Origin of the sequence: Nocardia thailandica NBRC 100428 (assembly GCF_000308795.1) — a bacterium.
In the GTDB taxonomy this organism is placed as follows: Bacteria; Actinomycetota; Actinomycetes; order Mycobacteriales; family Mycobacteriaceae; genus Nocardia; species Nocardia thailandica.
In genome coordinates this window covers 1-54,929 of the sequence record NZ_BAGK01000193.1, presented here as the reverse complement: position 1 = coordinate 54,929, position 54,929 = coordinate 1, and the positions used below count along the sequence as shown (strand labels likewise).

49 protein-coding genes are annotated in these 54,929 nt (G+C 72.7%); 28 read left to right on the top strand and 21 right to left on the bottom strand.

Going from position 1 to position 54,929, the window contains the following annotated elements:
• The 6 genes from ON36_RS21675 to ON36_RS21655 all read right to left on the bottom strand — a co-directional run.
• Window positions 1-1,431: ABC transporter transmembrane domain-containing protein (locus ON36_RS21675; RefSeq protein ID WP_043656677.1), on the bottom strand; the 1,431-nt coding region annotated here is incomplete at its 3' end.
• A gap of 5 nt (window positions 1,432-1,436) precedes the next feature.
• Complete coding sequence (locus ON36_RS21670) at window positions 1,437-2,606, bottom strand: type III polyketide synthase (protein WP_218001226.1); 1,170 nt, start codon at window positions 2,604-2,606, stop codon at window positions 1,437-1,439.
• Window positions 2,607-2,700: 94 nt separating this feature from the next.
• Window positions 2,701-4,155, bottom strand: coding sequence for a cytochrome b5 domain-containing protein (locus tag ON36_RS21665; RefSeq protein ID WP_043656673.1), 1,455 nt, complete (start codon window positions 4,153-4,155; stop codon window positions 2,701-2,703).
• Between the two features lie 287 nt (window positions 4,156-4,442).
• Window positions 4,443-5,255, bottom strand: coding sequence for an LppX_LprAFG lipoprotein (locus tag ON36_RS21660; protein WP_245558152.1), 813 nt, complete (start codon window positions 5,253-5,255; stop codon window positions 4,443-4,445).
• 177 nt (window positions 5,256-5,432) lie between these two features.
• Window positions 5,433-5,672 carry a hypothetical protein gene (locus tag ON36_RS34960; protein ID WP_157224971.1) on the bottom strand — a complete coding sequence of 80 codons (240 nt, stop codon included), beginning with the start codon at window positions 5,670-5,672 and terminating at the stop codon, window positions 5,433-5,435.
• 201 nt (window positions 5,673-5,873) lie between these two features.
• Complete coding sequence (locus ON36_RS21655; protein ID WP_043656667.1) at window positions 5,874-6,362, bottom strand: glutathione peroxidase; 489 nt, start codon at window positions 6,360-6,362, stop codon at window positions 5,874-5,876.
• Window positions 6,363-6,530: 168 nt separating this feature from the next.
• Here ON36_RS21655 and ON36_RS21650 point away from each other — a divergent pair, with 168 nt between their 5' ends.
• The gene (locus tag ON36_RS21650) at window positions 6,531-8,012 is read left to right on the top strand and encodes an FAD-dependent oxidoreductase (protein WP_043656666.1); all 1,482 of its coding nucleotides are present in this window, start codon (window positions 6,531-6,533) and stop codon (window positions 8,010-8,012) included.
• 174 nt (window positions 8,013-8,186) lie between these two features.
• Window positions 8,187-9,767, top strand: coding sequence for a GMC family oxidoreductase (locus ON36_RS21645; protein WP_043656663.1), 1,581 nt, complete (start codon window positions 8,187-8,189; stop codon window positions 9,765-9,767).
• A gap of 44 nt (window positions 9,768-9,811) precedes the next feature.
• Here ON36_RS21645 and ON36_RS21640 read toward each other — a convergent pair whose 3' ends face one another.
• Complete coding sequence (locus ON36_RS21640) at window positions 9,812-10,288, bottom strand: HAD family hydrolase (RefSeq protein WP_043656660.1); 477 nt, start codon at window positions 10,286-10,288, stop codon at window positions 9,812-9,814.
• 194 nt (window positions 10,289-10,482) lie between these two features.
• Here ON36_RS21640 and ON36_RS21635 point away from each other — a divergent pair, with 194 nt between their 5' ends.
• From ON36_RS21635 to ON36_RS21595, 9 genes are all read left to right on the top strand, one after another.
• On the top strand, window positions 10,483-11,709 hold the full coding sequence (locus tag ON36_RS21635) for a PucR family transcriptional regulator (RefSeq protein WP_043656657.1): 1,227 nt from the start codon (window positions 10,483-10,485) through the stop codon (window positions 11,707-11,709).
• 112 nt (window positions 11,710-11,821) lie between these two features.
• A complete protein-coding gene (locus ON36_RS21630; RefSeq protein ID WP_043656655.1) occupies window positions 11,822-13,372 on the top strand; it encodes an acyl-CoA carboxylase subunit beta in 1,551 nt (516 codons plus the stop codon).
• 160 nt (window positions 13,373-13,532) lie between these two features.
• The gene (locus ON36_RS21625) at window positions 13,533-14,450 is read left to right on the top strand and encodes an acyl-CoA desaturase (protein WP_043656652.1); all 918 of its coding nucleotides are present in this window, start codon (window positions 13,533-13,535) and stop codon (window positions 14,448-14,450) included.
• A gap of 10 nt (window positions 14,451-14,460) precedes the next feature.
• Window positions 14,461-14,724 (top strand): acyl carrier protein, encoded by a 264-nt coding sequence (locus ON36_RS21620; protein ID WP_043656649.1) that lies wholly within the window; start codon window positions 14,461-14,463, stop codon window positions 14,722-14,724.
• Window positions 14,721-15,611 carry an SAM-dependent methyltransferase gene (locus ON36_RS21615; RefSeq protein WP_043656646.1) on the top strand — a complete coding sequence of 297 codons (891 nt, stop codon included), beginning with the start codon at window positions 14,721-14,723 and terminating at the stop codon, window positions 15,609-15,611. Before ON36_RS21620 ends, ON36_RS21615 begins: the two co-directional genes overlap by 4 nt.
• The gene (locus tag ON36_RS21610) at window positions 15,608-16,831 is read left to right on the top strand and encodes a cytochrome P450 (RefSeq protein WP_043656643.1); all 1,224 of its coding nucleotides are present in this window, start codon (window positions 15,608-15,610) and stop codon (window positions 16,829-16,831) included. The genes ON36_RS21615 and ON36_RS21610 overlap by 4 nt, the downstream gene beginning before the upstream one ends.
• A gap of 37 nt (window positions 16,832-16,868) precedes the next feature.
• A complete protein-coding gene (locus ON36_RS21605; protein ID WP_218001225.1) occupies window positions 16,869-18,590 on the top strand; it encodes a fatty acyl-AMP ligase in 1,722 nt (573 codons plus the stop codon).
• Window positions 18,587-19,036 carry a PaaI family thioesterase gene (locus ON36_RS21600; protein WP_043656640.1) on the top strand — a complete coding sequence of 150 codons (450 nt, stop codon included), beginning with the start codon at window positions 18,587-18,589 and terminating at the stop codon, window positions 19,034-19,036. Before ON36_RS21605 ends, ON36_RS21600 begins: the two co-directional genes overlap by 4 nt.
• Window positions 19,037-19,090: 54 nt before the next feature.
• A complete protein-coding gene (locus ON36_RS21595; protein WP_043656638.1) occupies window positions 19,091-19,921 on the top strand; it encodes an alpha/beta fold hydrolase in 831 nt (276 codons plus the stop codon).
• 78 nt (window positions 19,922-19,999) lie between these two features.
• On the opposite strand, the gene ON36_RS21590 is transcribed toward ON36_RS21595, so the two are convergent.
• The 5 genes from ON36_RS21590 to ON36_RS21570 are packed head-to-tail and all read right to left on the bottom strand — an operon-like array spanning window position 20,000 to window position 25,803.
• The gene (locus ON36_RS21590) at window positions 20,000-20,698 is read right to left on the bottom strand and encodes an alpha/beta hydrolase (RefSeq protein WP_052314228.1); all 699 of its coding nucleotides are present in this window, start codon (window positions 20,696-20,698) and stop codon (window positions 20,000-20,002) included.
• A gap of 59 nt (window positions 20,699-20,757) precedes the next feature.
• Window positions 20,758-21,999 carry a cytochrome P450 gene (locus ON36_RS21585; protein ID WP_043656636.1) on the bottom strand — a complete coding sequence of 414 codons (1,242 nt, stop codon included), beginning with the start codon at window positions 21,997-21,999 and terminating at the stop codon, window positions 20,758-20,760.
• Window positions 21,996-23,342, bottom strand: coding sequence for an FAD-dependent oxidoreductase (locus tag ON36_RS21580; protein WP_052314227.1), 1,347 nt, complete (start codon window positions 23,340-23,342; stop codon window positions 21,996-21,998). Before ON36_RS21580 ends, ON36_RS21585 begins: the two co-directional genes overlap by 4 nt.
• Window positions 23,339-24,565: a cytochrome P450 gene (locus ON36_RS21575; protein ID WP_043656633.1), complete on the bottom strand. Its 1,227-nt coding sequence runs from the start codon at window positions 24,563-24,565 to the stop codon at window positions 23,339-23,341. The genes ON36_RS21580 and ON36_RS21575 overlap by 4 nt, the downstream gene beginning before the upstream one ends.
• On the bottom strand, window positions 24,562-25,803 hold the full coding sequence (locus ON36_RS21570; RefSeq protein WP_052314226.1) for a cytochrome P450: 1,242 nt from the start codon (window positions 25,801-25,803) through the stop codon (window positions 24,562-24,564). Before ON36_RS21570 ends, ON36_RS21575 begins: the two co-directional genes overlap by 4 nt.
• 168 nt (window positions 25,804-25,971) lie before the next feature.
• On the opposite strand from ON36_RS21570, the gene ON36_RS21565 reads away from it, so the two are divergent.
• The 6 genes from ON36_RS21565 to ON36_RS21540 are packed head-to-tail and all read left to right on the top strand — an operon-like array spanning window position 25,972 to window position 30,947.
• Window positions 25,972-27,621, top strand: coding sequence for an AMP-binding protein (locus ON36_RS21565; protein WP_043656630.1), 1,650 nt, complete (start codon window positions 25,972-25,974; stop codon window positions 27,619-27,621).
• 32 nt (window positions 27,622-27,653) lie between these two features.
• On the top strand, window positions 27,654-28,442 hold the full coding sequence (locus ON36_RS21560; RefSeq protein WP_043656627.1) for a ferritin-like domain-containing protein: 789 nt from the start codon (window positions 27,654-27,656) through the stop codon (window positions 28,440-28,442).
• Window positions 28,443-28,452: 10 nt separating this feature from the next.
• Window positions 28,453-28,989, top strand: a complete 537-nt coding sequence (locus tag ON36_RS21555; protein ID WP_043656624.1) for a PaaI family thioesterase — start codon at window positions 28,453-28,455, stop codon at window positions 28,987-28,989.
• Window positions 28,986-29,255: an acyl carrier protein gene (locus tag ON36_RS21550; RefSeq protein ID WP_043656620.1), complete on the top strand. Its 270-nt coding sequence runs from the start codon at window positions 28,986-28,988 to the stop codon at window positions 29,253-29,255. Before ON36_RS21555 ends, ON36_RS21550 begins: the two co-directional genes overlap by 4 nt.
• The gene (locus ON36_RS21545; protein ID WP_043656617.1) at window positions 29,252-30,088 is read left to right on the top strand and encodes an SAM-dependent methyltransferase; all 837 of its coding nucleotides are present in this window, start codon (window positions 29,252-29,254) and stop codon (window positions 30,086-30,088) included. Before ON36_RS21550 ends, ON36_RS21545 begins: the two co-directional genes overlap by 4 nt.
• A gap of 4 nt (window positions 30,089-30,092) precedes the next feature.
• Complete coding sequence (locus ON36_RS21540; protein ID WP_043656614.1) at window positions 30,093-30,947, top strand: acyl-ACP desaturase; 855 nt, start codon at window positions 30,093-30,095, stop codon at window positions 30,945-30,947.
• Between the two features lie 57 nt (window positions 30,948-31,004).
• On the opposite strand, the gene ON36_RS21535 is transcribed toward ON36_RS21540, so the two are convergent.
• Window positions 31,005-31,469 carry a PaaI family thioesterase gene (locus ON36_RS21535; protein ID WP_043656611.1) on the bottom strand — a complete coding sequence of 155 codons (465 nt, stop codon included), beginning with the start codon at window positions 31,467-31,469 and terminating at the stop codon, window positions 31,005-31,007.
• 160 nt (window positions 31,470-31,629) lie between these two features.
• Between ON36_RS21535 and ON36_RS21530 the strand changes: the two genes are divergently transcribed.
• Window positions 31,630-32,844: a cytochrome P450 family protein gene (locus tag ON36_RS21530; protein WP_043656609.1), complete on the top strand. Its 1,215-nt coding sequence runs from the start codon at window positions 31,630-31,632 to the stop codon at window positions 32,842-32,844.
• Between the two features lie 181 nt (window positions 32,845-33,025).
• Here ON36_RS21530 and ON36_RS21525 read toward each other — a convergent pair whose 3' ends face one another.
• Entirely contained in the window at window positions 33,026-33,958 is a 933-nt protein-coding gene (locus ON36_RS21525) for a PDR/VanB family oxidoreductase (protein ID WP_052314225.1), read from the bottom strand.
• Window positions 33,959-34,109: 151 nt separating this feature from the next.
• Here ON36_RS21525 and ON36_RS21520 point away from each other — a divergent pair, with 151 nt between their 5' ends.
• The 8 genes from ON36_RS21520 to ON36_RS21485 are packed head-to-tail and all read left to right on the top strand — an operon-like array spanning window position 34,110 to window position 41,843.
• A complete protein-coding gene (locus tag ON36_RS21520; protein ID WP_043656606.1) occupies window positions 34,110-35,270 on the top strand; it encodes an acyl-CoA dehydrogenase family protein in 1,161 nt (386 codons plus the stop codon).
• A 14-nt stretch (window positions 35,271-35,284) separates the two neighbouring features.
• Complete coding sequence (locus ON36_RS21515; protein WP_043656604.1) at window positions 35,285-35,809, top strand: DUF4442 domain-containing protein; 525 nt, start codon at window positions 35,285-35,287, stop codon at window positions 35,807-35,809.
• Window positions 35,806-36,672, top strand: coding sequence for an alpha/beta hydrolase family protein (locus ON36_RS21510; protein ID WP_043656601.1), 867 nt, complete (start codon window positions 35,806-35,808; stop codon window positions 36,670-36,672). Before ON36_RS21515 ends, ON36_RS21510 begins: the two co-directional genes overlap by 4 nt.
• A gap of 9 nt (window positions 36,673-36,681) precedes the next feature.
• Complete coding sequence (locus tag ON36_RS21505) at window positions 36,682-37,815, top strand: ABC transporter ATP-binding protein (protein WP_043656599.1); 1,134 nt, start codon at window positions 36,682-36,684, stop codon at window positions 37,813-37,815.
• Window positions 37,816-37,860: 45 nt separating this feature from the next.
• Window positions 37,861-39,231: an ABC transporter substrate-binding protein gene (locus ON36_RS21500; protein ID WP_083885292.1), complete on the top strand. Its 1,371-nt coding sequence runs from the start codon at window positions 37,861-37,863 to the stop codon at window positions 39,229-39,231.
• Complete coding sequence (locus ON36_RS21495) at window positions 39,228-40,085, top strand: metallophosphoesterase (protein ID WP_043656593.1); 858 nt, start codon at window positions 39,228-39,230, stop codon at window positions 40,083-40,085. The genes ON36_RS21500 and ON36_RS21495 overlap by 4 nt, the downstream gene beginning before the upstream one ends.
• Window positions 40,086-40,087: 2 nt before the next feature.
• On the top strand, window positions 40,088-41,041 hold the full coding sequence (locus ON36_RS21490; RefSeq protein WP_043656590.1) for a carbohydrate ABC transporter permease: 954 nt from the start codon (window positions 40,088-40,090) through the stop codon (window positions 41,039-41,041).
• Window positions 41,031-41,843, top strand: coding sequence for a carbohydrate ABC transporter permease (locus ON36_RS21485; protein WP_043656587.1), 813 nt, complete (start codon window positions 41,031-41,033; stop codon window positions 41,841-41,843). Before ON36_RS21490 ends, ON36_RS21485 begins: the two co-directional genes overlap by 11 nt.
• Before the next feature lie 51 nt (window positions 41,844-41,894).
• Here ON36_RS21485 and ON36_RS21480 read toward each other — a convergent pair whose 3' ends face one another.
• Window positions 41,895-43,106: a pyridoxal phosphate-dependent aminotransferase gene (locus ON36_RS21480; protein ID WP_043656687.1), complete on the bottom strand. Its 1,212-nt coding sequence runs from the start codon at window positions 43,104-43,106 to the stop codon at window positions 41,895-41,897.
• A 94-nt stretch (window positions 43,107-43,200) separates the two neighbouring features.
• Between ON36_RS21480 and ON36_RS21475 the strand changes: the two genes are divergently transcribed.
• Both ON36_RS21475 and ON36_RS21470 read left to right on the top strand, forming a co-directional pair.
• Window positions 43,201-43,809, top strand: coding sequence for a winged helix-turn-helix transcriptional regulator (locus tag ON36_RS21475; protein WP_052314224.1), 609 nt, complete (start codon window positions 43,201-43,203; stop codon window positions 43,807-43,809).
• 191 nt (window positions 43,810-44,000) lie between these two features.
• Window positions 44,001-44,828: an alpha/beta fold hydrolase gene (locus ON36_RS21470; protein WP_043656585.1), complete on the top strand. Its 828-nt coding sequence runs from the start codon at window positions 44,001-44,003 to the stop codon at window positions 44,826-44,828.
• 96 nt (window positions 44,829-44,924) lie between these two features.
• Here ON36_RS21470 and ON36_RS21465 read toward each other — a convergent pair whose 3' ends face one another.
• From ON36_RS21465 to ON36_RS36680, 6 genes are all read right to left on the bottom strand, one after another.
• Complete coding sequence (locus ON36_RS21465) at window positions 44,925-46,310, bottom strand: acetyl-CoA carboxylase biotin carboxylase subunit (protein ID WP_218001224.1); 1,386 nt, start codon at window positions 46,308-46,310, stop codon at window positions 44,925-44,927.
• Window positions 46,307-46,972, bottom strand: a complete 666-nt coding sequence (locus ON36_RS32915; RefSeq protein WP_052314223.1) for an acetyl-CoA carboxylase biotin carboxyl carrier protein — start codon at window positions 46,970-46,972, stop codon at window positions 46,307-46,309. Before ON36_RS32915 ends, ON36_RS21465 begins: the two co-directional genes overlap by 4 nt.
• Window positions 46,969-48,675, bottom strand: coding sequence for an acetyl-CoA carboxylase carboxyl transferase subunit (locus ON36_RS21455; RefSeq protein WP_052314222.1), 1,707 nt, complete (start codon window positions 48,673-48,675; stop codon window positions 46,969-46,971). The genes ON36_RS32915 and ON36_RS21455 overlap by 4 nt, the downstream gene beginning before the upstream one ends.
• On the bottom strand, window positions 48,672-50,237 hold the full coding sequence (locus ON36_RS21450) for a PfaD family polyunsaturated fatty acid/polyketide biosynthesis protein (protein WP_043656582.1): 1,566 nt from the start codon (window positions 50,235-50,237) through the stop codon (window positions 48,672-48,674). The genes ON36_RS21455 and ON36_RS21450 overlap by 4 nt, the downstream gene beginning before the upstream one ends.
• Window positions 50,234-51,586, bottom strand: coding sequence for a hotdog family protein (locus ON36_RS36350; protein WP_052314221.1), 1,353 nt, complete (start codon window positions 51,584-51,586; stop codon window positions 50,234-50,236). The genes ON36_RS21450 and ON36_RS36350 overlap by 4 nt, the downstream gene beginning before the upstream one ends.
• 754 nt (window positions 51,587-52,340) lie before the next feature.
• A partial coding sequence (locus ON36_RS36680) for a KR domain-containing protein (protein ID WP_043656579.1) occupies window positions 52,341-54,929 on the bottom strand: 2,589 nt, incomplete at its 5' end.

The window sequence follows — 54,929 nt, the reverse complement described above, 5'->3', positions numbered from 1 at the left end:
CAGCAGCTTGGCGAGCGTGGACTTGCCGCTGCCGTTGCCGCCGACGACGAAGGTGATCTGCCCCGGCTCGAACACCAGGTCCAGCGGGCCGAGGGTGAACCCGGGCGCCTCCCGGGTGGCCACGGGCGCGTTCACCGGCACCGGATGACCGTCCCCGTGGGTGACCCGCCTGCGCCCGTTGACATCCGGCCGCGACGGGTCGAGGTGCGCGCCGTGCCCGGGCCCGCCGGGCGGGAACGGACGGTCCCCGTCGTGGCGGGGCGGGTGGCCGGCCTCGTGCCGCGGCGGGTGCGGGTGCGCGCCGTTCGGTCGCGGCGGGTGCGCGCCGGGGCGGCCGGGCGCGCCGCCCGGACCGCCGGGCGGATGCCCGGGCCCCGGATGCGCGCCGGGTCCCGGCGGGAACGCGGGCGGCGCCTCGGAGCGGTAGCTGTAGCTGACCCCGGTCAGCTCGAGCCGGGCCCCCTCGACCAGCGGACGGTCGTCGTAGGGCAGCTGCTCCTCGTTGTGCTGGGTCTCCATCGACAGGTTCATCGTGCGGATCTTGGCCAGGGCCACGTCACCGCGCAGCAGGTCCGGGATCCGGTGCAGGAAGCTCTGCATCGGCATCGCCAGGAAGGTGGTGACCAGCACGTAGCTGACCATGGTCTCGCGCGGCAGTTCCAGCGCGGCCGCGAGGCCGAACAGGATCAGCGCCATGGTGCCGAGCTGCAACGCCTGGCCGAAGCCCTGCGCCACCGAGAACTTCGAGCCCGCGTCGACGTTCTGGTCGCGCAACGTGCGCGCCGAACCGACCAGATGCCGGTCCATGAAGTCGTGTCTGCGGCCCCGGTGCAGCTTGAGCTCCTTGATGCCGAGGCTCACGGCCTGGAAGGAGCGGATCAGCGCGTCCTCGTTCTCGCGGGACTCGCGGTAGATCGCGCGCACCCGCTTGAGGACCAGTTCGACGCTGAACACCCCGACCAGCGTGCCCGCCACCGTCACCACGAAGATCGGGCCCGACACGATGGCCAGGTACACGAAACAGCCGATGATGGTGGCGATGTCGATGCAGATCGCCGGGATGGCGGTCACCGCCTGCGACAGCGACCGCACGTCCTCGGTGAGGGTGGCGATGAGCCGGTGCGTGCCCAGACGCTCGAGATGCTCGAGCGGGGCGGACACGATGCCGCCCGACAGGTCGGTGCGCAGCCGCAGGATGGCGTCCTGCGACAGCTTCACCAGCAGCACCTGTGACGCGACGCCACCGATCAGGATGATCAGGCCGGTCACGAGGAACTGCGCGAGCAGGTTCTCCGGGGCGGGGCCCGGCGCGACCGTCCGGTTGATCAGCGTGACCAGGTAGGTGTTCGCCGCGCCGGCCACGAGGCCGGCGAGGGCGACCGCGGCGATGCGCGTCCACGAGATCGAGACGAGGAATCTGAGCAACTGCATGAGCGTCAGCTCTCGTGCCGGATGATGTCGAACACGATGCCCTCGAGCGTCACGCCGGGTCCGAACGAGAACGCGATACCGGTGGTGCGGGGCTCCCCTTCCCCGCCCGCGGTGATCATGCGCTCGAGCACGAACAGCAGCGAGACACTGAGCATGTTGCCGTACTCGGCGAGCACTCCCCAGCTCACCGAGGCGGTTTCGGCATCGATGCCCAGCGACGCGGCCGAGGACTCGATGATCTTCGGGCCACCCGGGTGGATGGCCCACAGGTCGATGTCGTCCTTGGTCAGGCCGTTGCGGTGCAGCACCTCCGTGACCGGCACGTCGACGCCGCCGACGATGTACTGCGGCAGGTCCTCCGCCAGCTCGCAGGTGATGCCGTCGTGGTTGACGCCGAGCACGATGCCGTCCTCGGCGCCGTCGAGCAGGCGGGTGAAGCTGTCGCGGATGACGACGCTGCCCGGCGCCAGTTCCTGGCCCGCCTGCCGCGCGCCGATCACCACCGCGCCGCAGCCGTCGCCGAAGAGGCTGTGGGTGATGATGTCGTTGATGTCGTCGGCGAAGACCGCGTTGACCGAGCTGACCTCGATGCACACCACCAGGGCCTTGCGGTCCGGGTTGGCGCGCACGAAGTCGGTGGCGGTGCGGATGCCGTTCATCGCCGCGGCGCAGCCCATGAAGTTCACGGTCAGGCGCGACAGGGACTTCGAGAGCCCGAGCTGCTCGATCAGCGCCGCGTCGACGCCGGGGGCGATGAAGCCGGTGCTGGTGACGAAGACCAGCAGGCCCAGCTCAGTGGCCGGATCCGACAGCCCGGCGATGGCACGGCGCGCCACGTCGACGGCCAGCGGCACCGCGTGCTCGTAGAACAGGTTCATCCGGTCGCGGACGGTGCCGGGGCGCCCGCTGAACTCCAGGAACTCCGGGTCGAGCGGGTCGATGGCCAGGTGCCGGGTGGCGATGCGGGTCTTCTGGTAGATCCGCGGGATGCGGGCCCGCTGCGCCGGATCGGCGAACAGCGAGGCGACGTGGTCGACGACGCCGGCCTGATCGAAGATCCGGGCGGGGGCGCCGGTGGCGATCGCCTCGATGACGCCGACGGTCACCGGCGGGGCGGGCAGCAGGTCGGGGTCGGCCAGAGCGTGCCCGTGTACGCCGTCCGCGTGCAACGGCAGTGCGGGGATGGGATGAGCGAAACCCTCATCAAGAGTGACAGACACGGTCACAGTTCCTTTCGAGTGAAACGTTGGTATCGGCGAGACCCGTGGCTCAGACGGTGCCGATGCCGGTGAACCCCTGCACGGTGTACACGGCACAGGTCTTCAGGGACGACGGGGCGAAGTGCTCCCGCCAGAAGCCCCAGTTCTTCTCCTGCGCGTCCACCGATGGCTGCAACAGGTAGGTCTTGATCTGCTTCGGGAAGCGATCGGTGAAGAAGCTCTTCGGCGCCTGCCATTCGACGCCGAACCGGGCGGCCTCCTCGCGCACCACGTCCTCGGTGGCGATGTTGGCGAAACCGCTGCGCTGGAAGGGCAGGACGTGGTGGACGCGGTGCGAGCTCAGCCCCGCCGACAGGAAGCAGTCCACGTAGCGGTTGCCGACCACGGTCAGGTCGTAGGCCTGCTCGAGCTGGTTGACGCCCCAGTCCTCGGTGTCGCTGTGCAGCTCCTCGGTGTCGACCTCGAAGTCGTGGCTGGCCACCACGAGGAAGGTGCTGATCCACAACGTGAGCACGAACTGCAGTGCCCAGGCCCAGAAGTCGCCCGCCAGGGTGAAGGCGACCAGCTCGGCCACCAGCAGGATGCGCACGCCGAAGGAGCCGATGAAGTGCGGCAGCGCCCCACCCCAGGTGCCGTACATGTCCTTGATGCCGACCTTGCGGGTCAGCCGGCACACGTCGAGCAGGCGCATGATCATGCCGGTCACGGTGTGCCCGAACTTGTGCACCGTGTGGACCGGCACGCGGAACAGGCGCGGGACCTGCACCATCATCGTGAAGACGTTCTTCTTGATGTCGACTTCGCTCTGGGTGTGCGGGTGGTGCAGCAGCGCGTGCCCGTCGGCGGTGACGAACGACAGCGCCACGTAGTTCAGGTCGAAGGCGTTGACGCAGATCTTGTTCCAGCCCTTCTGGGCCCGGTGGATCGCGTAATGGCCGAAGCCGGCCAGCGAGCTGCGCAGCAGCACCATCGCGATCACGAAGACCGGCAACGGCATCCAGCCGGGCTGGACCAGGCGCAGCCCCTGCACGGCGAAGTAGGCGACGGCCAGGATCGCGACGGTGATGTCGAAGATCCGGTCCATCCGCTTGATCCGCGCGGCCAGTTCAGGCTCCTTGAGCCGGGCCTTGACCGCGTGCAGCAGGTCGTTCTTGTCGTCGAACCGGTACTTCGGGGTGTCGCGCCAGGAGTCGAATCCCTCCTTGAACAGGAAGTCCGGGGCGTTGGCCTTGGGGTGGATGTCCTCGGGCAGCGCGTCACGTCCGAGCGCGTACCGCTCGATCATCCGGGCGATCTTGTCCGGATCTTTGTGATACGAACCAATGATCGACGTGATATCCCTGTTTTTGGTACGGCCGATGAAGAACTCGCCGCCCGGATGCTTGGAAATCCAGTCGCTCAGATCGTAAGCTTTGCCGTTGTAGACCCAGACGTTGTTGACCGGAGGTGGTCCTGAGGGCGGAGGGAGTTCGCGCTCCTCCACGTCCTGGCTTTCTGTCGTCATCTCGTTCCTTCGCAGATCTTGTGGCGGCACCTGGCGACGGGCGGGCAGGCTCGTGGTGCCTCGGCCATACCGGCAACGTTCCAGTCCATCACATTTTCGGCGGCCACGGTACCGATAATCCTTGGCGCGCCTTGTCTTTCACTCAACAAACTCTTAAGGCACAACTCCGCCCGCCGGCGATCGCCGCCGGCGGGCGGTGGTAACGAAAAGCGGTCCGGGAGCCCGGATCCGGCACAGCGCCGGTGTCCGCGACTCCCGGACCGTCCTCGGTGCGGAAGTGCTGCTCGTCAGCTGCCGGGCTTGACGATCTTCACCGGCTTCGCCCAGTTCGACAGAGTCACTGTCACGGTGCCGTCGTCCTTCTTGATCACCGCGCGCACCAGGTTCGGACCGGTGCCCGGCGAGGAGGCCGACGACGGGAGCGTCGAGGCCGTACCCGTCGGCGGAGCGACGTCGGCGATGTAGAGGGTGATCGGAAGGGTACCGCCCGCTTCGCCGACGCGCGGGACAATCGGGTCGATCACGGAGGCATCGATGGTGCCGGTGACCTTCACCGTGGCCACGCCGTCGATGGTCTCGCGGCTTTCGGCCTTCGCGTTCTTGACGTTGGCGATGACGTTGGCCAGGCCCTTGTCCTTGTCCAGGATGACGCCCGGGTCGTAGATCTTCTCGGCGCCACCGACGCCGACGTAGCCCGCACCCTTCTTGGAGTACAGCTGCTTGTCGACGACCAGGAACTCCTGCTCGGTGAACGCGGCGTCGGGGGTGAGCTTCACCTTGGCCTCGCCCTTGGCGGCGCCGGAGCCCTCGGTCTCGGAGGTGACGTCGGCGGAGACCTTCTCGACCGGCAGGTTCGGCAGGTTCTTGACGTCCAGGTTCAGGTGGACGGTCTTGAGCGTCTGCGTGGTCTTGGCGGACTCGGCGACGAGCTGGGTGCCCTCGGGCAGCTGGCTCGGCGGCGCGGCGGTGGTGCCGGAGTCGTCGGAGGAGGTGCAGCCCGAGACGAGCGCGGCCACCAGGGCGGCGGTCGCGACGACCGGCATGACGCCGGCGCGGAAGCGCCGACGGGCGGCCGGGCGCGGCGAGTTCAGTTCGATCAAGTTCAACCCCTGTTGATTCGTGAGGCACAGTGCGGGGAGACATCTACCGCCGCAGCCGTGGTGTTAACGGCGAAGCGGCCTGATACTCGCTCCCCCCGGGCGAGATCGTATCGGACCGATCGGCCCGTTGCCATCTCTTGTCGCGGCGAACTCCCGGCGGACCCAGGAGCTTCGGGATCAGCCGTCCATCTCCTCGAGATCGGCCAGCTGGGAGTGGATGAACGCCAGCAGCCGGTGCCGCGCGGCGGGGGTCAGGCGCGCCACGTCGGCGGGGCCGATCTCGAGCGGTGGCATGGCCTGGTCGACCTCCTCGAGGCGAGGTGGCTCGGGCACCACCTCGAGGTGCGCGTGGCGCGGTTCCCCGATCGAGTAGCGGGGACCGTCGGATTCGATAGCTGTGGCAGCAGTACTCGCCATGGCGGCACCCTATGCCGGAATGCGGCTCCGGCAGGAACCAATCGGAAGATTCGCCACACCGGCGGACAGGCAACGGTTCGATATCGACTCGGCCACACAGCCGTTACCCTGCGGATAATGCCCGGCGTCCGGAAACGGAACGGCCGGGCATGACCTTCGCCACACCCGGCCCAGATGTCCCCCGGCGCAGCCGGTTCGCCGCTAGAGCAGCGCTTCGATGGCCTCGGTGACCTCCGGGGCGCCCGGTTCGGTACGCGGACGGAAGCGCGACACGACCGTGCCACTGCGGTCGATGAGGAACTTCTCGAAGTTCCACTGCACGTCGCCCGCGGCGCCCTCGGCGTCGGGGGTCGCGGCGATCTCGGCGTAGACCGGGTGACGGTCTTCGCCGTTGACGTCGGTCTTGGCCAGCAGGGGGAAGTCGACGCCGTAGGTCACCGAGCAGAACTCCTGGATCTCCTCGGCGGTGCCGGGCTCCTGGCCCATGAACTGGTTGCTCGGCACGCCGATCACGGTGAACCCGCGCGGGCCGTAGGTCTTCTGCAGCTCGACCAGCCCGGTGTACTGCGGGGTGAGGCCGCACTTGGAGGCGACGTTGACCAGCAGGATCGCGCGGTCGCCCGCGAGCTCGTCCAGGGTCGTCGCCGTACCGGCCAGGGTCTGCACCGGGATCTGTCGGATGTTCGCCATCGTCGGGTACCACCAGATTTCGTCGTCGGACGCGTTGCAGCGTCACGCTACCGGAGCCCCGGGCGCCCGGCCACGACTCCGATCGACGGGATTTCTGGAACACGTTCTTGTTTTGTGGCGGCGGGCACGGCACCATTTCCCTACCGTCGCAAACTCCCGGAGGTACCCGTGACCGATTCCGCCCCCCAGACCGACACCGTGCGGCCGCTGCCCGTCACCGAGGTCGGGCACTGGGATCTCGAGGCCGACGTGGTGGTGGCCGGCTACGGCATCGCCGGGGTGTGCGCGGCCATCGAGGCCGCCCGCGCGGGCGCCCGGGTGCTCATTCTGGAACGCACCGGCGGCTGGGGCGGCGCGGCCGCGCTGGCCGGCGGCTTCGTCTACCTCGGCGGCGGCACCCCGTTGCAGCGGGCGCTCGGATTCGACGACACCCCGGAGAACATGGCGACGTTCCTGACCGCCGCCCTCGGCCCCGGCGTCGACGAGGCCCGTATCGCCGACTACTGCGCGGGCAGCGTCGAGCACTACGAGTGGCTCGTCGCCTGCGGCGTGCCCTTCCGCGAGGCGTTCTGGGGTGAACCGGGCTGGGAGCCGCCGCACGACGAGGGGCTGATGTACTCCGGCGGGGAGAACGCCGCGCCCTTCCTCGACATCGCGAAACCGGCCCCGCGCGGGCACGTTCCGCAATACGCCGACAAGAAGATCGGGCAGCGCAGCGGCGGCTACATGCTGATGAAGCCACTCGCCGACACCGTGACCGAGCTCGGCATCCCCGTCGAGTACGACACCCGCCTGCGCAGGCTCGTCGTGGACGGCGACCGCGTGGTCGGCGTGCTCGCCACTCGCTACGGCAAGCCGGTCACCGTGCGGGCCGAGCGCGGCATCGTCCTCGCCACCGGCAGTTTCGCCTACGACACCGAGATGGTCGACCGCTACGTGCCGCGCCTGAGCGGGCGCCCCGGCGCGGCCATCGAGGAACACGACGGCATCGGCATCCGCCTGGCCCAGGCCCTCGGCGCCGAACTCGCGCACATGGACGCCGCGGAGGTCGCGCTGTTCGGCGACCCGCAGATGCTCGCGCGCGGCATCCTGGTCAACGGCCGAGGTCAGCGCTACATCGCCGAGGACACCTACCCCGGCCGCATGGGCCAGGCGACGCTGCTGCAGCAGGACAACCAGGCGTTCCTCGTCCTGGACGAGCGTTCCCTCGAGGAGGCCCTGGCCACCGTCACCTCCACCCCGTTCTTCCGCTTCCCGCCGAAGTGGGTCGCCGAGGACCTCGCCGAACTCGAGGCCGAGATGGGCCTGCCCGAGCAGTCGCTGCAGGCCACCGTCGCGACCTACAACCGCCACGCCGAGCACGGCGCCGACCCGGTGCTGGGCAAGAAGCCCGAGTGGGTCCGGCCCCTCGGCACCCCGCTGGCCGCCTTCGACCTGCGCGGGCTCACCGCCGGATTCACCCTGGGCGGGCTGCGCACCGACCTCGACTCCCGGGTGCTGCACGTCAGCGGGGAACCGATCCCTGGCCTGTACGCCGCGGGCCGGTGCACCAGCGGATTGTCGGCGGGCGGGTACGTCAGCGGCGCCTCCCTCGGCGACGGCAGCTTCTACGGCCGCCGGGCCGGGCGCACCGCCGCCGCGGGGTCCTGAGATCCGCGTGCCGCCCCCGCGACCGGCCGGACACGGGCATGATCTTCTACGCTGCCTGTCTGTGCCCCGGACACGAGTCCGGCTGTCACCGGAGCGATTTCGGACGCAGGGGGGCACGGTGGAGATGTCACCGCCACGGCGGTGCGAGGATCGGAGTTGGAAGTGCAAGCAGGTGTGACGACCTCCGCGGAGTACGTGGTGGTGGGTTCGGGGTCCGCGGGGGCGGTCGTGGCGAACCGGCTCAGCGCCGACCCGGAGATCTCGGTGGTCGTGCTCGAGGCGGGCCCGGCCGACAACGACAATTTCGTGCACATCCCGGCGGCGTTCTCGAAACTTTTCCGCTCGGAACGGGACTGGGACTACCTGACCGAACCGCAGCCCGGCCTCGGCGACCGGCAGATCTACTGGCCGCGCGGCAAGACCTTCGGCGGATCCTCGTCGATGAACGCCATGATGTGGGTGCGCGGTTTCCGCGCGGACTACGACGAGTGGGCCGAGCTGGCCGGGGAGAAGTGGGGCTTCGAGGCCGCGGTCGAGCAGTTCCGCGCGATCGAGAAGGTCCAGGGCGCGCAGTATCCCGACGAGGGCCGCTCCGGGCCGCTGCACGTGCAGCGCCAGCGCAGCCCGCGCGCCTCCACCCACGCCTACCTGCAGGCGGCCTCGCAGGCCGGCTACGAGCTCGAGGCCCCGAACCGGCCCGCGCCCTCGGGCTTCTCCCAGACCATGGTCACCCAGCGCGACGGACGCCGCTGGAGCACCGCCGACGGCTACCTGCACCCGGCGGCCAAGCGCCCCAACCTGACCGTGCTCGCCGAGGCCCTGGTGACGCGGGTCCTCTTCGACGGCACGCGCGCGGTCGGTGTGGAGTACGTCAGGAACGGGCAGACCCACACCGTCACCGCCACCCGCGAGGTCATCCTGTGCGGCGGCGCGGTCAACACCCCGCAGCTGCTCATGCTCTCCGGGATCGGCGACCGCGAGGCGCTGGCCGAGCACGACATCGACGTGGTCGCCCACTCCCCCGAGGTCGGCGCCAACCTGATGGACCACCTGACCGCAGGCCTCGGCTACAGCGTGGACTCGGACTCGCTCTACACCGCCGAGAAGCCGCTCGAGCTGATCAACTACCTGGTCCGGCACCGGGGCATGCTGACCTCGAACGTCGGCGAGGCCTACGGATTCGTCAAGTCCGACCCGGAGCTCGAGCACCCCGACCTCGAACTGATCTACGCGCCCGCCCCGTTCTACTACGAGGGCCTGCGCGAGGCGACCGAACACGGCGTCATCCTGGTCGCGGTGCTGCTGCGCCCCCGCAGCCGCGGCCGGATCACCCTGGCCTCGGCCGACCCGACCGCCAAGCCGGTGATCGACCCGCGCTACCTGTCCGACCCCGACGGCGCCGACCGCGCGGCGATGCTGGCGGGTCTGCGGGTCTGCGCCGAGCTGGCCGCCCAGCCCGCGCTGAAGTCGACGCTCGGTGACCTGATCTATCCGCCCGAGGCGCCCGCCGACCTGGAGGAGACCCTCGCGCTGACCCTCGAGCAGTACGCGCACACGCTGTACCACCCGGCGGGCACCTGCCGGATGGGCACCGACGAGGCCAGCGTCGTCGACCCGGACCTGAAGGTCCGCGGGGTCGAGGGGCTGCGCGTCGCCGACGCCTCGGTCATGCCGTCGATCATCCGCGGGCACACCCACGCCCCGACGGTGTTCATCGGCGAGCAGGCCGCGCGGTTCGTGCTGGCCGACCGCTGAGGTTTGCCGGTGCCGCCCGCCACCGCGGTGGCGGGCGGCACCGGTCAGCTCGCGGGGACCCGGGCGAAGCCCAGCGGCGGGGTCTGCATGGGCTCGGAACGCACGTCGCGGCGGAAGTCGCCGAGCAGCGGCAGCATCTCCACATTGCGCGCCGCGTAGCAGCGCACCATGGGCAGCGCGCGCGAGACCTCCGCGCGTTCGACCGGTTCGGCGTCGACGAAGGCCACGGTGTCCAGGCCGAGGCCGAGGCCGTTCGCCAGCCGTACCAGCGCCGCGGACTTGCGGCCCCACCCGATGTCGATGGCGGAGAACATCTCGTAGACCCCGAACCGGTAGAGCGCGCGCAGCGTCCGCTCCCGGTCGCCGCGCGCGGCGACGGCGTGCAACACGCCGCGTTCGCTGAGCTTGGTCAGCGTTCCGCACGCCTCCGGCCGCAGAGCGGCGGCGGTCCCGTCGTGGACGACGCCCTCCCAGAGGGTGTCGTTCAGCTCCCAGACCAGGCAGCGCACAGCAGGCCGCATGGGCGGTACCCCTTTCCCCGTGCACGGGCTCGAAATGCTCGCCAAACATTACAACCCGCCATAGCCGACTGCCAGCCCTGTGACATGTCACAAAACCAGACCAGAGATTGGTGCTCTCGGCCGATAACAAGGCAAACGAATCTGTGATGCCGCAAACCCCGCTAGTGTGAAGCCCCTGGAAAGGGGCAATCTCCATGACGGTCGACAACGCGCCACGGCAGACACTCACCATTTCGGGAAAGCCGATGTCGTCGCCACTGCGCGACGCGCGGACCCTGTCGCGGCAGCTGGTCGGCCACTTCGTCGCCAATGTCGTGCCCTGCGGCACGCTCCCCGGCGACGCCATCGCCGGCGACGTCACCGCCATCACCCGCATCTGCCTGGAATTCGCGGCCAGCATGCTCGACGGGCACGACCTGCCCGCCACCATGCAACGACTACAGGAGGCCGCCGGGGGCTGGGCCCGGGAGGGGGTGCCGATCGACACCATCCACCATTCGATCGCCGAAGGTTTCAAGATCGGCATGGACCTCGTCGTCGCCAACGCCACGGTCAACGACTACGAGAACCTGCTCGACGGCATCCGCGTCCTCATGGAGACCCTCGACGCCATCACCGCCCAGGTCTCGCGCGCCTACGTCCGCGAGCTGCGCGCGGTGGTCAGCGAGCACCACACCGCGGTGCACACCCTGACCTCGGCGCTGCTGGGCGGGCACTCCACCTCGACCATGGCCCGCGAGTGCGGGATCACCATCGCCGAGTCCTATTCGGTGCTGGCGCTGTCGCTGCCCCCGCACCGGGACGAGCAGAACCCGGCCCTCGACGGCAAGGTCGTGGCCCGGCGCAAGCTGCGCCGGGTCCAGGCCGAGCTGGCCAAACAGTGTGGCGAGCAGGCGCTGTCGCTGCTGAGCGTGGACGGTGGCACCGTGCTGATCCCCGCCGAGGCCGTCGACCTGGAGGAACTCACGGCGCTGATCGCCCGGCTCTCGGCCGCGGCGCAGGTCGGCATCACCGCCGCGATGGTCGAGGCGCGCGCGGACGCGGTCCCCGACGCCGCCGATCAGGCCCACGAGCTGCTGGACATGGTGCACCGCCTCGACGCGGTGCCGGGCCTGTACCGCTTCGACGAACTGGCGCTCGAGTACCAGCTGACCCGCCCGGGCCCCGGGCGGGAGTTCCTCGGTTCGCTGCTCGACACCCTCGACCCGCATCCGGAGCTGCTCGAGACCCTGCAGCGTCACATCGCCAACAATCTCAACCGCCAGCACACCGCCCGCGTGCTGCACGTGCACACCAACACCGTCGACTACCGGCTCAAGCGCATCGGACAGCTCACCGGCTTCGACCCGACCCAGCCCTCGGGGCTGTGGTACCTGCGCTCGGCGCTGGTGGCCCGCAGCTATCGCGCGCACGTCGCCTGATCCGCACCGCGCCCGGCGGCGAATAAGCGAAACAGTGACACGTCACAGTTGCCACCCGTAAGCTCGGAGGCTCCGCCGACGACGGCGGATGTGTTCGAAGGACTGACAACCGATGAGCGTGACGCGCGACAAACTGGATCACCTGCGGGACCTGCTCGAGCTGGCCGAGGAGCCGGCGGGCGAGACCGGGGTCGCGAAACGCAAGGCCAAGGACATCCCCAGCGCCCGGGAGCGGGTCCGCGCCCTGCTGGATCCGGGGTCCTTCGTCGAGATCGGCAAGCTGGTGCGCCAGCCGGGGCGAGCCGACGCGATGTACGGCGACGGCGTGGTGACCGGCCGCGGCCGCATCGACGGCCGCCCGGTGGTCGTCATCGCCCACGACCAGACCGTCTTCGGCGGCTCGGTCGGCGAGATGTTCGGCCGCAAGGTGGCCGCCGCACTGGATTTCGCGGTGGCCAACCGGTGCCCGGTGGTCGCGATCAACGACTCCGGCGGCGCCCGCATCCAGGACGCGGTCACCTCGCTGGCCTGGTACGCGCTGATGAGCCGCCGCCAGGAACAGCTCTCGGGCCTGGTGCCGCAGGTCTCGATCATGCTCGGCAAGTGCGCGGCCGGATCGGTCTACGCCCCGGTCAACACCGACGTGCTCGTCGCCACCGAGAAGTCCTACATGTTCGTCACCGGACCGGAGGTGATCAAGGAGGTCACCGGCGAGGAGGTGACCATGGAGGAGCTCGGCGGCGCGCACGTCCAGGCCGACAACGGCACCATCCACCACGTCGCGCCCGACGAGGCGGGCGCCTTCGCCTGGGCCAGGGAGTACCTGAGCTACCTGCCCTCGAGCAGCCTCGAACCGGGGCCGGTCGTGAACCCGGGCCTGGAACCCGAGATCACCGCCAGCGACCGGGAACTCGACACGATCATCCCCGACGCCGACCGCACCGGCTACGACATGTACGACATCCTGCTGCGCCTCTTCGACGACGGCGCCTTCCACGAGATCAGCGCGGCCACCGCCGCCAACCTCATCACCGGCTTCGCCCGCGTCGACGGGCGCACGGTCGGCGTCGTGGCCAACCAGCCGATGGTGCTCGGCGGCGCGATCGACGCGAAGTGCTCCGACAAGGCAACGCATTTCATCCGCCTGTGCGACGCCTTCCGCATTCCGCTGGTGTTCGTCGTGGACACCCCGGGTGTGCTGCCCGGCGTGGAGGAGGAGCGCAGCGGCGTGATCAAGCGCGGCGGCCGCTTCTTCCGCGCGGTCATCGAGGCCACGGTCCCGATGGTGACCGTGGTGGTGCGCAAGGCCTACGGCGGCGGCTACGCCGTGATGGGCTGCAAGCAGCTGGGCGCCGACATCAGCCTCGCGTGGCCGACCGCGCGGATCGCGGTCATGGGCGCGGAGAGCGCGGTCGGCATCGTCGGCAAGCGCCGGCTAGACGCGGTCGACCCCGCCGACCGGCCCGCCGCCCGCAAGTTCATGATCGACACCTACAACGCCACGGTGGCCACGCCGTGGATCGCCGCCGAACGCGGGTACATCGACGCGGTGATCGAGCCCTCGCAGACCCGGCTCGAGATCCGCCGCGCCCTGCGCCTGCTGCGGGACAAGGAAGCGTCCACCACCCCGAATCCGCGCAAGCACGGGCTCTTCCCGGTCTAGTCCGCGCCGCGCCGGGCCCCGTCCCGGCGCACCGATCGGCGAATCCGATGAGCCGATCGAAGCGCGTCCGCGCCCGCGTCCGGCCCGGCGGCGCGGCGGTACGTTCGGCGTGACCGGGAGCGATCCCGGTGGTTCCCCGCAGCGCCGAAAGTTGTGCGAGATGACCGAACCGCGGAAGAAGACCGTCTCCAGTCCCTATATCCACCGCCTCCAGCGCAGGCATTTCCTGCTCTTCGACGTGGCGCCGATCCTCGGCACGATCGCGGCGTTCGCGTTCCTGGCGGTGCGCCCCTTCGGCGTGGTCGAGTTCGCCCTGCTGGCGGGGATGTGGCTCGTCACCGGGCTCGGCATCACCGTCGGCTACCACCGGCTGTTCACCCACCGCACGTTCAAGGCGGGCCCGGGCGTGGTCGTGGCGCTCGCGGTGCTCGGCTCGATGGCCGGGCAGGGTCCGGTCCTGTCGTGGGTGGCGCTGCACCGGAGGCATCACGAGTACAGCGACCGCGCCGGAGACCCGCACTCGCCCAACCTGTCCGGGCCCGGCTGGCGGGGCGCGCTGCGCGGGCTGGCGCATTCGCACTTCCTGTGGATGCGCAGGCACGAATATCCCAACGTCGTCCACTACGCGCCGGACCTGATCCGTGACCGCCTGCTGGTGCGCGTCTCGCGCCTGTACTACTGGTGGGTGGGTCTCGGTCTGCTGGTGCCCACCGTGCTGGGCGGGCTGCTCACGCTGAGCTGGACCGGGGCGGTCGCCGGGCTGCTGTGGGGCGGCTTCGCGCGCATCTTCCTGCTCGAGCACATCGTCTGGGCGATCAACTCGTTCCTGCACCGGGTGGGCACCCGCCCCTACGACTCGCGCGAGAACAGCCGCAACGGCGGGATCTTCGCCCTGGTCACCCTCGGCGAGTCCTGGCACAACAACCATCACGCCTTCCCCGAATCGCCCTCCTTCGGCCTGGACTGGTACCGCCCCGATCCCGGGTACTGGCTCATCGTCGCCCTGCGCCGCTGCGGGCTGGCCTGGGATCTGAAGAACCCGTCGGCGGACCGTGTGGCCGCCAAACGACTCAGCTGAGGAACCGACCATGGACACCAGCAAGCCCGCCATCCTCACCTGGTGCCGGGAGTACCTCGCCGGACTGCTCGGCGTCGACCCCGGAACCCTGGACCCCGCCACCGATTTCGACCGCCTCGGGGTCGACTCCGCGCTGGCGGTCGCGCTGCTGATCGACGTCGAGGAACGCTACGGTGTCGACCTCTCGCCGGAGGACCTCTACGACAACCCCACCCTCGACGCGGTGGCCGAGCAGGTGCACCGCCGCGCGGGCGCGGTCGCGGATCCGGCGTGACCGCGGTGTCCGGCGACGAGCGCACCCGGACCGCGGCCGCGGCGATCCGTCATCACTACGACGTCGGCAACGACTTCTACCGGCTCTGGCTCGATCCGTCGCTGACCTACTCGTGCGCCCTGCGCGGGCCCGGCGACGACCTGGCCGCCGCCCAGGACCGCAAGCTGCGCCACCATCTCGACGCGGTGGCCGCCGCCGACGCGGGCGCGATCCTCGACATCGGCTGCGGCTGGGGCGCGCTGGCCCGGCTCGCGGTCTCGCGGTACCGCGCCGGCCGGGTGGTCGGCCTGACGCTCAGCGACGAGCAGGCCGAATACGTGCGCGCGCAGGCCCTGCCCGGTGTCGAGGTGCGCCTCGAGGACTGGCGCGACCACGCCCCCGAGGTGCCCTACGACGGCATCGTCTCGATCGGCGCGTTCGAGCACTTCGCCCGCCCCGACGACACCCCCGAGGCCCGCCTCGCGCTCTACCGCGACTTCTTCGCCCGCTGCCGGACCTGGCTGAGCGAGGACGGGACGCTGTCGCTGCAGACCATCGTCTACGGGAACATGCGCCGCGAGGACGCCAGCGCGTTCATGCAGCGCGAGATCTTCCCCGACGCCGAACTGCCGACGCCCGCCGAGATCCTCACCGCCGCACAGGATTCCTTCGAAGTGGTCGCGTTGACCAACGGGCGTCTCGACTACGCCTGGACCTGCGAGGAATGGGGCAGGCGGCTGCGCGCGCGGCGGGCCGAGGCCACCGCCCTCGTCGGCGCCGACACCGTGGCCCGCTACGAGCGCTACCTCAAGCTCTCGGCGCTCGGCTTCCGGATGGGCAAGCTCGCCCTGCTGCGGCTGGTCCTGCGCCCGCACCCGGCCGGCTACCTCACCGCGCGGACCCGATGACCACCGCGGGCCGGAACCGGGTGCGGTTCAACCCGTTCGACGCCGCCTTCCGACGCGACCCCTACCCGGTCTACCGGCGGCTGCGCGAGACCGCGCCGGTGTACCGCACGCTCGGCATGTGGGTGCTGACCCGCTACGACGACGCGCGCGCCGTCCTGGCCGACCGGTCCTTCAGCGCCGGGCTCATCCCCCGGCTCGTCGCCGAACAGGCCGTCCGGCTGGGCCGTCCGGCGCCCGAGCGGATCGGCCGCCTCGGCCGCGCCTCGCTGGTGTTCACCGACAACCCCGACCACGCCCGGCTGCGCGGACTGGTGAACCGGGTGTTCACCGCGGGCGCGGTCGCCGAGCTGCGGCCCCTGGTCGCCGCCGCGTCGCGGCGCATCCTCGACGACACCGATCCCGCCGAGGTGGACCTGATCGCCGAATACGCCGCGCCGCTGCCGGTCTCGGTGCTCTGCGACTGGATGGCGCTGCCCGGCGAGCTGCGCGGGGTCGTCGGCGCCTGGACCCACGACATCCGTTTCCTGCTCGACCCCGGGCTGATGCGCGCCGGCGATCTCGACCACGTGCGCACCGTCGTCGAGCTGTTCACCGACGCGCTGGCCGAGGTGTTCGACGCGCGCCGCGCCGCGCCGGGCGACGACCTGCTGAGCCGGCTGCTCGCCGCGCGCACGGCGGGCGGCGACCGGCTGACCGACGAGGAACTGGCCTTCCTGTGCATCATGTGCTTCGTCGCGGGCACCGAGACCTCCACCTGCCTGATCGGCAACGCCGCGCTCGCCCTGCTGCGGCATCCCGACCGGGCGGCCGCGATCCGGGCGGACCCGACGCGGGCGCGCGCCGCGGTGACCGAGACCCTGCGCTACGACGCGCCGCTGCAACTGACGAAGCGGCAGGCGACCCGCGACGTGGCGCTGGCCGGGCACACCGTGCGCGCCGGTGATCAGGTGCTGATCTGCCTCGGCGCGGCCAATCGCGACCCCGCCGCCTTCGACCACCCCGACGAATTCGACCCCACCCGTTCGGGTCCCGCGCATCTGGCCTTCGGTCACGGCATGCACGGCTGCCTCGGCGGCGCGCTGGCCGAACTCCAGGCCGAGATCGCCGTCGCCGAGTTGTTCGGCCCCGGCCGGCGCCCGGCCGCGGCGTTCGGCGAGGTCGACTGGCAGGAGCACAGCTCGCTGCTGCGTGGCCCCCGCGCCCTGCCGGTGCGGCGATGACCCGGCCGGCCCCGCTCCCCGAACCGACAGGTGTGCTGTGATCCCCGACGACGCCCTGCTGACCGACATCCTCAGCGCCCGCGCGGCGGCCGACCCCGACCGCGTCGCCTACCGCTTCCTCGACGACGACGGCACCGAGGCGGATCACCTCACCTATCGCGGATTGCACACGCGCGCACGGTCACTGGCGGCCGCGCTGCGGGCGCGGTGTGCCGCCGGTGACCGGGCGCTGCTGGTGTTCCCGCCGGGCCTCGACTTCGTGATCGCCTACTTCGGCTGCCTCTACGCCGGGGTGGTCGCGGTACCGCTGAGCCCGCCGCGGCGCGGCGTGGTCCGGGAGGCGACGCGGGCGGTGGTGCGCGACTGCGCACCCGCGGCGGTCCTCACCGTCGACTGGGCACGCGAGGCCCTGCGTCCGGCGCTGGCGCCGCTGTGCCCGGGGGCGTGGTGGCTCGGGGTCGAGTCCGCCGATGGGCCCGGCGAGGCCGAGCCCGCGCCGATCGGGCCCGACACCGTCGCGTTCCTGCAGTACACCTCGGGATCGACCGGCGCCCCGAAAGGGGTGATGATCTCGCACCGCAATCTGATCGCCAATCAGGGCATGATCCGCGACGCGTTCGGGCACGACCGCGATTCCACGGTGGTCGGCTGGGCGCCGTTCTTCCACGACCAGGGCCTCATCGGCAATGTGCTGCAACCGCTCTACGTCGGCGCGACCAGCGTGCTGATGAGCCCGGCGACGTTCGTGCGGCGCCCGCTGCGCTGGCTCGAGGCGATCAGCGCCCACCGCGCCCATTCCAGCGGCGGGCCGAACTTCGCCTTCGAGGCCTGTGTCGAGCGGGCGGCGGGCGCGGACCTCTCGGGCCTCGATCTGAGCAGCTGGCGGGTCGCGTTCAACGGCGCCGAGCCGATCCGCGCCGACACGATCGCCCGGTTCACCGAGACCTTCGCCCCGTGCGGATTCCGGCCCGAGGCCATGTATCCCTGTTACGGCCTGGCCGAGGCGACCCTGCTGGTGTCCGGGGCGGGCAGGGGTCGGGGACCGCGCACCGTCGTCGCCGACGTCGACGCGCTGGGCGCGGGCCGGCTGGCCCCGGCGCGCGCGTCCGGGCGCGCTCTCGTCGGCTCCGGCGCGGTCCTGGCGGGCGAGACCGTGCGCGTCGTCGATCCCGTGTCGACGCGGCGGCTGCCGGAAGGGCGGGTCGGCGAGATCTGGGTGCGCGGCGATCACGTCAGCCGCGGGTACTGGCAGCGCCCGGCCACGACGGCCGAGCGGTTGCGCGCCCGCCGCGCCGACGAGGACGGGGAGTGGCTGCGCACCGGCGATCTCGGCGCGCTGCACGACGGCGAGCTGTTCGTGGTCGGCCGCCGCGACGACCTGATGATCGTGCGCGGCCGCAACCACTACCCGCAGGACGTCGAGGCCACCGCGCAGGCCGCGCACCCGGCCGTGCGGGCCGGGGCGGTGGCCGCGTTCACGGTCTCCGAGGCGGGCCGTCCGCGGCTGATCGTCGTCGCCGAGATCCGCCGCGAGCGCCTCGGCGCGCACCCGGCCGAGGTCGCGGGGGCCTTGCGCGCGGCGGTCCTGCGCGAGCACGATCTGGCCGTGGGCGACCTGGTGCTGACCGTGCCCGGCGAGGTCGAGCGCACCAGCAGCGGCAAGATCATGCGCGCCGCCGCCCGCGCCAGATACACCGCGGACGGGTTCACCCGCTGGCCCGTCGCGCCCGCCGTCACCACGCAGAGGAGCTCATCGTGACCGGATTCGAGCCCGCCGACCCGGATTTCGCCGAGGCCGTCGCGGCCGCGGTGCTGTCCATGCCCGCCGCGATCCACCTCGGCTTCACCTTCGGCGCGCTGGGCCCCGGCTCCGCCGAGATCGTGCAGCCGCACCGCCGCGAACTCACCCAGCACGACGGCTTCCTCCAGGGTGGCGTGCTCGGGTCGCTGGCGGATTTCGCCGCGGGCTCGGCGGCGGGCACCCTGCTGCCAACCGGCTGGGTGAACATGACCATCGACTACACCGTCAAGATCCTGGCGCCCGCGAAGGGCCCGACCGTCGTGGCCCGGGGTCGGGTCGTCAAGCCCGGCGCGCTGATCACCGTCGCCGCCGCGGATGTCCACACCGTCGATGCCGACGGCGGCGAAACCCTCTGCGCCACGGCGCTGGTCACCCTGCGCAATGTCCGGCTCACGCCCGCCTAGCGCCCGGCCCGCCGCCGGTCCGTCCTGTCCGCCCGCGTCCCCCGGAGTGCCGCCATGGCCGTGATCCCGCTGCGCGGTGTCCCCATCGCCTGCGTCGACACCGGCGCGCCGCCGGGCAGGCCGGACGCGCCGACGGTCGTGTTCGGCCACGGACTGCTGTTCGGCGGCTGGATGTTCCGCGACCAGATCGCGACCCTGCGCGCGCGATACCGCTGCGTCACCATCGACTGGCGCGGCCAGGGCCTGACCCCGCCCACCGCGACCGGCTACGACATGGACACGCTCACCGGCGACGCCCTCGCCCTGCTCGACCACCTGGACGCGGGCCCGGTGCACTGGGTCGGCCTGTCCATGGGCGGCTTCGTCGGCCAGCGCCTGGCGGCCCGCCACGGCGACCGCCTGCGCTCGCTCTCCCTCCTCGACACCAGCGCGGGCCCCGAGGATCCCGCCGCGGCGGCCGAGTACGCCCGCCTGGCCTGGGCTCTGCACCGCCTCGGCCACCGGTTCGTGCTCCCCCGCGCCGTCCCCCACCTGTTCGGACCCGTCTTCCTCGCCGACCCCGCGAACGAGGCCGTCCTCGCCGAATGGCGCGCCCGCCTGCGCCGCTGCGACCGCGCCGCCACCCGCCGCGCGGTGCTCGCGGTCGCCCGCCGCGATCCGGTCGAGCACGAGCTGCCCGCCGTCACCGTCCCCACCCTCGTCGCCGTGGGCGCCGACGACCGGGCCACGCCCCCGCCCCGCGCCGCCGACCTGGCCGCCCGCATCCCCGGCGCCCGCCTCCACGTCGTCCCCGCCTGCGGCCACACCAGCACCCTCGAACGCCCCACCGAGATCACCGCCCTCCTCCGCGACTTCCTGGCCGAGGCCGACAACCTGCCCTCCTGACCCGGTCACGCCACACGGCGTGTGCCTCGCCAGGAGCGCGACACCCGACCGATCCGCCGCGTTGCGGACCGGCCCGCCTCACCGCCCAGGAAAGGGCCGCATCCTCATCCATTCCCGGATGATGTCCACCTCGCCCCGCGTGATCGCGTGCCCGACCGGGAGCACCCGGTGCTCGACCACCGCCCCCGCGCGACGCAACCACGCGGCCAGGCGTCGCCCGTCCCCGGGCGACCGACGCCGGTCCTCGGCGCCATCGATGATCAGCATCGGGATACCGTCCAGCTCGGTGGCGGAGTCGTGATCGAACGGCAGCAACGGCCGCAGGAGGACCGCGCCGGCGAACAGCTGCGGATGATGCGCCACCAGCGCTGCGGCCATGATGGCGCCGTTGGAGAAACCGATCACGATCGGCCGCGCGTCGAATCCGTGTGCGACGCGGGCCGACTCGAGGTGCGCGGCCAGGCCGGGGAGTCGCGCGACGAGATCCGCCGCGTCCACCCGCCGATCGGGATGCCGCCGGAAGAAGGCGTACCCCTCCCCCGTGCGGACCGAGCCCCGGACGGCCGTGGTCGAGGCGCCGACGGCGAGCATGTCGGTCCAGGGCAGCAGATCCGTCTCGCGCCCGTGTGACCCGTGCAGCAGGACCAGTGGCCGCGCGGGGGAACCGTCGCCGGCGTGGAAGCGGTGCGTGTACGCGCCGTCCGGGATCGTGCAGCGGGGGTCGTCGCAGAACGGCGCGAAGCCTTCCCCGGCGGCGCCGGAACCGGTTCCGGTCATGGTCTCAGCCGACCATGCCGTCCGGTCCCGGCGCCACCGCTACCTCCCCGATCCGGGTGTCAGAATCCGCGGAAGGTGACCGGCAGCTCCTCGAGCCCGCGGATGACCACGTTCGGCTTGAACACGGGCTCGTCGGTGCGCAGCTCGAGGGCAGACACCTTGCGCAGCAGCACCTGCAGCAGGATCTCCATCTCCAGCAGTGCCAGCGGCGCGCCGAGGCAATAGTGGATGCCGAGACTGAAGCCCAGGTGCTTCTTGGCCGGGTTCATCGGATCCGAGTACCGGGCGACGTCGACACGGTCGGGGTCGGGGAAGGCGGCCTCGTCGTGGTTGGCGGAGTTGATCAGCACGACCACGCCCTCGCCCTGCTCGAAGTCGTGCCCGGCCACGCTGATCGGGCGGGTGGCCGCCCGGGTGGTCATCTGCACCGACGGTTCCAGCCGCAGCAGTTCGTCGGGCGCCGCGGCGCACAGGTCGGGCCGTTCGCGCAGCAGCGCGATCTGATCGGGGTTGCGCAGCAGCCGCAGCATGCCGGTGCCGACGAGGTTGGCCGTCGTCTCGTGCCCGGCCACGAACGTGGTGATGCAGGTGGCGAGGAGCTCCTGCTCGGTGAGCACGTCGCCACGGTCCTCGACCTGGGACAGCACGCTGAGCAGGTCGTCGCGCGGGCTCGCGCGGCGCTCGTTCAGCAGTTCGCGGAAGTAGGCCATGAAACCGCGCGAGGCCGCGCTGCGGGCGCGCAACGCCTCCTCGGGCAGGGTGTAGTCGTGGTCGAAGCCGCGGGCCAGGTCCAGCGACCAGCGGTGCACCTGGTCGTAGGCCTCCGGCGGGACGCCGATCAGCTCACAGGCGATGACCAGCGGCAGCGGGTAGGCGATCCGCTCGACCAGGTCGAAGTCGCGTTCGGCGAGGACTTCGCCGACGAGCTGCTCGCACAGCTGCTCGATGCGCGGGCGCAGCCGCTGCACCATGCGCGGGGTGAATCCCTTGGTCACCAGGTTGCGCAGGCGGGTGTGGTCCGGCGGCTCCATCCAGAGGAAGGAGGTCGGCAGTTCCTCGGCGGCGTCCTCGGCCGAGACGGTCGGGTGCATCATGGCCGCTTCCTCGGCGTGGCTCCACGCCGTGGTGGACAGCACCGCGGCGCAGTCCTCGTAGCGGGTGAGCACGTAGTGGCCCAGCGGCGTCCGGTGCAGCGGGCCGGCCTCGCGCAGCACGCGGGCGGCGCTGTAGGGGTCGGCGCGGCCGTCCGGGCCGAAGATGCGGACCATCGCGTCGGCGATGTCCGGGGTGACGGTGGTCATCGGCTGCTCTCCTGTCGGTGGGTGTGACGGGTGCGGTCGAACACGGTGCCGCCCAGCAGAACCCGGCCCGCCGTCAGCGGATGGGCGAGGGCGGCGGGCGGATCGACGAGATGGGCGACCCGCAGGAACGCCCGCGCGACGTTCGGGTCGTGCCGCGCAGCGTGCTGGACCCGGCGCACATAGGCGCCGGTGAGCCGGGTGCGGGCGGTGCGCACGCCCGCCACGCCCGGATGGTTCAGATCCGATCCGGTGGACAGTTGCCAGGCCACCTCGGCCGCGTCGTGGGCCGCGGCGTGGTAGCGGGCGGGCAGGCGGGCCGGGTCGGGGTCGGCGGCCAGGGTGGCCCGCAGGGCGCGCGCCTGGAGCGCGGCCACGGTCATGCCCTGGGCGTAGAGCGGGTTGAACCCGGTCATGGCGTCGCCGATGACGACGAAACCCACCGGCGGAGCGGGCAATCGGTCGAACCGGCGGCGGACGGCGGTGCGGAAGCGGTAGGGCACGATCGCGCTCAGGGGCTCGGATCCGGCCACGAGGGTGTCGATGTCGGGCGCGGCGAGCGAGGCCGCGTAGGCGGCGAAGCCCGCCTCGTCGACGGGCGGGTGGTCGCCGAGCATGCCGGCCAGGGTGATGTGCCAGCGCCCGCCCTCGACCAGGACCGCGCCGCCGCCGCGCCCGTCGGCGCCGGTGGACACGATGACCGAGGACTGGCCGTCGAGCTGTCCGTGCCGGTGCCGGTAGTACCGCGACGCGTAGCCGAGGTCGACCTCGAGCCGTTCCTCGGCGGGGGCCTGCGCCCCGATGCCGGTCAGCCAGTCCCCGGCGCGCGAGCCGCGCCCGCTCGCGTCGACGATCAGGTCCGCGGGCACGGCGCCGTGGCCCTCCGGCCCGTCGACGAGGACCGCCTCGACCCGCGTCGCGTCTCCGGCGAGTCCGCGCGCGCTGACCCCGGTGCGCAACGCGACCCCCGGCAGCGCGAGGGTGCGTTCGCGCAGGACGGCTTCCAGCAGCGGCCGGGTCGCGATGATCGAGGTGAGCCCGGTGGGTCCCGAGGCCAGCCTGCCGCCGCCGGCGTACCAGCGGGTGCCGACCAGCACCTCGGCGGCGTTCGCGCCCCGGCGCAGCAGTTCGGCGGTGCAGCCGGGGTGCAGTTCCTCGAGCACGGCGCGGCCGCGGTCGAGCAGCCCGTGCAGGTGAGCGGCCTGCGGGACGCCGCGGCGGCTGCTGACGCTGCCGTCGTGGGTGTCGCGTTCGAGCACGGTCACCCGGTCGAACGCGTCCGACAGCGCCCGCGCGGCGAGCAGCCCGGCGAATCCGGCGCCGACGACGACGGCGTGGCCGCTCACAGCGTCACCGGCAGCGCGCGCAGGCCGCGGTGGATCAGGCTGGGCCGATATTCGATCGGGTCGCCGGTCAGCGCCAGTTCCGGCGCCCGGCGCAGCAGGGCGCCGAGGGCGGCCTCGGCCTCGAGCCGGGCCAGCGGCGCGCCGACGCAGTAGTGGATGCCGAGGCTGAAGCCGAGATGCTTGCGCGCGGGCCGGGTTCCGGCGTAACGGGTGACGTCGAACTCGTCCGCGCGGTCGAACACCCGGTCGTCGCGGCCTGCCGACCCGGTCAGCACGACGACGCCGTCCCCGCGCCGGAAGCGGCGCCCGCCGACCTCGGTGTCGGCCAGGGCCACCCGGATCGTGAACTGGGTGGGCGCGTCGTAGCGCAGCATCTCGTCGAGGGCGGGCCCGACGAGTTCGGGGCGCTCGCGCAGCAGCTCCCACTGGTCGCGGTGGCGCAGCAGGGCGAGCAGGCCGTTGCCGATGAGGTTGATCGAGGTCTCCATGCCCGCGACGAGCAGCAGCAGGGCCATGCCGATGATCTCGGCGTCGGCGAGCCGTTCGCGCCCCGCGGCGGTCACCAGCTCGCTGAGCAGGTCGGTGCCGGGGTCGGTCCTGCGCGCCGCGACCAGGCCGGCGAAGGCGCCCATGCAGGCCAGGGCGGCGGCCCCCCGCGCGGTCACTGCGGCCTCGTCGAGGAACGCGTCCGGATCGCTGCCGCGCGCGATGGCCAGCTGCCATTCCCGGAACATCGCGCCGTCGGCGGGGTCACCGCCGAGCAGCCGCACCGGGATCATGGCGACCGCCAGCGGTACGGCCAGGTCCTCGAGCACGTCGAAGCTGCCCCGCGCCAGGGCCGCGGTCACCAGATCGTCCACCACGCCGGTCGCCACGGGCGCGAGCTCGGCGACGGTCTGCGGGGTGAAGGCCTTGGCGACGAGCTTGCGGTAGCGGCCGTGCTCGGGCGGGTCCATGCGCACGAACGAGCCGGGAATGGCGGCGGCGGTGTCGCGGAAGGGGCTGATGCCCGCCGCGTAGCCGTGCCCCCAGTCGGCGCCGGTCAGCACAGCCGCGCACTCCTCGTAGCGGGTGACCAGGGTGACCTCGACCTCGCCGAGCCGGAACGGCAGGAACGCGCCCGCGGCGCGCGCCCGCGCGTAGGCCGGGTACGGGTCGGTGCGCCGGTGCGCGGCGAAGGCGTCGAAATCGTAGGCGTCGGAAGCGATCGGGGTGGATGTCATCGGCCCTCCAGGCGGACGCGCAGTGCGGACATGCCGCGGACGACCACGTTGGGCCGGTACGGCGGGGGCGCCAGTTCGGTCATCGCCGTGACGCGGGCGGCGAGTTCGGTGAGGACGGCGCGCATCTCCAGCCGGGCCAGCGGCGCGCCGAGGCAGTAGTGCAGGCCGAGGCCGAACGACAGGTGCCGTTCGGCCCGGCCCCGGTAGCGGGTCAGATCGAAGGTGGCCGCGCGGGGAAAGGCGGCCGGGTCGCGATTGGCCGACCCCAGCAGCACGATGACCGCCTCGCCGGGCGCGAAGTCGCGCCCGGCGACGGTGATCGGGGCGCGGGCGGTGCGTGTCGTGAGGTGCACCGGCGGGTCGTAGCGCAGCACCTCGTCCACGGCGGGACCGGCCAGCTCCGGATCGGCGCGCAGGGCGGCGAACTGCTCGGGGTGGCGGATCAGCGCCAGGACGCCGTTGCCGATGAGGTTCACGGTGGTCTCGTGTCCGGCGACGACCAGGATGAGCAGGGTGCCGACGAGTTCGGTGTGGGTCATCCGCACGCCTGCCTCCTCGGCGCGGACCAGCGCGCTGATCAGGTCGTCGCGCGGGTCGCGGCGGCGCTGTTCGATCAGGTCGCCGAAGAAGGCGGTGAACTCGTGGACGGCGGCGGTGCGGGCGTCGAGCTCGGCGCGGCTGAGCAGCAGGTCGGGGTCGAGGCCGCGGGCGATGCCCGCCGACATGGCCCGCACCTGCGGGTGTGCCTCGGCGGGGACGCCGAGCAGTTCGCAGATCAGTGTCAGCGGGACGGGGTAGGCCAGCGCCTCGAGCAGATCGGTCTCGCCCTCGGCGAGCGCGGCGTCGACCAGGCCGGTGACGAGTTCGGCCGCGCGCGTGCGCAGCCCGTCCACAGTGCGGGCGGTGAAGGCCTTGCCGACCAGCCCGCGCAGCCGGGTGTGGTCGGGTGGTTCCATCCACAGGAAGGAGCCGGGTAGTTCGACCTCGCTGTCCGCGTGCAGCAGCTCGGGTTCCTCGGCGTGGCTCCAGCGCGGGTCCGACAGGATGGCCACGGCCTCCGCGTGCCGCGTGACGAGCTGGGTGTCGTGCGGGCCGGGGACGAAGGGGCCCGCGTCGCGCAGGACCTCGTAGGCGTCGTAGGGATTGTGCCGCGTCTGCGGTGCCACGCTCTCGAGCACCGCGCGCTGCACCGGGGTCAGCGGCGGTGCCGCCGCGTGCTCGGTACTCACGCCGCCCATGGTCGGCCCGGCCGTCGGCGCGCCGGGACGGTCATCGCGGCGTCCGATCGCCCGATAGACGAACTCCGTTATCACCCAGCACAATTGCGCGATCGAGCGTGATTATCGGCGCGCAGGGTTCAGCGTTCGTTTCCGGCGATGTCACGCGGCGCTGTTGTCGTTTCCGGCATGAGCGCGCAGCCCGCCCCCGCCACGCTGACCGAGGCCCTCACCGCCGTCGCCGCCGCCCACCCCCGGGTGCGCGCGCACTTCTGGTCGGTGGGCGAGACCATGGAGAACGCCGAGCTGCACCGTCTTTCGCGCAACACCGCGGCCGCGCTGGTCCGGTCGGGCGTCGAGCGCGGCGAGCCGGTCGGCATCCTCGCGCCCAACGCGCCGGAGTTCCTCGTCGCCTTCTTCGGTGTCGCCGCCGCCGGGGCCGCGGCGACACCGCTGCCGCTGCCCGCCGGCGCCCGGCAGACCGCGAGCTATCCCGGCAAACTCTCGGCGATCACCCGGGCGGCGGGCATGCGCACGGTGCTGGTCTCGCCGCGCTTCGCGGAGCTGACCGCCCTGCTCGGCGACATCGGCGTCCGGTTCGTGCCCACCGACACCCTCCTGGACGACGACCGGGACACGCCGCTGCCCGCCCTCACCCCCGCGCATCAGGCCGTGGTCCAGTTCACCTCGGGCAGCACCGCCACGCCCAAGGGCGTGCGCCTCACCCACGCCAACGTCATGGCCGGGCTGGCGGCGATCCGGCGCGGCATCGCCCTCGATCTCACCGACCGCGGCGGTTTCTGGCTGCCGCTGTTCCACGACATGGGCCTGTTCGGCACCCTCTCGGCCGTGCTGCGCGGCATCCCCGCCGACGTGTGGTCGCCGCTGGCGTTCGTGAAGGACCCGGCCCGCTGGCTCGGCGAGTTCGCCCGCTGCGGCACCACCATCACCGCCATGCCGAACTTCGGGTACGAGGCCCTGCTCGGCGCGGTGTCCGCCGAGGACGCCGCCCGGCTGGACCTGCGGCACTGGCGGATCGCGTTCAACGGCGCCGAACCGATCTCGCAGGAGGTGGTGACCGCCTTCTGCGAGCGCTTCGCCCCGGCCGGTTTCGCCCCGAGCGCCATGTTCGGCGTCTACGGCATGGCCGAGGCCACGCTGGCCGTCGCCTTCCCGCCGCTGGGCCGCGCGCCGGTGTTCGAGCACGTGGACCGCGCCGACCTGTCCGAGCGGTTCCTCGCCCGCGAGACCGCCCCGGACGCACCGGATTCCCGCGCCGTGGCCGGGGTCGGGGCCGCTGTCGAGGGCGTCGCCCTCCGGGTCGTCGACGGCGACGGCGCCGAGCTGCCCGACGGCGCGGTCGGCGAGATCCTCATCCAGGGCGCGCCGGTCACCACCGGCTACCTCACCGTCGACCCCGACGCGGTGGCCGACCGCTTCACCGCCGACGGGTGGCTGCGCACCGGCGACCTGGGATACCGGCGCGCAGGCGAACTGTTCGTCACGGGCCGGTGCAAGGACATGATCACCGTACGCGGCGTGAACTACTACGCCCAGGACGTCGAGGCCGCGGTGCGCGCCCTGCCCGGCGTCTACAAGGGCCGCTGCACCGCCGCCGTCGACACCGAGACCCCCGAGACCATCGCGCTGATCGCCGAGACCGAGCGCACCGGCCCCGCCGCCGACGAGCTCGCCGCCGCCGTGCGGGCCGCGGTGGCGGGTTCGCTCGGCCTCGCCGCGGTGCGCGTGCTGCTCGTCGCCCCGCGCACCATCCCGCGCACCAGCAGCGGCAAACTGCGGCGCCTCGCCGCGCGTGAGCTGCTGGCCGGACAGCACTGACCGAACGCCCCGGATCCGGAAAGGACTCCCCCGTGCACAGTTTCGACGTCTTCCGTCACTACGAGCGCCTGCACTGGAAGCTCGCCGACCTCGACCTGGACGCGATCGACCGCGCCCTGGTCCGCCCCGAATACGTGACCCTGGCCAAGAGCGCGGCGATGGGCGAGTCCAACGTCATCGCCGCCGTCGACGGATTCCTGCGCGAGTTCCCCGACGACTACGACTTCTCCACCTTCGCCGTCGTGTGGGGCTATCAGGAGGTCCAGCACCACTACGCCTTCCGCTCCTGGCTCGCCGCGATCGGCGAGGACGTCGACGAGCGGGCCGTCGACGCGATGCGCGAACCGTACGCCCCCGGCACCACCCCCTCGGCGACGCTGGCCACCAACATCATCTCCGAGCTCACCGTCAACCACGTCTACCGCGCGGTCGCGGCCTGGGTCGAGGAGCCCGTGCTGAAGACCCTGCTGCTCAACGCGAGCCGCGACGAGGCCGGGCACGCCCGCGAATTCATCCACTACACGGCCCGCCGCCTCGAGCGCCTGCCCGCCGAGCTGCCCTCGGTGCTCGAGACGCTCTACGTCTACAGCTCCGAGGCCAGGATCAAGCACCCCGTGAGCACCTTCAAGGCGGGCATCACCGAACTCGGCGACCACGAGACCATCGACACGGGATTCGACCTGTTCCTCGAGCAGGTCGCCGCGGAGGGCGAACTCGACGTGCTGCACGACAAGGTCCGCCGCACCTTCGCCGGCATCACCGGCCTCGACCTGTCCAGCAACGCCCGGGTGCGCCGCGCCCTGGCCGACGCCATCGCGTGACGGGCCGCCGGTGACCGCCCCCGACGCCGTGGCGCTGCCCTGGTCGGTGATCCCCGACTATCGCTGCTTCGGCTGCTCCCCGCACAACCCGGCCGGGCTGCGCCTGCGGTTCACCCCGCGCGCCGACGGCGGATTGGAGAGCGCGTTCCGCCTCGACCGCGGCTTCGAGTCCTACCCCGGCGTCGTGCACGGCGGGCTCATCGGGGTGATCTGCGACGAGGTGATGGGCAATCTCATCGTGCTGGCACGGCACGTGCCCGCCTTCACCGTCTCCCAGCGCACCCGCTTCCTGACCCCGCTGGCGGTCGACCACGAATACCGCTGTGTCGCAAGGCTGTCCGGCGCGGCTGCGCCGGGCCCGATCACCGCGTCGGCGGAGATCCTCGACGGCGACGGCACGGTGTGCGCGTCCTCGACGGCGACCTACGCGCCGTTCGACCTGCACGCCGTCCGCGACCGGCTCACCCTGGGCGACGACGAGGTCGCCCTGCTCGCCCACGCGCTGTCCACCGGCGACGCGCCCATCCCGAACGGAGACCCCGCATGACCACCACCCTGTCCCCCGACACCATCCTGGCCACCGTCACCGAGATCGCCACCGCCGAGACCGGCCTGCCCGCCGAGGTCCTCACCCCCGACGCCGACCTGCGCGCCATGGCGGGCGTGGACTCGGTGCGGGTGCTGCGCATGGTCGCGCGCATCGAGCGCTCCTTCGACATCGAGCTCGACGACGCCGACGTCTTCGCCCTGTCCTCGCTCGCCGACGTCGTCCGCGTGGTCGAGAAGTCCCTCGCGGAAGCGACGCCCGCGTGAACGCGCCGACCGCCGACACCAACCAGCACTACGACCTCGATCCCGACCTCTTCGGCCAGTTCCTCGATCCGCTGCGCAAGTACAGCGCGGGCCGCTACGAGACCTCCGCCGACTCCCTCGAGCAGGCCCAGCGCAACAAGCTGCGCTTCGTCGCGAACCGGCTCGGGCTGGCCGGCGGCGAGCGGCTGCTCGACATCGGCTGCGGCTGGGGATCGCTGATCCTGTTCATGGCCGCCGAGTACGGGTGCGACACCCTCGGGGTCAGCCCCGCGCCGCGCCAGCACGAGTACATCGCCGAGGAGGCCGCCGCCCGCGGCCTCACCGACCGGGTGCGCACCCGCGTCGGCCACTTCGAGCGACTCGACCTCCCGCCGCGCTCCTTCGAAGCGGTCACGCTGCTCGGGTCCATCGTGCACATGCCCGATCCCGGCGAGGTGCTGCGGCGGGCCCGCGCGGTGCTGCGGAGGGGCGGCTCGCTCTACCTGTCCGAGAGCTGCTTCCGCAACGAGGCGACCCGCCGCGCGTTCGACGAGCGTTCCGGCACCGAGTTCGTGCGGGGCGACATCTTCGGCTGGGGCGACCTGCGGCCGCTCTCGGAGCTGGTGCGCGCGGCCGAGGACGCCGGATTCACCATCGTCGCGGTCGACGACCTCACCGAGCACTACCGGCGCACCATCGACGACTGGATCACCGGCGTCGACCGCAACGCCGCCGCCATCGACGCGCACCGCCCCGGCATGGCCGACACGTTGCGCCACTATCTCGAGATCGCCAACGCGGGCTGGGGCTACACCACCAAGCACTACGCCCTGACCTGCCGTAACGCGAGGTGAGTCGATGAGTGCCACACCGGATTTCGCCGCCACCCTGCTGCCGGCCGACGAGATCACCGCCGCCGTCGACGGCTTCCTCGCTGCCTCGCCCGCCACCCGGTCCTGGGATGTGGAGACCGGGGTCGACTGGGATGACGCCGACGCCGGCCTGCTCACCGAGGGCCAGCGGTCGGCCGTGCAGTTCGTGACGCTGATCGAGGATCATCTGCCCGGCTACTTCGACGTCTACCACCGCTGGTTCCCGGTCGACGACAGCGTGGACCTGCCGGTGTTCGAACACAACCGCGAGCTCTACCACTTCACCGTCCGCTGGGCGGTCGAGGAGGACACCCACGCCCGCGCGCTGGCCCGCTACCAGCTGGCCTCGGGCATGGCCGAACGCTCGGCGCTGCGCACCGAACTGGCGATCGAGGGCCGCAAGCCCTTCGACCTGCCCTACGCGCATCCGGTGCAGTTCTTCGCCTACGCCCTGGTGCAGGAGAAGGCCACCCAGATGTACTACCAGCAGTTGCGCGAGGTGGTCGGGGACCCGGCCCTGGCCGGGCTGCTGACCCGGCTCTCGCGCGACGAGGCGCGCCATTTCAGTTTCATGGCCGAGGTGGTCACCCGGTATCTGCGGGTGCACGGGGACGCGGTCGTCGACCCGATCCGCGACGTGGTCGCCGGGTTCCGTATGCCCCTGTCGGACACGTTGCGCGGCTACTGGCGGTGGGCGCTGAGGATCGCCGACGTCGCCGACTACGACCACACCGCCGCCTACGAGCATCTGATCAAGGTCATCGACCGCGCCGTGGACGCCCGGTCCGACCGGGTCGGCGAACTCGTCGACTTCGTCGGGCAGTGCCGCGCGCTGCGCTGACCGCCCCGCGACACACCGTGGGCCGCTTCCCCTCCGGAAGCGGCCCACGGTGTGTCGTCAGTTGTTGTCGAGCACCAGGATCGTGGTCGACCCGTGCGCGACGAGCTTGCCGGCCGCGTCGTGGATGCGTCCCTCGGCGGTGGCGGTGCGCCGACCGACGTGCACCGCGGTCGCCTCACAGGTCAGCCTGCTGCCGTCCAGGGTGACCGACCGGATGAAGTTCACCTTTAATTCCAGTGTCGTGTAAGCGATCCCGTCGCCAAGCCGGGTGAAGACCGCGCTGCCCATCGCGGTGTCGAGCAGCGTCGCCAGCACCCCGCCGTGCACGGTGAACATGGCGTTGATGGTGGCGGGGTTGGGGTCGAGGTGATAGAGGGTGCGCCCCTCCTCGGCGTGGTCGAGCCGGATGCCCAGCGAGTCACCGACCCCCAGCTTCTCCTGCAGACCGCGCTCGAACACGGTGGTCAGCTCGTGCACGCGCCGGGCGACGGTGGCGTCGGGTTCGACTTCGGTAGTGGTCATGGTGGTCCTCCCGAACCGGAATCCTGCGGACAGGACTCATTCGACCAGCGCACGGTGAACACCGCCGCCCGCTCCCCGATTGCATCACCACCTCCGATCGCCTGATCGAGGCTGTTGCGGCGGGCAGGCCGACCCCGCGGCGGCGTCCTAGCGTCAGCCCATGGCCGATATCGCCGCGTCGCCCGTCCACGAGCTCGGGGCCGACTTCTTCGCCGACCCGTACGCCGCCTATCGCCGCTGGCGCGCCAGCGGTCCGGTGCACCGGGTCCGGTTCCCCGACGGCACGATCCGCTGGGTGGTGATCGGTTACGCCGAGGTGCGGGCCGCCTTCGTCGATCCCCGGCTCGGCAAGGACATCACCGCCATCAACGCGCTCGTGCTCGCCGAACGCGGTACGCCGCTGATGGACCCGCAATCGGCCGCGCTGCTGGGCAACATGCTCAACATGGACCCGCCCGGGCACACCCGCCTGCGCGCCCTGATCACCGCCGCGTTCACGCCACGACGGGTGGCGGCCCTGCGCCCGGCGATCACCGCGCTGGCCCAGGACCTGGTCGCCGCACTCGACCCCTACGCCGAGACCGATCTGCTCGCCGCCTACGCCGAACCGCTGCCGATCGCGGTGATCTGCGCCCTGCTCGGCGTGCCCGCCCCCGACCGCGACGACTTCCGCGCCTGGACCAGGGCCATGGTCGCGGTGGCCGGACGCGAGCAGGAGCGGGCGGCGGCCGCGGGCGCCATGGCCGCCTACCTCGCGGACCTGGTGCGGGAGAAGGCGGTCCGGCCCGGGGAGGATCTGCTCTCGGGCCTGGTTCGCGCGGAGGCGGACGGCGACCGGCTGACCCCGCCCGAACTCGTCGCCATGGCGTTCCTGCTGCTCGTCGCCGGGCACGAGACCACGGTCAATCTCATCGCCAACGGCCTCTACGCCCTCCTGGGCGACCCGCCCGCCCTGGCCGCGTTGTGCGCCGATCCGGCAGGCATCCCCGCCGCGATCGAGGAGTTCCTGCGCTACGACGGACCGGTCAACATGGCGACCATGCGCTACGCGATCGAGCCGCTCACGCTGGGCGGCACCGAGATCCCCGCCGGCGACCTGGTGTACCTCGCGCCCGCCGCCGCCGACCGCGACCCCGACCGTTTTCCCGACCCCGACCGCCTCGACCTCTCCCGCGAACCCACCGGTCACCTCGCCTTCGGCCACGGCATCCACTTCTGCGTGGGCGCCCCGCTGGCCCGCCTCGAGGCCGAGATCGCCTTCACCACCCTGCTCGCCCGCTTCCCGGACATGCGCCTCGCCGGCACGCGCGCGCCCGGCAGGCAGGCCAGCACCCTCATCCGCGGTCTCGACACCCTCCCGGTGCGTCTGCGCTGAGCCGCGGCGTATCGACAGCCTTCGCGGGGACGTGCGGGCGAGTGACCGAACGGCCCTCCCCGATCCTGGATCGGGGAGGGCCGTGGTGTCCCCCGGTCGCTCACACCGGGTGTGCTCCCGCCGCGCGGACCGATGCGGATCCGCCGGCGGGACATCTGTGGCGGCGTGCGGCCGCCGCGCTTCACAGGTCGAGCACCAGCTCCCGTGAGCGCGCCCGGGACACGCACAGCATCATCGTCGCGCCCGCGGCCCGCTCCGCCTCGGTGAGCAGGGAGTCGCGGTGGTCGACGGCGCCGCCGAGGACCGGGGTCTCGCAGCTCCCGCAGGTGCCCTCGCGGCACGAGGTGATCACCGGGACTCCGGCGCTCTCGAGGACGTCGACGATGGAGCGGTCGGCGGCCACGCGCAACGTGCGGCCCGTGCGGGCCAGCCGGATCTCGAACTCGCCGGTGGGCGCGGCGGCGGCCCCGGGGCGGGCGGCGAACCGCTCGACGCGGACCTCGGTGCCCACCCGGGCGCCCTCGGCCTCGACGGCGGCGAGCAACGGTTCGGGGCCGCAGCAGTACACCGTCGCGCCCGGGTGGGCCTCGAACAGCCCGGCGACCGGCAGCAACCCGGCCTCGTCCTGGGGGAAGAGTCGGACCCGCGGCCCGGCACCGAGTTCGTCGGTGAACGCCAGATGCGAGCGGGTGCGGGCACCGTAGTACAGGGTCGCGGGACGGCCGGCCGCCCGGGCCTCGCCGAGCATCGGCAGGATCGGGGTGATCCCGATGCCGCCCGCGACGAAGACGTACTCGCCCGCGGCCGCCAGCTCGAAGTTGTTGCGCGGGTGCGACACCCGCAGCGTGGTGCCCGGGTGCGCGGTCGCGAAAAGGTGCGCGGATCCGCCCCGTCCCGCCGGCTCGTGCAGGATCGCCACCCGCCACCGGTCGGCCCGGCCCGGATCGCCGCACAGCGAGTACTGGCGCGCGCCCACCGGGCCCGCCTCGACATCGATGTGGGCGCCGGGCGCCCACGGCGGCAGGTCCGACCCGTCGGGGGCGGCCAGGGTCAGGGAGAACACCCCGGTCGCCTCGTCGCGCCGGCCGGTCACCCGCACGGTCAGCTCGGTCATCTCGTTGCCCGTCCCCTCGCCGTGTCGTCGTCGATGCCAACCGTCACCGATCGGCGGCGGGAACAGGCGGCGACGCCGCCGACTCTTCTGGACCGATCGGCGTTGACTATCGCGGCCCTCGGCGTGGCGACACGCGATCGACACTGACGCCATGACCGCTGTGGCGAATCTGGTCGACAAGACCGCGCAGTTCGTACGAGACCACGTCATCCCGGTGGAACGCGAGGTCGTGGCCGGTGGCCGCGTGACCGACGACGCGCTGCGCCTCGACCTGCAGAAGAAGGCCAAGGAGGCCGGCGTCTTCGGCCCCCTGTCCGATCCCGCCTACGGCGGGCTCGGCCTCGACACCCGCGATCAGGCCCGCGTCCTGGAGGCGGCGGGCGCCAGCCTGCTCGGCCCGCTCGCGGTGAACGCCTGGGCACCCGACGACGGCAACATCCATCTGCTCGCGCACGTCGCGAACGACGAGCAACGCGCGCGGTACCTGGCCCCGCTCGCCTCCGGCGAGGTCCGCTCGGCCATCGCCATGACCGAGCCCGCCCCCGGCGCGGGCTCGGACCCGCGCATGCTGCGGACCGTCGCCGAGGAGACCGATCGCGGCTGGGTCATCAACGGCGCCAAGCACTTCACCACCGGCGCCGCGGGCGCGGCGTTCACCATCTGCGTGGCGACCACCACCGACGGCCCGACGATGTTCCTCGTCGACGCGGGCAACCCCGGCCTCGAAGTCGGCAGGCGCATGGCCACCCTCGACCACACCAGCGCGCCCGGCGGCCACTGCGAGGTCCGCTTCACCGACTGCGAGGTCCCCGGCTCCGCGGTGCTCGGCGAGGTCGGGCGCGGCCTGGAACTCGCCCAGGTGCGGCTGGCGCCCTCGCGGCTGGTGTTCTGCATGAACTGGCTCGGCCTCGCCGTGCGCGCGCAGCAACTGGCCGCCGAGCACATCGGCACCCGCACCTCGTTCGGGGCGCCGATCGCCGAGCACGGCCTGGCCCAGGGACTGATCGCCGACAACGAGATCGACATCGCCGCGGCGCGCAGCCTGATCGCGGCCACCGCGGCCACCATCGACGAGCACGGCCCGGCCTCGTCGCAGGCGCGCCACGAGGCCTCGATCGCCAAGACCTTCGTCTCGGAGGCGGTCTGGCGCGTGCTCGACCGCGCGGTCCAGCTGCACGGCGGCCTCGGCGTCGTCGAGGACCACCTCGTCGCCCGGTTCCTGGTCGAGGCCAGGGCATTCCGCATCTACGAAGGCCCCTCCGAGGTACTGCGCTGGTCCATCGCCCGGCGCGTGCTGCGCGGGCCCCGCTGAAAGGACGCATACCGATGACCCGCACCGCGGCCGGCTTCGCCGCCGCCTACCCCGACCTCGACCCCGCCGCCGTCGACTACGAATACCTGCGCGCGGTCTCCGACGCCCTCGTCCCGTTCGGGCGCACCGTCGGCACCCGCGTCACCGAGATCTCCGCGCACCGCGCGGTCGTGGAGATCCCCGCGGGCGACGGCGTCGCCAACCACATGGGCACCGTCCACGCGGGCGCGCTGTTCACCGCCGCCGACATCGCGGGCGCCGCCGCGTTCGTCGGCGCCGCGGCCCCTCGGCTGCACACCGTGGAACGCCTGGTGCTGCGCGGCGGCGGTGAGTCCTACCGCAAGCCCGCCCTCGGCCGCATCCGCGCGATCGCGACGGTCGACGTGACCGAGCTGGCGGACATCCTCGGCGCGACCGCGTCGGGCCGGTTCGAGCTGTCGGGCAAGGCGTCCCTGTTCGACGACGCCGACGTCCTGGTCGCCAAGTTCACCTTCGACTACGTCTGCGACGTCGTCCTCGACCCCACGGAGCAGCGGTGACCGCCACGACGCCCGACGCGACCACGGTGACCACCGCCGACGGGGTCACCTTCACGCTGCGCTTCCTGCCCGCCGACGACGTCGCCGCGCCGGTCGTGCTCATCCTGCCCGCCATGGCCATGAAGGCGCGCAACTACACCGCGCTCGCGCAGGCGCTGCGCGCGCAGGGGCTCTCGGTGGCGACGGTCGACCTGCGCGCCCACGGCGAGGCCACCCCGGCCTTCGGCGAGCACGAGGACTTCGGCTACCGCGAGATGCTCGAGATCGACCTGCCGCTGATCGTGGACGCGGTCACCGAGCGTTTCCCGCAGGCGCCGCTGCACCTGTTCGGGCACAGCCTCGGCGGGCAGCTGGCCCTGCTGTTCGCCGCCGCGGAATCCGACCGGGTGGCCGGGGTGACCGTCATCGGCACCGGCACCGTGTTCTGGTGGGCGTTCGGCCCGCGCCGCTGGTTCGAGGCGCTGAGCCAGATCCAGTGGATCGGGCTGGTCGCCCGGGTCAAGGGGCACTGGCCCGGCGGCGTGCTCATTCCCGCGCCCATGCCGGGCGGGGTGATGGCCGACTGGTCGTTCCATTCGCTGACCAGCTACTACCGGCCCCGCGGCAGCTCCCGCCGTTACAACACGCTGCTGGCGCGGATGACCGTGCCCGTGCTGGCGATCTCGCTGTCGCAGGACGTACTCGGCCCGAAGTCCAACGTGGACTTCCTGGCCGGGCGGATGCCCGCGGCGCCGGTCACCCGCTGGCACATCGACGAGAACTCGGGGGTGGTCAACCTCGACCACTTCCGCTGGGTGAAGGACGCGCCCGCGATCGCGGCGGGCGTGGCGAAGTGGATCACGGCCGGCACCGCGCCGGCCTGAAGGAGAGACGTGGCGCGATTGCAGATCGAAGCGGTGTCGAAGCGGTTCGGCAGCGCGGTGGCGGTGCACGAGGTGAGCCTCGACATCGCCGACGGTGAGTTCATGGTGTTGCTCGGCCCCAGCGGCTGCGGCAAGTCGACCCTGCTACGGATGATCGCCGGGCTCGAACAGCCGAGCGCGGGCCGGATCCTGCTCGACGGCAGGGACATCACCGACACCCCGCCCCAGCATCGCGACCTGGCCATGGTGTTCCAGAGCTACGCGCTCTACCCGCACCTGTCGGTGGCGCGCAACATCGGCTTCCCGCTGCGCGCGCGGCGCACGTCCCGCGACGAGATCGCGCGGCGGGTCGGCGACGTCGCGGCCACGCTGGAGCTGTCGGCGCTGCTCGACCGCAAGCCGGTGGCGCTCTCGGGCGGGCAGCGGCAGCGGGTCGCACTGGCGCGGGCCATGGTTCGTGATCCCGGGGCGTTCCTCATGGACGAGCCGCTGTCGAATCTGGACGCGAAGCTGCGCAGTGCCACGCGCGCCGAGCTCATCGCGCTGCACCGGCGCCTGGGGGCGACGTTCCTCTACGTCACCCACGACCAGGTCGAGGCCACCACCATGGCCACCCGCATCGCCCTGCTCAACGACGGCCGGATCGAGCAGCTCGGCACGCCCGAGGAGCTCTACGACCGGCCCCGCTCCACCTTCGTCGCCGGGTTCCTCGGCGCGCCGCCGATGAACCTGCTGCCCGCCACCGTCACCCACCGCGACGGCGCGCTGCGGCTGGTCGCCGACGGGATCGACGCCCCCCTCGGCATCGCCGCACCGGTGGATGCCGACGATCAGCCCGTCATCGCGGGCATCCGCCCGGAGCGGTTGCGCATCGACGCCACCGCCACCGAGGTGCGCGCGACGGTCGGCATGGTCGAGAACCTGGGCAGCGAGGAACTGGTGCATCTCGAGGCCGGGGAGACCCGGCTGTGCGCCCGCGCCCCGCGCCCCGCCGGGGTCCGCACCGGCGAGGACATCGCCCTGCGCGTCGACCCGGACGACATCCACCTGTTCGATCCCGCCACCGGCCTGCGCCTGACCTGGCGCGAACCGACGGAGGAGACCGAGCGGGTCACCGACGCGGCCGCCGTGCCCGTCGCCTAGGACTCCCCGCCGCCCGAGGCGGGGTACACGATGAGGAGAACCACCATGAAACGCACCTTGCCCGTCCTGGGCCTGGTGTTCACCACCGCCCTCGCGCTGACCGGCTGCGGCCTGGGCGGCTCGGGCACCGGCGACCCGGGTTCGACCGCCCAGATCCCGGAGCTGGCCGCCGACCAGCAGGTCTCGATCGTCTTCGAGTCCTACAACTACGGCCTGGCGGGCGCCTGGACCGACACCTTCAACGCCCTGATCGCCGACTTCTCCGCCAAGCACCCCAACATCAAGGTCACCGCGCAGAAGCCACAGGGCAACAGCCCCAACCCGGCCACCGACACGATCTCGAGCATCCAGAACCAGATCGTCGCGGGCACCCCGCCGGACGTCGCCCAGCTCGGCTTCTCCGACCTGGACTTCACGGTCAACTCGCTGGGCGCCAAGCCGCTGGACACCCTGGTCGGCAAGGACGCGGTGCAGCGCAACTTCGACGGCAACGGGCACCCGTACGCGCCGCGCGCCCGCACCCTCGACGACTGGGACGGCCACACCTACGGCGTTCCGTTCGTCTTCTCCACCCCGGTGCTGTACTTCAACGCGAGCCTGTTCACCGAGGCGGGCCTCGATCCGGCCAAGCCGCCGGCCACCTGGGCCGAGGTCGCCGCGGCGGCCAAGGCGATCAACGCGAGGACGGGCAAGGGCGGCGTCTACGTCGACTGCCTGACCAAGACCGCCAAGGACTGGTGCTTCCAGTCGATGGTGCGCTCCAACGGCGGCCGCGTCATCTCCGAGGACCGCCGCACCCTGACCTACGCCGACGCCCCCGCCGTCGAGGTCGTGACGATGGCCCAGGATCTGGTCACCAGCGGCGGCATGCCGAAGCTGCAGCAGAAGCAGGGCTACGAGGCCTTCGCCCGCGGCGAGATCGGCATGATCCTCGAGACCAGCGCCATCCAGGGCACGTTCGTCACCGGCGCCAAGGACAAGTGGGACCTGCGCTCGACGACCATGCCCAAGTTCGGCACCAAGGCCACCGTGCCCACCAATTCCGGTGCGGGCCTGCACATCCTGTCCAACGACCCGGCCAAGCAGCGCGCGTCCTGGGAGCTGATCAAGTTCCTCACCAGCGAGGAGTCCTACGTGAAGATCTCGCAGAACATCGGCTACCTGCCGCTGCGCACCAGCCTGCTCGAGCCCGTCGGCGCCCTGGCCGAATGGTCGCGCCAGAACCCGCTGCTCGGGCCGAACGTCGCGCAGCTGGCCGCCATGGAGCCCTGGATCTCCATGCCCGGCAACAACTACCTGCAGATCCGCGACGGCATGATGGAGGCCGTCGAAGCCGTGGTGTTCCAGGGCAAGGACCCGCAGTCCACGCTGACCGCCGCCCGCGAGCAGGGCGCCAAGCTCCTTCCCGCCACATGAGCGAACTCACCTTCGTCCAGCTGACCGACACCCATCTGCGGGCGCCCGGCGAACTCGTCCATGGCGCGGTCGACACCCACGCCAACCTGCTGTCCGTACTCGCGTCGCTGCGCGGCTCGGGGCGGGCCGTCGACGCGCTGATCCTGTCCGGCGACCTGTCCGACAACGGGTCCCGCGAGGCGTACCGGCGCCTGCGCGCCGCCATCGACCCGGTGGCGGCCGAACTGGGGGCCTCGGTGGTCTACGCCATGGGCAACCACGACGAGCGGGTCGCCTTCGCCGAGGAACTGCTCGGCGCGGCGCCGGGCAGCGTCGACCCCGACGCCCCGCTCGACCGGGTGCACGAGGTCGCCGGCGTCCGGATCGTGGTGCTGGACAGCACCACGCCCTTCCGGCACGAGGGACGGCTCGAGCAGGCGCAGCTGACCTGGCTGGCCGGGGTCCTGGCCGAGCCGGCCGAGCGCGGCACCGTGCTGGTGCTGCACCACCCGCCGGTGCGTTCGGCGAACGTGGCCGCGGACTTCCTGCGGCTCACCGACGCCGGCGCGCTCGCCGAGATCGTGCGCGGCAGCGACGTGCGGATGATCCTGTGCGGGCACAACCACCTGACCGGGGCGGCCGGCTTCGCGGGCGCGCCGGTGTGGATCGGGCCCGCGCTGTCCTACCGCATCGACACCTTCGCCCCGGCGGGCCGTCACCGCGGCCTGACCGGATTCGGCTACAGCCGCATCGACCTCGTCGACGAGGTGTTCGTCGCGACCGCGGTGGAGGCCACCCCGGCGCCGCCGGTCTACGACCGGCCCGAGTCCGAGGTGCTCGACCAGCTCGCGGCGATCGCCGCGGAAACGCGGTGAGGATGTTCGTCCTCGACGAACGGCAGGACCCGGCGCCGGTGGCGGTCACCGCCGCCGCGGCGCCGGGTCCGCGCCGCGTCCTGCCCCGGCTGGCCCGCACCGCGGTCCCCTACCTGTATCTCGCGCCCGCGCTGATCCTGCTGGTGGTGTGGACCTACCGGCCGCTGATCCAGGCGGTGGAACTGTCCACCTACTCGTGGAACATGCTGCCGACCGCGCCGATGAAGCCCGTCGGCACCGGCAACTACGAACGGCTGCTGGAACTCCCGGCCTTCCGCGGCTCGCTGTGGCGTACCTTCACCCTGATCGCGGGCCTGCTCCCGTTCACCGTGGTGCTGCCGGTGCTCATCGCGCTGGCCGGCCGGCGCGTGCACGGGCGGGCGCGCACCGTCTACCAGGCGCTGGTGTTCGCGCCGTTCCTCGTGGCGCCGGTCGCCGCGGCCGCCGTCTGGCGCTGGCTGCTGCACCCCGGCAGCGGATTCGTCGACCAGGTGCTCGGCTCCGACCGCAACTGGGTCTACGAGGAGGGCACCGCCCAGGGGGTGATCGTGGTGATCACCGCCTGGCAGCTCATCGGTTTCGCGGTGCTGGTGGTGTGGGCCGGGCTGGCGGGCATCAGCGGCGACTACGACGAGGCGGCCCGCGTCGACGGCGCCTCGGCCGGGCAGATCCGGCGCTGGATCACCCTGCCGCTGCTCTCGCCGACGCTGCTGTTCCTCGTGCTGACCACGATCCTGCTCAGCCCGACCCTGAGCTTCCCGATCATCGACTCGATGACCCAGGGCGGTCCGGCACAGGCCACCACCAACATCTACTACCTGCTGTGGGACTACGCCTTCCACAGCTTCGACGCCGGGCTCAGCGCGGCGGCGGGGGTGCTGTTGTTCCTCGGCTTCGGCGTGATCGCCTCGGTGCTGGTGTGGATCTCGGAGAAGGTGGCCATCCATGACGATTGACCGACTGCGCGGCCTCGGGGCGCACCTGCTGCTCGCGATCACCGCGCTGCTGTGCGTGTTCCCCATCTACTGGCTGTTCGCCACCGCGCTGCGCAGGCCACAGGACGTCACCTCGCTCTCGCCGATCCCGTGGCCGTTGTCGACGGCGAACTTCGCCGACGCGGCGGACAAGGTCGACGTCACCGGGCTGATCGCCAACACGTTCTTCGTGGCGGCGCTCTCCGCGGCGGGCCAGCTGCTGGTGGCGCTGCTGGCCTCCTACGCCTTCGCCATGTACACCTTCCCGCTGCAGCGGTTGCTGTACCTGGCGTTCGTCGGCACCTGGCTGGTGCCGTTCCAGGTGACGATGCTGCCGAACTACATCCTGCTCAACGACCTCGGCCTCATCAACAACCTGCTCGGCGTGGTCGTCCCGACGCTGTGCTCGGCGCTCGGGGTGCTGCTGCTGCGCCAGCACATGGCCTCGTTCCCCAAGGAGCTGATCGCCGCCGCCCGCATCGACGGGCGCACCTCCTGGTCGATCCTGTGGACCGTGGTGGTGCCCAATCTGCGCCCCGCGCTCGCCGCGCTGGGCATCCTGCTGTTCATCAACGCGTGGAACGAGTACTTCTGGCCTGCCGTCGTCCTGCGCCGCGACAACAGCGTCCTGCAGCTGGGGCTGCGTTCGTTCATGGGCACCGAGGGTGACCAGTGGGGGCCGATGATGGCCCTGGCCGGCCTGGCGTGCCTGCCGGTGCTGCTGCTGTACCTGGTGCTGCAGCGCCACATCGTCAACGCCTTCGTGCGGTCGGGACTGAAGTAGGTCGGGCGCCCCGCGGGGCGCCCGACCTGTTCCCGTCCGCCGCGGGCGGACTCACTGACGGTAGGTGCCGAGGAAGCGGCCGATGCGCTCGATGATGGCTTCGAGCTCGTCGGCGTGCGGGAGGGTCACGATGCGGAAGTGGTCGGGCCGCGCCCAGTTGAAGCCGGTGCCCTGCACGATGTGGATCTTCTCCTGCAGCAGCAGGTCGAGGACGAACTTCTCGTCGTCGTGGATGGGATAGACGTCCAGGTCGATGCGGGGGAAGACGTACAGCGCGCCCTTGGGCTTGACGCAGGAGATGCCGGGGATGGCGTTGAGGGCCTCGTAGGCGCGGTCGCGCTGTTCGCGCAGCCGGCCACCGGGCAGCACCAGGTCGTTGATGCTCTGGTAGCCGCCGAGGGCGGCCTGGATCGCCTGCTGGCCGGGCACATTCGAGCACAGGCGGAGCCCGGCGAGCATGGTGAGCCCCTCGAGGTAGCTCGCGGCGTGCTGGGTGGGCCCGGAGACCACCAGCCAGCCCGAGCGCAGCCCGGCGCCGCGGTAGTTCTTGGACAGGCCCGAGAAGGTCAGTACCAGCAGGTCCGGCGCCAGGGAGGCGACCGCGGTGTGGGTCAGGCCGTCGAAGTAGATCTTGTCGTAGATCTCGTCGGCGAAGACGACCAGGTTGTGACGGCGCGCGATCTCGAGGATCTCGCGCACGACCTCGGGCGGGTAGACCGCGCCGGTCGGATTGTTCGGGTTGATCAGCACGATCGCGCGGGTGCGGTCGGTGATCTTGGCGGTGATGTCGGCCAGGTCCGGATACCAGTCGGCGCCCTCGTCGCAGACGTAGTGCACCGGCTTGCCGCCGTTGAGCGCGGTGGCCGCGGTCCACAGCGGGAAGTCCGGGGCCGGGACGAGGACCTCGTCGCCGTTCTCGAGCAGCGCCGTCATCGCCATCATGATCAGCTCGGAGACGCCGTTGCCCAGGAACACCTCCTCGACGCCGACGCCGTCCACGCCGAGGGTCTGGTAGTACTGCACGACCGCGCGCCGGGCCGAGAGCAGCCCCTTGGACGAGGAGTAGCCCGTGGAGACCGGCAGCGTGCGGACCATGTCCTGCAACAGATCCGGCGGCGCCTCGAAGCCGAACACCTGCGGGTTGCCGGTGTTGAGCTTGACCACGTGATGCCCCTCGGCCTCGAGCCGCGCGGCTTCCTCGGCCACCGGACCGCGGATCTCGTACGACACTCCCGCCAGCTTGCTGGACTGCTTGACCTGCATGGACATCCCTTCCCAGGTGTGGTTGCCGCACACTCTACTTGGTATTTCCAAGTTTTCACTTGGTTTTTCCAAGCTCCGGGCTAGAGTAGTACACGTGCCACGCCGAAGCTACGCCCACTACTGCGCCGTCAGCCGCGCGCTCGACCTGGTCGGGGACCGCTGGAACCTGCTGGTCGTGCGGGAACTCACCGCAGGCCCGCGCCGCTACAGCGACCTGTTCGCCGACCTCCCCGGCATCAGCACCGACATGCTCGCGACCCGGCTCAAGGACCTCGAGCGCGACGGCATCCTCACCCACCGACGCAACGGCCCCCGCTCGGCCACGGCGGTCTACGAACTCACCGACGCGGGCCACGCCCTGCGCCCCGTCCTCGACGCCCTCGCGGTCTGGGGCACGCCCCTGCTCGGCGAACGCAAGCCCACCGATGCCGTGCGCCCCCACTGGTTGGCCCTGCCGCTGGGCCGCGCGGTGGCCGCGTCGGTCGGCGAGGGCACGGTCACCGTCGGCATCGGCGACACCACCCTGCACTACGTGATCACCGCCGACGGCACCACCCATCACGACGGCCCCGCGCCCCACCCCGACCACGAATTCCGCCTCGAGCTCACCGAGGCCGTCGATGTCGCCACCGGCCTGCGCCCCCTGACGGGCGACCGGTCCACCGCCGGGCGGCCCTCCGAGCGCGAACAGGCGTCCCCGTAGCGCGGCACCGCCCCACGGTTCGCGGCACGAGACCGTCCGGATCGCGACGCCGTGGGGACCGTTCCTGACACCGGTTTCCCGGCGACGACCGCAGCATTTCCGGTGCTGCGCGACGACGCGGCGGCGGGCGGCGCGGTGGGTTAGCCTGACGCTGGGCCACGGCGTGGTGGCGCGGAGAGGACGGTCCGGCGATGCAGGTGTTCCATCATCAGGGGAATGTGATCGCCTTCGACGAGGCGGGCGCCGGAAGGCCGATCGTGTTCCTGCACAACCTCGGGGGCGACCGGCGGATCTGGCAGGCGCAGTTCGAGGCGCTGCGGGCGACGAACCGGGTCTTCGCGGTCGACCTGCTGGGCTACGGCGACTCCGACGCGCCGCGGTCGGGCTACACCCTCGAGACCTACGTGAGCATTCTCGGCGCGTTCCTCGAGGAGCTGGAGCTGCGCGACGTCACCCTGGTCGGGCACTGTTTCGGCAGCGCGGTGTCGCTGCTGTACACCCGCGAGCGGCCCGAGCGGATCAGCGCGCTGGTACTGAGCAGCCCGCTCACCGCGGCCACCCTGCGCCCCACCCGCACCGGCAAGCTGGCCCTGCTCGGGCCACTGGTGAATCTCGATCGCGTACTCGCCCGGGTCTCCGTCCCCGTGCCGCTGGCCCGCCGGATCGTCGGTGAGCAGTTCGGCACGCTGTCGGCCCCGGAGTCCGGACGCCTCGCCGAACACCTGACCCGCCGGTGGACCGAACGCAGGCGACTGATGGTCACCGCGGCGATCTCGCGGGAGCTCCCCCGCCTCGCCGCCCTGGACGACTTCGTACCGGGCGCGGACTTCCCGCCGATCACCACCGTCTGGGGCGCCCGCAACCGGGTGCTGTCGGCCGAGGCGGGTGCAGGCCTCAACCGGACGTTGCGGCCGGTGCGCGAGGTCGTGGTCCCCGACGCCGGGCACCTCGTGATGGCCGAGGCGCCCGACACCGTCATCGAGGCGGTCCGCGACGCCCTGTGCGGTGCGCCGGGCTGACGCGGTGTCACTCCCGCCGGCGGCGACGATGCCGAGCGGGGTGCGCGGGGCGACGTCGCTCCGCGCCACCCGCCCGGCCGCGACCACGAGCGGGATTCAGCTGGGCTGCAGGGCTTCCCGCGTCGGCGCCGTGCCGGACAGGGTGCCGATCAGGGCCGTGTCGTGGGTGGCGTCACGGAAGCGCGGGTGGTCGAGGACGTCGTGGAGGAACTCGGTGGTCGTCGCGACCCCGGCGCCGCGCAGGCGCGTCTCGGCCAGTGCCCGGCGCATGCGGGCGATGGCGGTGGCGCGGTCGGGCGCCCAGACGACCACCTTGGCCAGCAGCGAATCGTAGTGCGGCGGAACGGCGTAGCCGGTGTGCACGTGGGTGTCGACGCGCACGAACTGCCCGCCGGGCAGCAGGCATTCGCCCAGCGTGCCCGGGGCGGGGGCGAAATCGCGCCGCGGGTCCTCGGCGTTCACGCGGCACTCGATGGCGACCCCGGCGGGCCGGACGCCCGCGCCGAGGGCCAGGGGCTCGCCGGCGGCGATGCGCAGTTGTTCGGCGACCAGGTCGATGCCGGTGACCATCTCGGTGACCGGGTGTTCGACCTGGAGCCGGCAGTTGACCTCCATGAAGTAGAAGCTGCCGTCGGGGGCGAGCAGGAACTCCACCGTGCCCGCGCCGACGTAACCCGCCGCGCGGCAGCCGCGCACGGCCGCGGCGCCGATGTCCTCGGCCAGTTCGGCGGACAGGCCCGGCGCCGGGGACTCCTCCACGAGCTTCTGGTGGCGGCGTTGCAGCGAGCAGTCGCGCAGCCCCAGGTGCACGACGGTGCCGTGGGTGTCGGCCAGGATCTGCGCTTCGACGTGGCGCGCGGATTCCAGATAGCGCTCCAGGTAGAGGCGGCCGTCGCCGAAGACCGCGGCGGCCGTCGCCCTGGTCTGCTGCCAGGCGGCGGCGAACTCCGCGCCGTCGCGCACCACCCGCATGCCGCGCCCGCCGCCCCCGGCGACCGCCTTCACGATCACCGGATAGCCGATCTCGTCGGCCAGGGCCCTGGCCGCCTCGACGTTCGCGATCGGGTCGCGGCTGCCGGGCAGCAGCGGCAGCCCGGCGTCGGCCATGAGCGCGCGGGCGGTGGACTTGTCCCCGAGCCGGGTCATGACATCGGCGGGCGCACCGATGAAGATCAGCCCTTCGGCCTCGCACACCTCCGCGAAATCCGGGTTCTCCGAGAGGAATCCGTAGCCGGGATGGATGGCGTCGGCGCCGGTCGCCCGCGCGGCCTCGATGACGGCCGGGATGTAGAGGTAGGAGCGCTTGGCGGCGGCCGGGCCGATCTGCACCGCCTCGTCGGCCAGCCGCACCGCCGCCGAGTCCCGGTCCGCGGCCGAGTACACCGCCACGGTGGCGATGCCGAGTTCGGCGCAGGTCCGGATGACCCGGACCGCGATCTCACCGCGGTTGGCGACGAGGACCTTGCGGATCACGCGGGTCACCGCAACGCCTCGAATTCGGCGAGGGCCTGCCCGTATTCGACGGCGTCGCCGTTGCCGGCGTGGAACGCGACGACCACACCCTCGCGCGCCGCGGTCACCGGGATCATGAGCTTCATCGCCTCGATGATCCCGATCTGCTGACCGGGCCGGACCGGGTCGCCCTCGGCGACGAAGGGGGCCGCGCCCGGTTCGGCGGCGCGGTAGAACACGCCGACGGTCTCGGCGGTGAGGGTGAAGGTCGGGGCCGCGGCGGATCCGTTCCGCGCGGCCTGCGGGTGACCGTCGCCGCCCGCACCCGCGGGGTCCGCGCCGGTCGCGGGCGCCGGAGCGGAGGCGGGGCCGGCCGGGTGGCCCGGCACCGCGCCGAAGCCCGGCGCGTAGGGGAGGTAGCCCGCCACGCCGGCGGCCACCGCACCCGCCGCCGGGTTCGCGGCCGCGCCGGGATCGGGCCATTCGAGCCGGATCCGCAAGGGGCCGTTGCCGACCGAGACCACGGTGGGCGCGGGCTCGGTGGCGGCGCGCAGGTGCAGCGCGTGCCGGGTGAGCAGGGCCAGGCCCTCCTCGGCGGCGCCTGCGTCCAGGGGCGCCTCGGCCGGGAGCCCGGCGGCGGTCGTGAGCTCGGTGTCGCGCGCGTGGGCGGCGGTGTCGGGGGTCGCGGTCATCGGGGGTCTCCCTGGCGTGCGGTGGTGCGGTCGGGGGTGTGGGCCTGGCCGAAGGCGCGGAAGCGGTGGTGACGCTGGGCGATCAGCTCGGCGGAGGGCCAGGCGCGCAGTTCGGCCACGGCCTGGGTGAGCGCGCGCCGCAGCAGCGCCGAGGCGGCCAGCGGGTCCCGGTCGGCGCCGCCCTCGGGTTCGGGGACGACGGCGTCGGCGACGCCGAGTTCGAGCAGGGAGCGGGCGTCGACCCGCAGCGCGGCCGCGGCGCGGGGCGCGGCGGCGGCGTCCTTCCACAGGATGGACGCGCACCCTTCGGGGCTGATGACCGAGTAGACGGCGTTCTCGCACATCAGTACCCGGTCGGCGACGGCGAGCGCGAGGGCGCCACCGGACCCGCCCTCGCCGGTGATGACGCACACGACCGGAACCGGCAGCCCGGCCAGCAGTTTCAGCGATTCGGCGATGGCGACGGCCTGACCCCGCTCCTCGGCCTCGATGCCCGGGTAGGCGCCCGCGGTGTCGACGAGGGTGACCACCGGCAGGCCGAGTTTGGCGGCGAGCCGGAACAGCCGGGCGGCCTTGCGGTAGCCGGCGGGGGTGGGCATGCCGTAGTTGCGGGCGGTGAGTTCGCCCGCGGTGTGGCCCTTCTGGGTGCCCGCCACGGCGACGGGCATGCCGTCGAGGCGGGCAAGACCGGTGATCATGGCGGGGCAGTCGGCGGACATCCGGTCGCCGTGCAGTTCGGTGAAGTCGTCGAAGGCGGCGGCGAGGTGGTCCAGGGTGGTCGGCCTGCCGAGGCGGCGCGCGGCGCGGACCGAGTCCCAGGGGGCGCGTTCGGGCAGGGCGGCGGGGTCGGTGCGCACGGCGCCGGGATCGCCGGGCCCGGGCCGCCGGGCACCGCGAACGGTGAACCCGACCAGGCGGGACAGCCTGGCGCGCAGGCTGTTCCGGTGGCAGATCATGTCGACGATGCCGTGCTCGAGGAGGAACTCGGCGGTCTGGAAGCCCGGGGGCAGCGTCTGGCCGATGGTCTGGGCGATGACCCGGGGCCCGGCGAAGCCGAGCCGGGCGCCGGGTTCGGCGACGATGATGTCGGTGGAGGTGGCGAAGGAGGCCGCGACGCCGCCGTAGGTGGGATCGGTGACGACCGAGATCGTCAGCACGCCCGCGTCGTCGAGGCGGCGCAGGGCGCGACTGGTCTTGGCCATCTGCATGAGGGCGAGGATGCCCTCCTGCATGCGTGCCCCGCCGGAGGCGGTGACGATGATCAGTGGCGCCCGTTCGGCGAGGGCGGTCTCGGCGGCGGCGGTGATCGCCTCGCCGACCGCGCTGCCCAGGCTGCCGCCGAGGAAGCGGAAGTCCATCACGGCCAGCACGACCGGGGTGCCGTCGAGGGCGCCGCGCACGCACCGCACCGCCTCGTCGAGGCCGGTGCGCGCGGCCGCTTCCCGCAGGCGCCGCGGGTAGGGCTTGGTGTCGGCGAAGGCCAGGGGGTCGGCGACGGTGGCGGCGGCGCCGATCGGGCTCGCCGTCCCCGGGTCGAGGAGCTGGTCGATGCGCTCGTCGGCGGTGAGGGTGCCGTGGGCGTCGCACTCCGGGCAGACCCGGCCCGCGCGGTCGTAGCGTTTGCGGTAGATCATCGCCGCGCAGCTGGGGCACAGCTCCCAGGCGGCGCCGGTGGTGGCTGCGGCGGTGTCGAGTACGGTCATCGCTCCTCCAGGGGCCGGGGCACATAGCGCGCGCACGCCGCGGGCAGGCGGACGCCCGCCGTGCGCAACTGGGCGACGCGGGTCTGATAGGCCGCGCCGAACATGATCTGCGCGGCCAGGTCGGCCACGCCGCGATGGGCGGGGGCGGCCAGGTAGGTGCCGGCGGCCCAGGTGTTGAAGGCGCCCATGGCCGGCCCGCACCAGATCTGGTAGTCGGCGAGCCGGTCGGCCTGACCGCGGATGCTCCAGCCCGAGGACAGGCCGAGGTACCAGCGGAAGACCAGCGCCATGCGCTGTTTGGGGTCGCGTTCGGCGCCGGCGAGCTGGGCGGGGTCGCGCTCGGTGAAGTACCGGACGCACTCGTCCCAGATCTCGTCGAGCGGCCTGCGGAACAGGGTCCGCTCCAGCTCGGCGCGCACGGCCGTGGGCAGGGCGTCGAGACCGTCGTAGCCGCGGTAGAGGTCGTAGAGCCGCTGGGCGCGCGCGGCGAACAGGGTGCCCCGGCGCAGGACCTGCACCTGGACCCCGAGCTCGAACATGTCCGAGGACGGCGACATGGTCGTGTCGGCGAACTCGGCGGTGGCCAGCAGTTCCTTGGTGGCCGGGCACTGCGCGGCCTCGCGGGTGGCCTGGTTGATCGAACCGGTGACCACGTAGGCGGCGCCGAGCGCGAAGGCCGCCGCCGCGGCGTCGGGGGTGCCGATGCCACCCGCCGCGCCGACGCGGACGGCGGCCGCGGCGGGCTCGGCGCGGGCCACCCGGTCGCGGGCGGCGAGCAGTTCGGGCAGCAGGACGGTCAGCGGCCTGCGGTCGGTGTGGCCGCCGGAGTCCGCCTCGGCGGTGATGTCGTCGGCCATCGGCACGTGCGCGGCCAGCCGGGCCTGCTCGGCGGTGAGTTCGCCGCGATCGACGAGCGCGGTGAGCAGCCGGGTGGGCGCGGGCCGCAGGAACAGCTCGGCGACCTCGACGCGGGAGACCTTGGCGATGAGCCGGTGCCGCCGCTCGATGCGGCCTCGGGGGTCGGCCACCAGCCCGGCGGCGCGGTAGCGCACCACCTGCGGGGTGAGGTCCATGAAGGCCGAGGCCTCCACGCACCGCACGTCGTGGCGCAGGCACGCCTCGACGATGGCGGTCTCCAGCGCGGGTTCGGACGGGCTGTGGATGAGGTTGCAGGCGAACGGTTTCCCGCGCAGCCTGCCCGACAGCTCGGCCAGGGCGGCGTCGACCGCGCGGGGTGTCACCCCGGCGGCGCCGTAGGAACCGAGGTAGCCGGCCTCGGCCAGGGCGCCGACCAGGGCCGGTGAGGCGATCCCGTTGGCCATCGCGCCAGCGGCGTAGGCCGCGCGCACGCCGTGGGCGGCGCGGAAACCGCTGTCGCCCAGGTGTTCCGGCGGCAGCGGCGCCACCGCGGCCAGGACCGTGGCGCGCGCGGCGGCGGCCTCGTCGGCGGTGGCGGCCACGCCGTCGCCCGTGCGCACGATCCAGAGCGGTCGGTGCAGATCGAGCAGCAGGGCGGCGATGCCCTCGGCGGTGGTGGCGAGCGCGGGGGTCACGGTGGTCATCGGGTGTGCTCCCGTTCGGTGAGTTCCACGCCCAGGTCGAGGAGTTCGTAGATGCGCAGGCCCGGCTTCCACAGCGAGGCGTCCACCAGCACGGTCACCCCGCGCGGGCCGCGGCGCACCTCCTTGATGTGGGCCTCGAGCTCGACGGTGCCGTCGGTCGGCAGGAACTGGCCGCGGTAGCGCCAGGTGAACTCGATCCCGGCCGGGATGCTGAACACCGGGTCGGTCAGGTCCTCGGCGAACCCGGCGTCGAGGATCCATTCCTGGACGGCGTGGATCACCGACTCCACCCCGAGCGAGCCGGGGATCACCGGGTCGAGGTGGAAGTGGCGCTCGAAGTACCAGTCCGACGGGTCGATCTCGCGCAGCGAGTGCAGGTAACCCTCGCCGTACCGGCCGCCGCCGTCGACGACCTCCACGGTGTCGATGAGCGCCAGGGCGCGCCGGGCGCACAGCGGCGCGGCCGGATCGGCGCGGCGCGCGGCCACGTCGATCACCCGCACCGGCCCGCCGGGGTTGGCGGACAGCCAGCCCGGGGCGGGGCGGCCCGCGTCCAGGCCGGTCTGATTGGCCAGGGCCTCGTCGCTGAAGTAGCCGAACATGGTCTCGCCGCGGTAGAACGGTTCGCCGTCGGCGCTGAGGGTGTAGTCGAAGGTCTGCAGGGACGAGCCGGGCAGGATGGTGGTGGAGAGCATCCGCGAACGCTGGTGGATCGTCTTGTCGCGCAGGTCGACCCGGCGCAGGACCGTGGCGGTGCCGCCGAGGTTGCGCAGGCTCAGCGTGGTGCCGGGCTGGGTGAGGGTCGGGCCGGCGTAGTAGCCCATGAGCAGCGCCGCCTGCAGGGAGGTCTCCATGTAGACGAAGTGCGGCAGGGACTCGTTGGCGGTGTCGGCGTAGTACCAGGAATCGGCCGGGGAGTCGTATTCGCTGGTGTAGGCGGCGGTGTCGAGCCTGCCGCGCTCGCCGTCGAAGTCCAGCACCCGGTCGACCAGCAGCAGGCCGCCGGTGGGCAGGCGGGTGGCGCGCACGCCGGTGTAGGGCGCGAACTCCGGGCCGAGGGCGATGGCCTGGTCGCCGCGGGCGAGGTGGGTCATGTGGAATTCGCTCAGCAGCAGGTCGCCGGTGGCGAGGCCGGGTCCGAGCGGTTGCCCGGCCGGTTCGCGCAGCACGACCTCGACCGCGAATTCGGAACCCGCGGCGCGGGCGGTGCCGCGCACGAACGGCCGGGGCACCAGATCGGCCGCGCCGACCTCGAATTCGACGATCCCCTCCCCCGCCGCGGCGGTGCCGCGCACGGTGCCGTCGGCGGCGGTGCCGCGCACGGTGCCGTCGAAACGGCTGCCCGCCACGGCCAGGTGCTGGCCGGTGAACAGGGCGAAGAGCTCGGCCGCTTCCCGCGCCGCGGCGGCCGCGTCACCGCGGAACCGGGCGACGACCCGGCCCTGGGACTCCCCCGCGGCCGGGCTGATCGCGAGGACCTCGGTGAGGACCGCCGATGGGCCGGGCCGAACACCTCGGCGACCGCGCCCTGGGTGAGCAGGGCGAGGGCGGCCGCGTCGAGGGTTCGTCGGGGGGTGCGCGCCAGGGGCTTGAAGGATCCCTCGGGCGCGGGGAGGACGCCGCCGCCGGTGTGCGCGGGGTCGCTCGCGCCGCCGGAGACCGGGGCGACCAGCGCGCCGTCGTGATCGCCCACCGCGATCCGTGCGGCCGTGGCGTCCGGCGCCGACGGGGACCCGGTCGCCGGGATCGCGGCGAGCGCCTGCTGCCACAGCGCCCGCTGCAGGGCGCTCTGCGCGGCGAGCGCGGTCTCGTGCGCGGTCACGAGGCCGGCGCGCACCTGGGCGAGGACTGCGGCCGCGGTGGCGGCCGGGTCGGCGTGCGGGTCCGCGCCGGCCGACGCGGTGTCGGGGTGCGGCCGGTGGGCCTCCCCGCCGTCCGGCCCCGGTCCGGCCGGTCCGGCCTCGCCGGGCGCCGTCGGGGCGCCGAGCTCCGTCCGGGTGGCCGCCGCCGGGGCGGCGGGCTCTGTCGGGGTTCCGGGGTCGCCGGGCGTGGTGGCCCGGGCGCCGACGGGATCGAAGGCGATCCCGTCGAATTCGAGGACCGTCATGCCGTCCACTTCCTCACCGAGGTCTGGAATTTGTCCGTCAGGTCCGGGGTCGTCACCACGGTGACGTCCGAGAACCGTTGCAGTACCGTGCCGTCCGTGGCCACGGCGGTGGCATCGACGCGCACCTCCATGCGGCCGGCGCGGGGGTTGTCCACCACGAGGGCGAACGGGCGCGCGGTGGGCAGCGGCCGGTGGTAGTCGACGCGGCCGACGCCGAGGGGCAGGCAGGCCGTGCCGAGCAACCGGTGCCCGAGGACCGGCGGACCCTGCAGGATCAGGTCCGCGGTGGCGGGGTGGTGCAGGTGCCCGCCGAAACCCCGGTGGGGGCCCGGGTTCTCGGGCAGCAGGCAGTCGAAGACGATTTCCGCGTCACTGCGCGACCGCACCCCGACCAGGCCCTGGAGGGCGGGCGCGTGGAACTGCACGCCGTCGCGGTAGATCCAGGCCGCGTCCTCGCCGGGCCCGGCGGGCAACGCCCGGCTCCCGCCGTCGGTGGCGGCGGTGGCCAGCAGCAGGGTCGCCCGGAAGTGGGCGACACGGCCGTCGCGCACCGTCACCCGGACCGCGCGCCGCCCGTCCACGGTGCCCGCGGGTTCGAGTTCCAGGTCGAGCCCGGTGACCGGATGGTCGAAGACCAGGCCCTTGAGCACCTGGAAGTCGCGCACGCCGGTCACGGTCTGCCCGGGCGCGGTGCGCTCGGCCAGGGCGACCATGGCGCCGAGCCCGTAGGTGGCGGGCAGCACGAGGTGCTCCCCCACCCGGTGGGCGGCGACGTGCCGGTCCTCGGTGAGGCCGGTCAGCCCGCGCCGGGCCCGCACCGTGGCGGGAGCCCGCTCGCCGGTGGACAGCGCGGTGGCCGCCCCGACCAGCAGCACCGGTTCGGTCCGGCGCGCCACGGCGAACTGCGCGGTGAACGCGGCCGCGCCCGCGGCCGGGGCCAGCAGCGGGATGCCGCGGGCCGCGAAGTGCTCCCGCAGCGCGGGGGTCACCATGCCCCCGTCCCAGGCGCCCCAGTCGATCGCGGTGACGACCCGGTCCGGATGCCGGTGGTGCACGCTCGCCGCGTAGCGGGTCAGCGCCTCGTTGGCGGCGGCGTAGTCGGCCTGCCCGGTGTTGCCGAACAGTCCGGCGACGGAGGTGAACAGCACCAGGTGGCGCGGTTCGCCCGCGGCGGCGAGCACCGCGGCCAGGCCGGCGATCTTGGGCGCGAGCACCCGGTCGATGGACTCGGCGGTCTTGGCCGGGATGAGCGAGTCGGACAGTACGCCCGCGCCGTGGACCACGCCGGTGATGCGGTCCCGCCACGGCGCGAGGGCCGCGGTGAGCGCCGCGCCGTCGGTGGCGTCGACGGCCAGGTATTCGGCCCGGTCGCCGAGCGCGGCCAGGGTGGCCGCGATCTCGCGGTTGGCCAGGACCGCGGCGCAGGCCCGGTCGATCTCGCGGGGCGTGACGCCTTGTCCGGCCAGTGCCCGTACGGCGGCGGGCTTGAGTGCCTCGTCGGCGATTCCGGCCGCCCAGTCCGGGTCCGTCGCCCGGGCGGTGCGGCCGAGCAGCAGGAACCGGGCCGCGCAGGAGCGGGCCAGGTCGAGCACGCAGGTCGCGGTCACGCCGCGCGCGCCGCCGGTGACGACGAGCAGGTCGTCGGCGGTGAGCACCGAGGGGCCCGCGTCGGTGCCCGCCCGGACGACGTCGCTGTCCGTCGCGGGCGCGTACCGGCTCGGGACCGGGGTGCGGCGCACGCCGGCGTCGTCGATGCCGACCTCGAGGGTGTCCACGGCGACGTCGCAGAGTTCCTCGACCAGCAGCTCGGCCACCGCGCCCGGCAGTGCCGTCGGCGCGATGTCGACCGCGCGGCAGAACACCTCGGGCAACTCGGCGGCCAGCGTCTTGACCAGGCCACCGAGCCCGCCGAGCAGGGCCGCCACCGGGTCGGCGTCGCCCCGCAGGCCGAGGTGCCCGTCGAGCCGGGTGACGGTGACGAAGGCGGCGCGGTCGCGGGCCTCCCGCAGGCCGGGCAGCGCCCGGCCCGCGGCCAGGATGGCCTCGCGCAGGATGCGCTGGGCCTGGTCCCAGTCGACGCCCACGCCGGCGACGAGGACGACCACGTCGACCGGGCCCGCGGGCAGGTCGTCCGCGCCGGTGGCGCGGCGCACCGTCCAGCTGCGCGCGGTGAGCAGCTCGTCGATCGCCTCGCAGTCGGTGGCGCCGGAGGGATCCAGGCAGATCACCGTGGCGCGCCCGGCGGGCGGATACGGCTGCGCCGCCGGGTCGATCGGTCCGAGTTCGACGAGTCCGACGACATGCCGCGGCGTCTCGGCCGCGGCCTCAGCTTTTGGGTGGACATCACCCCCGGCCAGCTCGCCCACGATCTGGTCGAGTGTGCGCAATGTCCCCAGCTGCTCGGGACCGAGGTTCGGTAGGCCGGGGAAGCGTTCCTGCAGGGCACCGATCACCTGCACCCGCTTGATCGAATCCACGCCCAGATCCGCCTCCAGGTCCATCGACGGGTCGACCATCTCCACCGGGTAGCCGGTTTTGTCGGCGACCACCTCGCGCAGGGCCTGGCGCAGGGCGTCCGCGGAGGT

Coding starts and splice junctions, on each gene's coding strand:
- ON36_RS21665 (WP_043656673.1), bottom strand. CDS start 4,155: ATGACGACAGAAAGCCAGGACGTGGAGGAGCGCGAACTCCCTCCGCCC.
- ON36_RS34960 (WP_157224971.1), bottom strand. CDS start 5,672: ATGGCGAGTACTGCTGCCACAGCTATCGAATCCGACGGTCCCCGCTAC.
- ON36_RS21655 (WP_043656667.1), bottom strand. CDS start 6,362: ATGGCGAACATCCGACAGATCCCGGTGCAGACCCTGGCCGGTACGGCG.
- ON36_RS21640 (WP_043656660.1), bottom strand. CDS start 10,288: ATGCGGCCTGCTGTGCGCTGCCTGGTCTGGGAGCTGAACGACACCCTC.
- ON36_RS21635 (WP_043656657.1), top strand. CDS start 10,483: ATGACGGTCGACAACGCGCCACGGCAGACACTCACCATTTCGGGAAAG.
- ON36_RS21630 (WP_043656655.1), top strand. CDS start 11,822: ATGAGCGTGACGCGCGACAAACTGGATCACCTGCGGGACCTGCTCGAG.
- ON36_RS21625 (WP_043656652.1), top strand. CDS start 13,533: ATGACCGAACCGCGGAAGAAGACCGTCTCCAGTCCCTATATCCACCGC.
- ON36_RS21620 (WP_043656649.1), top strand. CDS start 14,461: ATGGACACCAGCAAGCCCGCCATCCTCACCTGGTGCCGGGAGTACCTC.
- ON36_RS21610 (WP_043656643.1), top strand. CDS start 15,608: ATGACCACCGCGGGCCGGAACCGGGTGCGGTTCAACCCGTTCGACGCC.
- ON36_RS21595 (WP_043656638.1), top strand. CDS start 19,091: ATGGCCGTGATCCCGCTGCGCGGTGTCCCCATCGCCTGCGTCGACACC.
- ON36_RS21590 (WP_052314228.1), bottom strand. CDS start 20,698: ATGACCGGAACCGGTTCCGGCGCCGCCGGGGAAGGCTTCGCGCCGTTC.
- ON36_RS21585 (WP_043656636.1), bottom strand. CDS start 21,999: ATGACCACCGTCACCCCGGACATCGCCGACGCGATGGTCCGCATCTTC.
- ON36_RS21575 (WP_043656633.1), bottom strand. CDS start 24,565: ATGACATCCACCCCGATCGCTTCCGACGCCTACGATTTCGACGCCTTC.
- ON36_RS21570 (WP_052314226.1), bottom strand. CDS start 25,803: ATGGGCGGCGTGAGTACCGAGCACGCGGCGGCACCGCCGCTGACCCCG.
- ON36_RS21565 (WP_043656630.1), top strand. CDS start 25,972: ATGAGCGCGCAGCCCGCCCCCGCCACGCTGACCGAGGCCCTCACCGCC.
- ON36_RS21550 (WP_043656620.1), top strand. CDS start 28,986: ATGACCACCACCCTGTCCCCCGACACCATCCTGGCCACCGTCACCGAG.
- ON36_RS21540 (WP_043656614.1), top strand. CDS start 30,093: ATGAGTGCCACACCGGATTTCGCCGCCACCCTGCTGCCGGCCGACGAG.
- ON36_RS21535 (WP_043656611.1), bottom strand. CDS start 31,469: ATGACCACTACCGAAGTCGAACCCGACGCCACCGTCGCCCGGCGCGTG.
- ON36_RS21530 (WP_043656609.1), top strand. CDS start 31,630: ATGGCCGATATCGCCGCGTCGCCCGTCCACGAGCTCGGGGCCGACTTC.
- ON36_RS21525 (WP_052314225.1), bottom strand. CDS start 33,958: ATGACCGAGCTGACCGTGCGGGTGACCGGCCGGCGCGACGAGGCGACC.
- ON36_RS21520 (WP_043656606.1), top strand. CDS start 34,110: ATGACCGCTGTGGCGAATCTGGTCGACAAGACCGCGCAGTTCGTACGA.
- ON36_RS21515 (WP_043656604.1), top strand. CDS start 35,285: ATGACCCGCACCGCGGCCGGCTTCGCCGCCGCCTACCCCGACCTCGAC.
- ON36_RS21500 (WP_083885292.1), top strand. CDS start 37,861: ATGAAACGCACCTTGCCCGTCCTGGGCCTGGTGTTCACCACCGCCCTC.
- ON36_RS21495 (WP_043656593.1), top strand. CDS start 39,228: ATGAGCGAACTCACCTTCGTCCAGCTGACCGACACCCATCTGCGGGCG.
- ON36_RS21490 (WP_043656590.1), top strand. CDS start 40,088: ATGTTCGTCCTCGACGAACGGCAGGACCCGGCGCCGGTGGCGGTCACC.
- ON36_RS21485 (WP_043656587.1), top strand. CDS start 41,031: ATGACGATTGACCGACTGCGCGGCCTCGGGGCGCACCTGCTGCTCGCG.
- ON36_RS21480 (WP_043656687.1), bottom strand. CDS start 43,106: ATGCAGGTCAAGCAGTCCAGCAAGCTGGCGGGAGTGTCGTACGAGATC.
- ON36_RS21470 (WP_043656585.1), top strand. CDS start 44,001: ATGCAGGTGTTCCATCATCAGGGGAATGTGATCGCCTTCGACGAGGCG.
- ON36_RS32915 (WP_052314223.1), bottom strand. CDS start 46,972: ATGACCGCGACCCCCGACACCGCCGCCCACGCGCGCGACACCGAGCTC.
- ON36_RS21455 (WP_052314222.1), bottom strand. CDS start 48,675: ATGACCGTACTCGACACCGCCGCAGCCACCACCGGCGCCGCCTGGGAG.
- ON36_RS21450 (WP_043656582.1), bottom strand. CDS start 50,237: ATGACCACCGTGACCCCCGCGCTCGCCACCACCGCCGAGGGCATCGCC.